The 56,871-nt window shown below is 71.2% G+C and carries 52 protein-coding genes, 1 pseudogene and 1 riboswitch (2 of these 54 only partly in view); of the genes and pseudogenes, 16 read left to right on the top strand and 37 right to left on the bottom strand.

What is annotated here, in order from left to right:
• The 5 genes in view from AB0924_RS21080 to AB0924_RS21060 are tightly spaced (at most 2 nt apart) and all read right to left on the bottom strand, a layout consistent with a single transcriptional unit that may run on beyond the window.
• On the bottom strand, window positions 1-187 hold the beginning of the coding sequence (locus tag AB0924_RS21080) for an NADH-quinone oxidoreductase subunit I (RefSeq protein ID WP_358928222.1). The gene continues 368 nt to the left of window position 1, outside the view; 187 of the gene's 555 nt are visible here — the first part of the coding sequence; the start codon lies at window positions 185-187; its stop codon lies beyond the left edge, outside the window.
• A gap of 2 nt (window positions 188-189) precedes the next feature.
• Window positions 190-1,158, bottom strand: coding sequence for a complex I subunit 1 family protein (locus AB0924_RS21075; protein ID WP_358928224.1), 969 nt, complete (start codon window positions 1,156-1,158; stop codon window positions 190-192).
• Window positions 1,155-2,906, bottom strand: coding sequence for an NADH-quinone oxidoreductase subunit C (locus AB0924_RS21070; RefSeq protein ID WP_366912150.1), 1,752 nt, complete (start codon window positions 2,904-2,906; stop codon window positions 1,155-1,157). Before AB0924_RS21070 ends, AB0924_RS21075 begins: the two co-directional genes overlap by 4 nt.
• A complete protein-coding gene (locus AB0924_RS21065; protein ID WP_358928228.1) occupies window positions 2,906-3,526 on the bottom strand; it encodes an NADH-quinone oxidoreductase subunit B family protein in 621 nt (206 codons plus the stop codon). The genes AB0924_RS21070 and AB0924_RS21065 overlap by 1 nt, the downstream gene beginning before the upstream one ends.
• Window positions 3,517-3,933, bottom strand: coding sequence for an NADH-quinone oxidoreductase subunit A (locus AB0924_RS21060; RefSeq protein ID WP_358928230.1), 417 nt, complete (start codon window positions 3,931-3,933; stop codon window positions 3,517-3,519). Before AB0924_RS21060 ends, AB0924_RS21065 begins: the two co-directional genes overlap by 10 nt.
• Window positions 3,934-4,168: 235 nt before the next feature.
• On the opposite strand from AB0924_RS21060, the gene AB0924_RS21055 reads away from it, so the two are divergent.
• The 5 genes from AB0924_RS21055 (at window position 4,169) to AB0924_RS21035 (ending at window position 11,202) form a co-directional block, all read left to right on the top strand.
• Window positions 4,169-5,380 (top strand): sensor domain-containing protein, encoded by a 1,212-nt coding sequence (locus tag AB0924_RS21055; RefSeq protein WP_358928232.1) that lies wholly within the window; start codon window positions 4,169-4,171, stop codon window positions 5,378-5,380.
• A 309-nt stretch (window positions 5,381-5,689) separates the two neighbouring features.
• Window positions 5,690-7,054: a sensor domain-containing protein gene (locus AB0924_RS21050; protein ID WP_366912149.1), complete on the top strand. Its 1,365-nt coding sequence runs from the start codon at window positions 5,690-5,692 to the stop codon at window positions 7,052-7,054.
• Between the two features lie 198 nt (window positions 7,055-7,252).
• On the top strand, window positions 7,253-7,924 hold the full coding sequence (locus tag AB0924_RS21045) for a response regulator transcription factor (RefSeq protein WP_366912148.1): 672 nt from the start codon (window positions 7,253-7,255) through the stop codon (window positions 7,922-7,924).
• A 295-nt stretch (window positions 7,925-8,219) separates the two neighbouring features.
• Window positions 8,220-10,148, top strand: a complete 1,929-nt coding sequence (locus AB0924_RS21040; RefSeq protein WP_366912147.1) for a 2-oxoacid:acceptor oxidoreductase subunit alpha — start codon at window positions 8,220-8,222, stop codon at window positions 10,146-10,148.
• Window positions 10,141-11,202, top strand: a complete 1,062-nt coding sequence (locus AB0924_RS21035; RefSeq protein WP_358928238.1) for a 2-oxoacid:ferredoxin oxidoreductase subunit beta — start codon at window positions 10,141-10,143, stop codon at window positions 11,200-11,202. Before AB0924_RS21040 ends, AB0924_RS21035 begins: the two co-directional genes overlap by 8 nt.
• Before the next feature lie 35 nt (window positions 11,203-11,237).
• Here AB0924_RS21035 and AB0924_RS21030 read toward each other — a convergent pair whose 3' ends face one another.
• Window positions 11,238-11,648, bottom strand: a complete 411-nt coding sequence (locus AB0924_RS21030) for a helix-turn-helix domain-containing protein (RefSeq protein ID WP_358928240.1) — start codon at window positions 11,646-11,648, stop codon at window positions 11,238-11,240.
• A gap of 111 nt (window positions 11,649-11,759) precedes the next feature.
• On the opposite strand from AB0924_RS21030, the gene AB0924_RS21025 reads away from it, so the two are divergent.
• The 3 genes from AB0924_RS21025 to AB0924_RS21015 all read left to right on the top strand — a co-directional run bounded on the left by AB0924_RS21025 (window position 11,760) and on the right by AB0924_RS21015 (window position 14,245).
• Complete coding sequence (locus AB0924_RS21025; protein WP_366912146.1) at window positions 11,760-12,614, top strand: SDR family oxidoreductase; 855 nt, start codon at window positions 11,760-11,762, stop codon at window positions 12,612-12,614.
• Window positions 12,615-12,749: 135 nt separating this feature from the next.
• Window positions 12,750-13,712, top strand: coding sequence for an EamA family transporter RarD (rarD, locus tag AB0924_RS21020; RefSeq protein ID WP_358928244.1), 963 nt, complete (start codon window positions 12,750-12,752; stop codon window positions 13,710-13,712).
• 47 nt (window positions 13,713-13,759) lie between these two features.
• Window positions 13,760-14,245 (top strand): VOC family protein, encoded by a 486-nt coding sequence (locus AB0924_RS21015; protein ID WP_366912145.1) that lies wholly within the window; start codon window positions 13,760-13,762, stop codon window positions 14,243-14,245.
• A gap of 30 nt (window positions 14,246-14,275) precedes the next feature.
• Here AB0924_RS21015 and AB0924_RS21010 read toward each other — a convergent pair whose 3' ends face one another.
• Complete coding sequence (locus AB0924_RS21010; RefSeq protein ID WP_366912144.1) at window positions 14,276-15,505, bottom strand: hypothetical protein; 1,230 nt, start codon at window positions 15,503-15,505, stop codon at window positions 14,276-14,278.
• Between the two features lie 219 nt (window positions 15,506-15,724).
• On the opposite strand from AB0924_RS21010, the gene AB0924_RS21005 reads away from it, so the two are divergent.
• Window positions 15,725-16,312, top strand: a complete 588-nt coding sequence (locus tag AB0924_RS21005) for an NAD(P)H-dependent oxidoreductase (RefSeq protein WP_358928251.1) — start codon at window positions 15,725-15,727, stop codon at window positions 16,310-16,312.
• A 6-nt stretch (window positions 16,313-16,318) separates the two neighbouring features.
• Here the strand turns inward: AB0924_RS21005 and AB0924_RS21000 are convergent, their stop codons facing one another.
• From AB0924_RS21000 to AB0924_RS20985, 4 genes are all read right to left on the bottom strand, one after another.
• Window positions 16,319-17,203, bottom strand: coding sequence for an ABC transporter permease (locus AB0924_RS21000; RefSeq protein WP_366912142.1), 885 nt, complete (start codon window positions 17,201-17,203; stop codon window positions 16,319-16,321).
• Window positions 17,190-18,164, bottom strand: a complete 975-nt coding sequence (locus tag AB0924_RS20995; RefSeq protein WP_366912141.1) for an ABC transporter ATP-binding protein — start codon at window positions 18,162-18,164, stop codon at window positions 17,190-17,192. The genes AB0924_RS21000 and AB0924_RS20995 overlap by 14 nt, the downstream gene beginning before the upstream one ends.
• A gap of 76 nt (window positions 18,165-18,240) precedes the next feature.
• Window positions 18,241-19,449 carry a DUF2092 domain-containing protein gene (locus tag AB0924_RS20990; RefSeq protein WP_358928257.1) on the bottom strand — a complete coding sequence of 403 codons (1,209 nt, stop codon included), beginning with the start codon at window positions 19,447-19,449 and terminating at the stop codon, window positions 18,241-18,243.
• Between the two features lie 245 nt (window positions 19,450-19,694).
• The gene (locus AB0924_RS20985; RefSeq protein WP_358928259.1) at window positions 19,695-20,705 is read right to left on the bottom strand and encodes a polyprenyl synthetase family protein; all 1,011 of its coding nucleotides are present in this window, start codon (window positions 20,703-20,705) and stop codon (window positions 19,695-19,697) included.
• 533 nt (window positions 20,706-21,238) lie between these two features.
• Window positions 21,239-21,425: riboswitch (cyclic di-AMP (ydaO/yuaA leader) on the top strand.
• Between the two features lie 3 nt (window positions 21,426-21,428).
• Here AB0924_RS20985 and AB0924_RS20980 point away from each other — a divergent pair.
• Window positions 21,429-21,914: a transglycosylase SLT domain-containing protein gene (locus AB0924_RS20980; RefSeq protein WP_358928261.1), complete on the top strand. Its 486-nt coding sequence runs from the start codon at window positions 21,429-21,431 to the stop codon at window positions 21,912-21,914.
• A 62-nt stretch (window positions 21,915-21,976) separates the two neighbouring features.
• Here AB0924_RS20980 and AB0924_RS20975 read toward each other — a convergent pair whose 3' ends face one another.
• The 3 genes from AB0924_RS20975 to AB0924_RS20965 all read right to left on the bottom strand — a co-directional run bounded on the left by AB0924_RS20975 (window position 21,977) and on the right by AB0924_RS20965 (window position 25,372).
• Window positions 21,977-22,789 (bottom strand): Cof-type HAD-IIB family hydrolase, encoded by an 813-nt coding sequence (locus AB0924_RS20975; RefSeq protein WP_366912140.1) that lies wholly within the window; start codon window positions 22,787-22,789, stop codon window positions 21,977-21,979.
• A gap of 84 nt (window positions 22,790-22,873) precedes the next feature.
• Window positions 22,874-24,076, bottom strand: coding sequence for an FAD-dependent oxidoreductase (locus AB0924_RS20970; RefSeq protein ID WP_358928265.1), 1,203 nt, complete (start codon window positions 24,074-24,076; stop codon window positions 22,874-22,876).
• A 45-nt stretch (window positions 24,077-24,121) separates the two neighbouring features.
• On the bottom strand, window positions 24,122-25,372 hold the full coding sequence (locus AB0924_RS20965; protein WP_366912155.1) for an ATP-grasp domain-containing protein: 1,251 nt from the start codon (window positions 25,370-25,372) through the stop codon (window positions 24,122-24,124).
• Between the two features lie 259 nt (window positions 25,373-25,631).
• Between AB0924_RS20965 and fahA the strand changes: the two genes are divergently transcribed.
• Together fahA and AB0924_RS20955 are read left to right on the top strand one after the other, a co-directional pair.
• The gene (gene fahA / locus AB0924_RS20960; RefSeq protein WP_366912139.1) at window positions 25,632-26,849 is read left to right on the top strand and encodes a fumarylacetoacetase; all 1,218 of its coding nucleotides are present in this window, start codon (window positions 25,632-25,634) and stop codon (window positions 26,847-26,849) included.
• 206 nt (window positions 26,850-27,055) lie between these two features.
• Complete coding sequence (locus AB0924_RS20955; RefSeq protein ID WP_358928269.1) at window positions 27,056-27,994, top strand: M56 family metallopeptidase; 939 nt, start codon at window positions 27,056-27,058, stop codon at window positions 27,992-27,994.
• 20 nt (window positions 27,995-28,014) lie between these two features.
• Here the strand turns inward: AB0924_RS20955 and recQ are convergent, their stop codons facing one another.
• From recQ to AB0924_RS20880, 15 genes are all read right to left on the bottom strand, one after another.
• Window positions 28,015-29,991, bottom strand: coding sequence for a DNA helicase RecQ (gene recQ / locus AB0924_RS20950; RefSeq protein ID WP_358928271.1), 1,977 nt, complete (start codon window positions 29,989-29,991; stop codon window positions 28,015-28,017).
• A 220-nt stretch (window positions 29,992-30,211) separates the two neighbouring features.
• Entirely contained in the window at window positions 30,212-31,861 is a 1,650-nt protein-coding gene (gene nuoN / locus AB0924_RS20945) for an NADH-quinone oxidoreductase subunit NuoN (RefSeq protein WP_358928273.1), read from the bottom strand.
• Window positions 31,858-33,429: an NADH-quinone oxidoreductase subunit M gene (locus tag AB0924_RS20940; RefSeq protein ID WP_358928275.1), complete on the bottom strand. Its 1,572-nt coding sequence runs from the start codon at window positions 33,427-33,429 to the stop codon at window positions 31,858-31,860. Before AB0924_RS20940 ends, nuoN begins: the two co-directional genes overlap by 4 nt.
• 5 nt (window positions 33,430-33,434) lie before the next feature.
• A complete protein-coding gene (gene nuoL / locus AB0924_RS20935) occupies window positions 33,435-35,381 on the bottom strand; it encodes an NADH-quinone oxidoreductase subunit L (protein ID WP_366912138.1) in 1,947 nt (648 codons plus the stop codon).
• A 15-nt stretch (window positions 35,382-35,396) separates the two neighbouring features.
• Window positions 35,397-35,696, bottom strand: coding sequence for an NADH-quinone oxidoreductase subunit NuoK (gene nuoK / locus AB0924_RS20930; RefSeq protein WP_020941573.1), 300 nt, complete (start codon window positions 35,694-35,696; stop codon window positions 35,397-35,399).
• The gene (locus tag AB0924_RS20925) at window positions 35,693-36,538 is read right to left on the bottom strand and encodes an NADH-quinone oxidoreductase subunit J (RefSeq protein ID WP_358928280.1); all 846 of its coding nucleotides are present in this window, start codon (window positions 36,536-36,538) and stop codon (window positions 35,693-35,695) included. Before AB0924_RS20925 ends, nuoK begins: the two co-directional genes overlap by 4 nt.
• Window positions 36,535-37,185, bottom strand: a complete 651-nt coding sequence (gene nuoI / locus AB0924_RS20920) for an NADH-quinone oxidoreductase subunit NuoI (protein ID WP_358928282.1) — start codon at window positions 37,183-37,185, stop codon at window positions 36,535-36,537. The genes AB0924_RS20925 and nuoI overlap by 4 nt, the downstream gene beginning before the upstream one ends.
• Window positions 37,178-38,542, bottom strand: coding sequence for an NADH-quinone oxidoreductase subunit NuoH (gene nuoH, locus AB0924_RS20915; RefSeq protein ID WP_366912137.1), 1,365 nt, complete (start codon window positions 38,540-38,542; stop codon window positions 37,178-37,180). The genes nuoI and nuoH overlap by 8 nt, the downstream gene beginning before the upstream one ends.
• Window positions 38,539-41,043: an NADH-quinone oxidoreductase subunit G gene (locus tag AB0924_RS20910; RefSeq protein WP_358928286.1), complete on the bottom strand. Its 2,505-nt coding sequence runs from the start codon at window positions 41,041-41,043 to the stop codon at window positions 38,539-38,541. The genes nuoH and AB0924_RS20910 overlap by 4 nt, the downstream gene beginning before the upstream one ends.
• Entirely contained in the window at window positions 41,040-42,389 is a 1,350-nt protein-coding gene (gene nuoF / locus AB0924_RS20905) for an NADH-quinone oxidoreductase subunit NuoF (RefSeq protein ID WP_358928288.1), read from the bottom strand. The genes AB0924_RS20910 and nuoF overlap by 4 nt, the downstream gene beginning before the upstream one ends.
• A complete protein-coding gene (gene nuoE, locus AB0924_RS20900) occupies window positions 42,386-43,255 on the bottom strand; it encodes an NADH-quinone oxidoreductase subunit NuoE (RefSeq protein ID WP_366912136.1) in 870 nt (289 codons plus the stop codon). Before nuoE ends, nuoF begins: the two co-directional genes overlap by 4 nt.
• Window positions 43,252-44,574 (bottom strand): NADH-quinone oxidoreductase subunit D, encoded by a 1,323-nt coding sequence (locus AB0924_RS20895; protein ID WP_366912135.1) that lies wholly within the window; start codon window positions 44,572-44,574, stop codon window positions 43,252-43,254. The genes nuoE and AB0924_RS20895 overlap by 4 nt, the downstream gene beginning before the upstream one ends.
• The gene (locus AB0924_RS20890) at window positions 44,571-45,335 is read right to left on the bottom strand and encodes an NADH-quinone oxidoreductase subunit C (protein ID WP_366912134.1); all 765 of its coding nucleotides are present in this window, start codon (window positions 45,333-45,335) and stop codon (window positions 44,571-44,573) included. The genes AB0924_RS20895 and AB0924_RS20890 overlap by 4 nt, the downstream gene beginning before the upstream one ends.
• On the bottom strand, window positions 45,332-45,886 hold the full coding sequence (locus tag AB0924_RS20885; RefSeq protein WP_358928296.1) for an NADH-quinone oxidoreductase subunit B family protein: 555 nt from the start codon (window positions 45,884-45,886) through the stop codon (window positions 45,332-45,334). Before AB0924_RS20885 ends, AB0924_RS20890 begins: the two co-directional genes overlap by 4 nt.
• Before the next feature lie 15 nt (window positions 45,887-45,901).
• A complete protein-coding gene (locus AB0924_RS20880; RefSeq protein WP_003992243.1) occupies window positions 45,902-46,261 on the bottom strand; it encodes an NADH-quinone oxidoreductase subunit A in 360 nt (119 codons plus the stop codon).
• A 766-nt stretch (window positions 46,262-47,027) separates the two neighbouring features.
• On the opposite strand from AB0924_RS20880, the gene AB0924_RS20875 reads away from it, so the two are divergent.
• Window positions 47,028-47,849 carry a C40 family peptidase gene (locus tag AB0924_RS20875; RefSeq protein WP_358928301.1) on the top strand — a complete coding sequence of 274 codons (822 nt, stop codon included), beginning with the start codon at window positions 47,028-47,030 and terminating at the stop codon, window positions 47,847-47,849.
• A gap of 24 nt (window positions 47,850-47,873) precedes the next feature.
• Here the strand turns inward: AB0924_RS20875 and AB0924_RS20870 are convergent, their stop codons facing one another.
• A complete protein-coding gene (locus AB0924_RS20870; protein ID WP_366912133.1) occupies window positions 47,874-48,005 on the bottom strand; it encodes a hypothetical protein in 132 nt (43 codons plus the stop codon).
• Between the two features lie 29 nt (window positions 48,006-48,034).
• Window positions 48,035-49,327 (bottom strand): geranylgeranyl reductase family protein, encoded by a 1,293-nt coding sequence (locus tag AB0924_RS20865; protein ID WP_358928303.1) that lies wholly within the window; start codon window positions 49,325-49,327, stop codon window positions 48,035-48,037.
• Between the two features lie 97 nt (window positions 49,328-49,424).
• Between AB0924_RS20865 and AB0924_RS20860 the strand changes: the two genes are divergently transcribed.
• Both AB0924_RS20860 and AB0924_RS20855 read left to right on the top strand, forming a co-directional pair.
• A complete protein-coding gene (locus AB0924_RS20860; RefSeq protein ID WP_358928305.1) occupies window positions 49,425-49,931 on the top strand; it encodes a GNAT family N-acetyltransferase in 507 nt (168 codons plus the stop codon).
• Window positions 49,932-50,023: 92 nt separating this feature from the next.
• Window positions 50,024-50,359, top strand: a complete 336-nt coding sequence (locus tag AB0924_RS20855) for a PASTA domain-containing protein (RefSeq protein ID WP_358928307.1) — start codon at window positions 50,024-50,026, stop codon at window positions 50,357-50,359.
• 24 nt (window positions 50,360-50,383) lie between these two features.
• Here the strand turns inward: AB0924_RS20855 and AB0924_RS20850 are convergent, their stop codons facing one another.
• From AB0924_RS20850 to AB0924_RS20835, 4 genes and pseudogenes are all read right to left on the bottom strand, one after another.
• Window positions 50,384-51,079, bottom strand: a complete 696-nt coding sequence (locus AB0924_RS20850) for a demethylmenaquinone methyltransferase (protein ID WP_366912132.1) — start codon at window positions 51,077-51,079, stop codon at window positions 50,384-50,386.
• A pseudogene (locus tag AB0924_RS20845) lies at window positions 51,076-52,184 on the bottom strand (acyltransferase). Before AB0924_RS20845 ends, AB0924_RS20850 begins: the two are co-directional and overlap by 4 nt.
• 31 nt (window positions 52,185-52,215) lie before the next feature.
• Window positions 52,216-54,474 (bottom strand): glycosyltransferase, encoded by a 2,259-nt coding sequence (locus AB0924_RS20840; protein ID WP_366912131.1) that lies wholly within the window; start codon window positions 54,472-54,474, stop codon window positions 52,216-52,218.
• An 18-nt stretch (window positions 54,475-54,492) separates the two neighbouring features.
• Window positions 54,493-54,801: a hypothetical protein gene (locus tag AB0924_RS20835; protein WP_366912130.1), complete on the bottom strand. Its 309-nt coding sequence runs from the start codon at window positions 54,799-54,801 to the stop codon at window positions 54,493-54,495.
• 345 nt (window positions 54,802-55,146) lie between these two features.
• On the opposite strand from AB0924_RS20835, the gene AB0924_RS20830 reads away from it, so the two are divergent.
• A complete protein-coding gene (locus AB0924_RS20830) occupies window positions 55,147-56,127 on the top strand; it encodes a chitinase (protein WP_358928315.1) in 981 nt (326 codons plus the stop codon).
• A 6-nt stretch (window positions 56,128-56,133) separates the two neighbouring features.
• Here the strand turns inward: AB0924_RS20830 and AB0924_RS20825 are convergent, their stop codons facing one another.
• Complete coding sequence (locus AB0924_RS20825; protein ID WP_358928317.1) at window positions 56,134-56,733, bottom strand: hypothetical protein; 600 nt, start codon at window positions 56,731-56,733, stop codon at window positions 56,134-56,136.
• Window positions 56,734-56,740: 7 nt separating this feature from the next.
• On the bottom strand, window positions 56,741-56,871 hold the 3' end of the coding sequence (mqnC, locus tag AB0924_RS20820) for a cyclic dehypoxanthinyl futalosine synthase (RefSeq protein WP_358928319.1). It continues 1,069 nt past the right edge of the window; the window shows 131 of its 1,200 coding nt (coding positions 1,070-1,200); the start codon falls outside the window, past its right edge; its stop codon occupies window positions 56,741-56,743.

Raw genomic sequence — 56,871 nt, 5'->3', positions numbered from 1 at the left:
CCGGGCACTCCCGGGCGCACAGCATGCAGACCGTGCAGTTCTCCTCGAACAGCGCGATGACACCGCGCGTGCGGGGCGGCAGCTCGGGCAGGGCGTCGGGGTACTGCTCGGTGACGGTCTTTCTCGTCATCGTGCGCAGGGTGACGGCCAGGCCCTTGGCCAGGCCGCTGCCGGGAATCGGAGCCATGGCTACTGGATCACCACCTTGACGATGCCGGTGAGGGCGATCTGGGCGAGGGAGAGGGGGACGAGGAGGGTCCAGGAGAGTTTCTGGAGCTGGTCCTCGCGCAGGCGGGGGTAGGTCACGCGGAGCCAGATGACGACGAAGGCGAGGATCGCGGTCTTCAGCAGGGTCCACAGCCAGCCCAGGCCGTCGGCGCCCCACGGGCCGTGCCAGCCGCCCAGGAAGAGGACGGTGGTCAGACCGCACAGGACGATGATGCCGGCGTACTCGGCGAGCAGGAACAGCGCGAACCGCAGACCGGTGTACTCGGTGTACGCGCCGAAGATGATCTCCGAGTCGGCGACGGGCATGTCGAAGGGCGGGCGCTGCAGCTCGGCGAGGCCGGCCACGAAGAACACGATCGCGCCGACGATCTGCCACGGCAGCCACCACCAGTGGAAGGCGTGCACGATGCCCGGGAGGGAGACCGTGCCGGCCGCCATGGTGACGGAGGCCGCGGCGAGCAGCATGGGCAGCTCGTAGGCGAGGAGCTGGGCCGCCGTGCGCAGGCCGCCTAGCAGGGAGAACTTGTTCGCGCTGGCCCAGCCCGCCATCAGCGAGCCGAGCACGCCGACGCCCATCACCGCGAGGACGAAGAAGACCCCCGCGTCCAGCGCCTGTCCGACGGCCCCCTCACCCGGCCCGATGGGGATGGCGAGCAGGACGAGCAGATAGGGCAGCAGGGCCACGGCCGGGGCGAGCTGGAAGACGCGGCGGTCGGCGCCGGCCGGGACCACGTCCTCCTTCTGCGCGAACTTCACACCGTCGGCGATGAGCTGGGCCCAGCCGTGGAAGCCGCCCGCGTACATCGGGCCGAGGCGGCCCTGCATGTGGGCCATCACCTTGTGCTCGGTCTGGCCCACGATCAGGGGGAAGGTGAGGAAGACGACGAACACGACCAGGAGTCGCAGGACGACGTCCAGCGCATCGTTCACCGCGGGCCTCCTGTGGGGTCGTCGGGGGTGGGGGGTTCTTCGGGGCTGGAGTTGTCGGGGGCTGGGGGGACTATGGGGCTCTGGGGCTCGTGAGCGTCCTGGGGGCGCTGAGTCGGCGGGGCTTCGGGAGCGTCCTGGGGTTCCTGAGGTCGCTCGGTCCCCGTGGCCGACTCGGCTTCCCGGCCTCGCTCGGTCTCCGTGGCCGACTCGGCTTCCCGGGCTCGCTCTGCCTTTGTGGCCGGCTCGGCTTCCCGGGCTCGCTCTGCCTTTGTGGCTCGCTCGGTTTCTTGGGCGGGCTCGGCCGTCTGAGCCTGGTCGGCCTCCTGGGCTCGCTCGGCCCGCTGGGACTGCTCGGCCGCCGACACCCGCTCGGCTTCCCGGCCTGGCTCAGCCTCCGGAGCCTGTGTCTCCCGGGCTCGCTCGGCCGTCGAGGCTCGCTCGGCTTCCCGGGCCGGCTCGGCCTTCGAGGCCTGCGCCTCCTCGGCTCGCTCAGCCTTCAGGGCCTGCTCAGCCTCAGGAGCCTGCGCCTCCCGGGTTTGCTCAGCCTCCGGGCTCACCTCGGCCTCCGCTGCTTCCTGAGCCCGCTCCGGTTCCCGGGCGGCCTCGGGCCGCTCGTCGAAGGCCGGGCGCGCATGGTGCCACGGGGCGTCCGAGCTGCGCGGGGCCGCACCTCGGCGGGCGGAGCCGCCCGGCTCCACCGGCCCGGTCGGCTCCACCGATTCGGCCGGTCCGGCCGGCTCCGCCGGTGCCGGGGTCCGCTGTGAGGCCGAGCCTGCCGAGGCGCTGCGCGCACGGCGCGGCCGGGCCGGTGCCGGCCCCGGCTCGTGCGCCACCGAGGCCTCCGCGGCCGGCCCCTCCGGCGCCGTCTGCCCGGCGTCTCCCTCGGACGCGGCCTGCTTGCGCACCGCCGCGTCCTCGGCAGGCGCCGCCGACTGGCTCACCGAGCCTTCGCTCGCGCTCCTCGTCCGACGCGGCCGCGCCCCGGCACCGGCGGTTCCCGTGGCACCGCCGACTCCAGCGGCTCCGGGAACTCCCCCGGCTCCAGCAGCCCCACCAGCCCCACCAGCAGCCTCGCCGGCCTGGCTGGCGGAGCCCTCCGACGCCGTGCGGGCCCGCCGTACCGGGCGCTCGCCCGCCGCGCGCCCCGCGCCCCGGGCCGGGCGCGCCGGGGCGGGAGGGAGCTGGCCCTTCAGCGGGCCCCACTCGTTCGGGTCGGGGACGCCCGGCGGCAGCATCTGGCGGCGCTTGGGGCCACCGTGGTCGGACTCCCCGGGCTCCTTGGCGCCCGGCCAGGCCTTGGCCACCCGGGCGGCGAGGACGAAGTCCTTGCGCAGGGGGTGCCCCTCGAAGGTCTCCGGGAGGAGCAGGTGCTCCAGACCCGGGTGGCCCTCGAAGACGACCCCGAACATCTCGTGCGTCTCGCGCTCGTGCCAGGCCGCGCCCGCGTAGACGCCGACGGCGGACGGCAGTTCCGGCGCCTCGTGCGGCACGGTCGTGCGGACCAGGAGACGGCGGACCGGGTGGAGGGCCACGACATGGGCCGAGACGCGGAAGCCCGTCCCCGGTTCGTCGACCGCGCTCAGCCAGTCGAAGTAGGTGCACCGGAGGGTGGTGCGGGCCGTCTCCAGGGCGGTGAGCCAGGAGGACGGCGGTACGTCCACCGTCAGGACCTCGTACGACTCCTCGGCCGTGGCGTCGGGGCCGAAGAGTTCCCCGGCGGGTGCGGGCAGCCAGCCGGCCGTGGTCATCACGCGTCCCCTTCCCGGGCGGGCGCCGGGGGCTTCACCAGGTCGCTGCTCAGCGCGGCCGCGGACGGGCGGGCGGTCCCGTACCGGTGTCCGAGCGACTCGGCGGCGATCTTCTCCTGGAGCTTGAGGATGCCCTGGAGCAGCGCCTCGGGGCGCGGCGGGCAGCCCGGTACGTACACGTCGACCGGGATGATCTGGTCGACGCCCTTGGTGACGGAGTACGAGTCCCAGTAGGGGCCGCCGCAGTTGGAGCAGGCGCCGAAGGAGATGACGTACTTCGGCTCCGGCATCTGCTCGTACAGGCGCTTCACGGCCGGCGCCATCTTGTCCGTCACCGTTCCCGAGACGACCATCAGGTCGGCCTGGCGGGGGCCCGGCGCGAAGGGGATGACGCCGAGGCGGATGAAGTCGTGGCGGGCCATCGACGCGGCGATGAACTCGATCGCGCAGCAGGCGAGGCCGAAGTTGAACACCCACAGCGAATAGCGGCGGCCCCAGTTCAGGACCACCTTCATCGGCTCGGGGGCGAGCCGGGCGAGGGCGCCCAGCCGCTTGGGCTCCGGAAGCAGGACGGGCTCCGCGGCGGACGGGTTCTCCGTGGCGGACGGGTTCACGTCCATGCCAGCACCCCCTTCTTGTAGGCGTACAGCAGGCCCACGGCGAGGAAGCCGAGGAAGATGAACATCTCCACGAGGGTGGCCGCGCCGTAGCCGGGGGCGGCGAAGACCGTCGCCCACGGGAACAGGAAGATCGAGTCGACCGCGAAGACCACGTAGAGGAAGGCGTAGACGTAGTAGCGGACCTGGGTGTGGGCCCAGCCCTCGCCGACGGGGTCGACGCCGCACTCGTAGGTGAGCAGTTTTTCCGGGGTGGGCACCACCGGGCGCAGCAGCCGCCCGGCGCCGAAGGCGACCGCGACGAAGAGCACGCCGACGAGCGCGAGCAGTCCCACGACAGAGTAGGACCGGAAGTAGCCGGCCGCGACGTCCGCCGCGGCGACCGTCGAGTACCCCAACGTCTCCCGCACCGTCCGCCTCGCTCCCTGACCTAGTGACCTTGGTGAACCCGGTGCAGTGAACCCCTGTGCTGCGACCTGATTCGAGGATCTGTACGCACGGGAGTCTAGGCCCTGATAAAGACACGGTAAGCAGCCCGTCACGGCGTGAGACACGGGGACCGGGCGAGGGGTGGGGTTTTCCCCAGGGAACGGGGGCGGTGGACCGCATGGCACAAGGGGCGCCGGGCACGGCAGGCTGGCCCGCATGACCGCTTCCGCCTCCGCCGCCGGCCGGACCGAAGGCTCCGGCCGCCTTCCTTCCGACCGTCTTCCTTCCGACCGCCTGCCGCCCGTCCGTATGGCCCTCGACGCGCGCACCTGGAAGGAGATCGCGCATCTCCTGCTGAACCTGCCGGTGGCGCTGTTCGGCTTCACGTACGTGTTCACGGTGGTGCTCGTCAGCGGGGTCCTCACCCTCACGGTGATCGGCCTGCCGCTGCTCGCCGTCTGTCTGCTGGGCGCCCGGCAGCTCGGCAAGCTGGAGCGGAGCCGGTCCCGGGCGCTGCTCGGGGTGCGGGTGGACGAGCCGTCACCGCTGCCGCTCGGCCGGAGCGGGGGGATGTTCCAGCGGCTGTGGCTGGCGCTGAAGGACCCGGTGGGCTGGCGGACGCTGCTGTACGACCTCATCCGGCTGCCCTGGGGCATCCTCACCTTCTGCACCGTGCTGACCTCGCTGTTCGTGTTGTGGCCGGTGCTGCCGTTCATCACGCGGGGGCTGTCCAACGTGGACCGGGCGATGGTGCGGGGACTGCTGTCGCCCTCCGACGAGCTGGAGCGGCGGATCGCCGAGCTGGAGTCGGACCGGGGGGTCGTGGTCGACACGGCCGCCGCCGACCTGCGCCGCATCGAACGGGACCTGCACGACGGGGCGCAGGCCCGGCTGGTGAACCTCGCCATGGGCCTGGGGCTGGCGAAGGAGAAGCTGCTGGAGGATCCCGACTCGGCCGCCGCGATGGTGGACGAGGCGCACGGCGAGGTGAAGCTCGCGCTGCAGGAGCTGCGCGACCTGGCGCGGGGCATCCACCCCGCGGTGCTGACCGACCGCGGCCTGGACGCGGCCCTGTCCGCCGTCGCCTCCCGCTGCACGGTGCCGGTGAAGGTGACGGCGGACCTGCCGGCCCGGCCCGCCGCGGCCATCGAGGGCATCGCCTACTTCACCGTCTCCGAGCTGCTGCAGAACATCAGCAAGCACAGCCGGGCACGCTCCGCCTCGATCGACGTCTGGCGGACCGAGGACCGGCTGCTGGTCCAGGTCCGGGACGACGGGGTCGGCGGTGCCCGGCTGGAGAGCGGCAGCGGCATGCGGGGGCTGGCCGATCGGCTGGGCGCGGTGGACGGCCTGTTCGTGGTCGACTCCCCCGTCGGCGGCCCGACGGTGATCACGGCGGAGCTGCCCTGGCGGGACCGCAGGGAATAGCCGCCCCGCCCGCGCCGTCCCCCACTCCAGCGGCGCCACCTCACCCGCGGCAACCCGCCCCACCCCGGCCGCGCCACCCCGCGCCGTCCCCCACCCCAGGGGCGCCACCCCACCCGCGGCAACCCGCCCCACCCCGGCCCCGGCCCTCCGCCCCGGCGCCACCTCACCGGGTTCCGCCGGCCCGCGCGGGGTGGGGAAAACCCCCGGACCGAGACGCCGACGGCCTCCATGGTTCCCGGGGCCGCGGCCCGCCACGCTGGACACACGGTCGCGGCAGCGCCGCCAGGACGAGGAGAACGGACGACACCGATGGCCACGGAGTACGGACAGGGGTACGGGCGGGAACATGGGCACCCCGCCGGATCCGGCTTCCCCGCCAACGACGGGGAGCGGCGCCACCGGCTGCCCGCAGCCCTGCGGGCGCCCGTCGAGGCGCGGAGTCTGCGCGAGTTCGGCTATGTGCTGCTGAGCCTGCCGATCGCGATCGTGCTGTTCTGCTGGGCGGTCACGATGGTGTCGCTCGGCGCGGGACTGCTCATCACCTTCCTCGGGGTCCCGGTGCTGGCGGCGGCCCTCGCCGGCTGCCGGGGCTTCGGCGTACTGGAGCGCACGCGCGCGCGTGCGCTGCTGCGCCTGGAGGTGGCCGACCCTGAGCCGCTGCGGGCGGCCAAGCCGGGGGTGTTCGCGTGGATGGGCGCGGTGCTGAAGAGCGGCGCGTCGTGGCGTCATCTGCTGTACGCGCTGCTGCAGTTCCCCTGGGCGGTGTTCTCGTTCGTCGTGGTGCTGAACTTCTGGACGATCGGCTGGGCGCTGCTGACGTATCCGCTGTGGTTCTGGGTGTTCCCGATGTACGCGGGTCAGGGCGGTCTGCAGCTGTACGGCGACGCCCACCACAGCGTCTACCTCGACAACGCCTTCGAGATCACCGTGACGGCGCTGGTGGGTCTGGTGTTCACGCTGGCCACGCCGTGGATCGTGCGGGGTCTGGTGACGGTGGACGGGCTGCTGGTGCGCGGGCTGCTGGGGCCGTCGCGGCTGTCGGCGCGGGTGGTGGAGCTGGAGTCGGACCGGGGCGTCGTGGTGGACACGGCCGCCGCCGACCTGCGCCGCATCGAGCGGGACCTGCACGACGGGGCGCAGGCCCGGCTGGTCAGCCTGGCCATGGATCTGGGGCTGGCGAAGGAGAAGCTGCGGGAGGACCCGCGGGAGGCGGCCCGGATGGTGGAGGACGCGCACGGCGAGGTGAAGACGGCCCTGCAGGAGCTGCGCGACCTGGCGCGGGGCATCCACCCGGCGGTGCTGACCGACCGCGGTCTGGACGCGGCCCTGTCGGCCGTCGCCTCCCGCTGCGCGGTCCCGGTGCGGGTGGAGGTCGATCTGCCGTCCCGGCCCGCCCCCGCGATCGAGGGCATCGCCTACTTCACCGTCTCCGAGCTGCTGCAGAACATCAGCAAGCACAGCCGGGCACGCTCCGCCTCGGTCGACGTCTGGCGGGCCGAGGACCGGCTGCTCGTGCAGGTGATGGACGACGGGGTCGGCGGCGCCGACGCCACCCGGGGCTCGGGGCTGGCCGGACTGGCCGGCCGGCTGGACGCGGTGGACGGCGTCCTGGTCGTGGACTCGCCGGCGGGCGGCCCCACGCGGGTGATCGCCGAGCTGCCCTGGCGCGGCTGAGCGCACGCGGCCGGGCGCCGGGCCGCGCCGGCAAGGACGCGTCCGGGCCAGCCGGGAACGCCCGGCCCGGCGGCCGGGCGGGAACGCCAACCGCACGGTTGTTTCCCCCGGTCCTGGGCGCGCCGCCCCGAATGCTGGAATGCTTGACCCCCGTACGAGACGCCGTCGGAAGGTCGGGCTGTGGGGGGCCGGGAGATCGTGGAGAACAGGGTACGGGTGGTCATCGCCGAGGACTCGGTGCTGCTCAGAGAGGGCCTGACCCGGTTGCTGACCGACCGCGGGCACGACGTCGTGGCCGGCGTCGGGGACGCGGAGGCGCTGCTCAAGACCATCGCCGACCTGGACGCGCAGGGTGAGCTGCCCGATGTGGTGGTGGCGGACGTGCGGATGCCGCCGACCCACACCGACGAGGGGGTGCGGGCGGCCGTGCGGCTGCGCAGGACGCACCCGGGGCTCGGGGTGCTGGTGCTGTCGCAGTACGTCGAGGAGCGGTACGCCACCGAACTGCTGGCCGGTTCCAGCCGGGGCGTGGGCTATCTGCTCAAGGACCGGGTCGCCGAGGTGCGGGAGTTCGTCGACGCGGTGGTGCGGGTCGCCGGGGGCGGTACGGCGCTGGACCCGGAGGTGGTCGCGCAGTTGCTCGGGCGCAGCCGCAAGCAGGACGTGCTGGCGGGGCTCACCCCGCGGGAGCGCGAGGTGCTGGGGCTGATGGCGGAGGGCCGGACGAACTCTGCGGTCGCCCGGCAGCTCGTGGTCAGCGACGGGGCCGTGGAGAAGCACGTCAGCAACATCTTCCTGAAGCTCGGCCTGTCCCCGAGCGACGGCGACCACCGGCGTGTTCTGGCCGTTCTGACCTATCTCAACTCGTGACGGACCGACACTCGTCAGCAGGGTGTCAGGGCGTCGGGCTTCTGTGGACACGGGTACCCGGGTGGCGGAAGGCCGGAGGAAGGAATCGTGGAAGAGGCACAGGCGCGGCGAGCCGGTCGACAGGGGCTCCGGCGGCGCGAGGAACCATGAGAATCCAGCGCGACGGGGCGTCTCGAAACGCCGTCCATCATGCGGATGGCCGCCGGAGGGCGACCCTGAGCGACGTAGGGTTGATTCTGGGATGGTCCGTGGGACGACCATTCCCGGACAGCCGCCTCGAAGGAGGTCCAGTTCAGTGACCAGCCAGGTCAGCAGCCCAGCGGAGCAGGCCGACGCGACCGTCGTGGGAGAGCAGCGCAAACCGGGCGGAGCGAAGGACGTGCGGCGCCTGGACCGGGTGATCATCCGGTTCGCGGGGGACTCGGGTGACGGCATGCAGCTCACCGGTGACCGCTTCACCTCGGAGACCGCGTCCTTCGGCAACGACCTCTCCACCCTCCCCAACTTCCCCGCCGAGATCCGCGCCCCCGCGGGCACCCTGCCCGGCGTCTCCTCCTTCCAGCTCCACTTCGCAGACCACGACATCCTCACTCCGGGCGACGCGCCGAACGTGCTGGTCGCGATGAACCCGGCCGCCCTGAAGGCCAACATCGGCGACCTGCCGCGCGGCGCCGAGATCATCGTCAACACGGACGAGTTCACCAAGCGCGCCCTGCAGAAGGTCGGCTACGCCGCCTCCCCGCTGGAGGACGGCTCGCTCGACGGCTACCACCTGCACCCGGTGCCGCTGACGACGCTCACGGTCGAGGCGCTCAAGGAGTTCGACCTCTCCCGCAAGGAGGCCGAGCGCAGCAAGAACATGTTCGCCCTGGGCCTGCTGTCCTGGATGTACCACCGGCCGACGGAGGGCACCGAGAAGTTCCTGAACAGCAAGTTCGCGAAGAAGCCGGAGATCGCGGCCGCGAACATCGCCGCCTTCCGGGCGGGCTGGAACTTCGGCGAGACCACCGAGGACTTTGCGGTCTCCTACGAGGTCGCCCCGGCCACCAAGGCCTTCCCGGTCGGCACCTACCGCAACATCTCCGGGAACCTCGCCCTGGCCTACGGTCTGGTCGCCGCCTCCCAGCAGGCGGACCTGCCGCTGTTCCTGGGCTCGTACCCGATCACCCCCGCCTCGGACATCCTGCACGAGCTGAGCAGGCACAAGAACTTCGGTGTGCGGACGTTCCAGGCCGAGGACGAGATCGCGGGCATCGGCGCGGCGCTGGGCGCGGCCTTCGGCGGCTCGCTGGCGGTGACGACCACGTCCGGTCCCGGGGTCGCCCTCAAGAGCGAGACCATCGGCCTCGCGGTGTCGCTGGAACTGCCGCTGCTGGTGGTCGACATCCAGCGCGGCGGCCCGTCGACCGGCCTGCCGACCAAGACCGAGCAGGCGGACCTGCTCCAGGCGATGTACGGCCGCAACGGCGAGGCACCGGTTCCGGTGGTCGCGCCGAAGACCCCCGCGGACTGCTTCGACGCGGCCCTGGAGGCGGCCCGGATCGCGCTCATCTACCGCACTCCGGTGATCCTGCTCTCCGACGGCTACCTCGCCAACGGCTCCGAGCCATGGCGCATCCCGGACCTGGACGAACTGCCCGACCTCCGGGTCCGGTTCGCCACCGGCCCGAACCACACCCTGGACGACGGCACCGAGGTGTTCTGGCCGTACAAGCGCGACCCGCGGACCCTCGCCCGGCCGTGGGCGGTCCCGGGCACACCGGGCCTGGAGCACCGCATCGGCGGCATCGAGAAGCAGGACGGCACGGGCAACATCTCCTACGACCCGGCCAACCACGACTTCATGGTCCGCACCCGCCAGGCCAAGATCGACGGCATCGACGTCCCGGACGTCGAGGTCGACGACCCGGACGGCGCGCGCACCCTGGTCCTCGGCTGGGGTTCCACCTACGGGCCCATCACGGCGGCGGTACGAAGACTGCGCGCCGCCGGCGAGGCCGTCGCCCAGGCCCACCTGCGCCATCTGAACCCCTTCCCGCGCAACCTGGGCGAGGTGCTCGAGCGGTACGGCAAGGTGGTGATCCCCGAGATGAACCTCGGGCAGCTCGCCACACTGATCCGGGCGAAGTACCTGGTCGACGCCCGCTCGTACAACCAGGTCAACGGCATGCCGTTCAAGGCGGAACAGCTCGCCACCGCGCTGAAGGAGGCCATCGATGACTGACGCCACCAACGGGCTGCTGCAGTTGGTCCCCAAGGCCGAGGCGAAGCAGTCGATGAAGGACTTCAAGTCCGACCAGGAGGTGCGATGGTGCCCGGGCTGCGGTGACTACGCGATCCTGGCGGCGGTGCAGGGCTTCATGCCCGAGCTGGGGCTGGCCAGGGAGAACATCGTCTTCGTCTCCGGCATCGGCTGCTCCTCCCGCTTCCCGTACTACATGAACACCTACGGGATGCACTCCATCCACGGCCGCGCGCCCGCGATCGCCACCGGTCTCGCCGCCTCCCGCCGCGACCTGAGCGTGTGGGTGGTCACCGGTGACGGCGACGCCCTCTCCATCGGCGGCAACCACCTCATCCACGCGCTGCGCCGCAACGTCAACCTGAAGATCCTGCTGTTCAACAACCGGATCTACGGCCTGACCAAGGGCCAGTACAGCCCGACCTCCGAGGTCGGCAAGATCACCAAGTCGACGCCGATGGGCTCCCTGGACGCGCCCTTCAACCCGGTCTCCCTGGCGATCGGCGCGGAGGCGTCCTTCGTCGCCCGGACCATCGACTCCGACCGCAAGCACCTCACCGAGGTGCTGCGCGCGGCCGCCGACCACCCGGGCACGGCGCTGATCGAGATCTACCAGAACTGCAACATCTTCAACGACGGCGCCTTCGACGCCCTGAAGGACCGGCAGCGGGCCGAGGAGGCGCTGATCCGCCTGGACCACGGGCAGCAGATCCGCTTCGGGGCCGACGGTGCGCGCGGTGTCGTACGCGACCGGCGGACCGGCGATCTGAAGGTGGTGACGGTGACCGCGGAGAACGAGGCGGACGTCCTGGTGCACGACGCGCACTCCACGTCCCCCACCACCGCCTTCGCCCTGTCCCGGCTCGCCGACCCGGACACCCTGCACCACACCCCGATCGGCGTGTTCCGCTCGGTCGAGCGGCCGGTCTACGACACCGAGATGGCCGACCAGCTCGACTCGGCGATCGAGCAGCACGGCAAGGGCGACCTGGGCGCGCTGCTGGCCGGCGGGGACACCTGGACGGTCGTCGGCTGACGAGCGGCCCGCTCACCGACCAGGGCGGACATGGCCTAGGAGGCCCGGGACTTCAGTTCCCGGGCCTCGTCGTACGCCAGCCTGGCCTGCTCCACCTCGTCCATGCGCTCGTGCGTCCACCGGGCGAGGGACCGTACCTGCCGCGCCGCCTCCTCGCCGAGACCGGTGAGCGAGTAGTCGACCCGGGGCGGGATCACCGGCTTGGCGTCCCGGTGGACCAGGCCGTCGCGCTCCAGGGTCTGCAGGGTCTGGGTCAGCATCTTCTCGCTGACCCCCCGGCCGCCGTACCGCCCGATCGCCCGGCGCAGCTCGCTGAAGCGGTACGGCCGCTCCAGCAGCTCGATCAGCACGAGGACGCCCCAACGGCTGGTGAGGTGCTCCAGGACGAGGCGGTACGGGCACTGGGCCTCGGCTTCCGCGGTGGTCATCCGGTCACTTACTGCCATGCCAGTACCTTACTTCAAAGTGGGTACTTTCGCTTGGTTAGCGCCTCTCCTAGGGTTAGTGGCAGACATACGGAGTCACCGACGGACGCACCCACAAGGAGACCGCGCATCATGAGCATCGTCGTCACCGGAGCCACCGGACACCTCGGCCGCCACGTCGTGGAGCAGCTGCTGGAGAAGGTCCCGGCCGGAGAGATCACCGCCGTCGTGCGCGACGAGGCGAAGGCCGCCGGCCTCGCCGCCCGCGGCGTCCGGCTCGCCGTGGCCGACTACAACGCACCCGAGACCTTCGACGGTCTGTTCCGGGCCGGCGACAGGGTCCTGCTGATCTCCGGCAACGAGTTCGACAAGGGCCGGGTCCAGCAGCACCAGGTCGTCATCGACGCGGCCAAGGCCGCCGGTGTCGCACTGCTGGCGTACACCAGCGCCCCGGGCACCCTCACGGCCGCGCTCGCCGACGACCACCGCGCCACCGAGGCGGCGCTGCTCGCCTCCGGCCTGCCCTACAGCCTGCTGCGCAACGGCTGGTACCACGAGAACTACACCGAGAACCTCGCCCCGGTGCTGGAGCACGGCGCGGTCGTCCAGGCCGCCGGCGACGGCCGGGTCTCCTCGGCCTCCCGCGCCGACTACGCGGCCGCCGCGGTCGCGGTGCTCACCGGCGAGGGCCACGAGAACTCGACGTACGAGCTGGGCGGCGACGAGGCGTGGAGCTTCGCCGAGTACGCGGCCGAGCTGAGCCGGCGGACCGGCCGGGAGATCGCCTACACCCCGGTACCGGTCGAGACGCTCGAGTCCATCCTGGCGGGCGCCGGGCTGCCCGGGCCGCTGACCGCGGTGCTGGCCGGCGTGGACGCCTCGATCGAGAAGGGCGAACTGGTCGTCTCCACCGGCGACCTCTCCCGCCTGACGGGCCGTCCGACCACCCCGCTCGCCGAGGCCGTCGCCGCCGCCCTCAAGGGCTGAACCCGCCGCTCGGAACCCCTGGGCGGCCCACGGCCCCGTCTGTCATGACCGTATAGCGATACGGGCATGACAGATGGGGCCGCTCGGCGCTACCTTCTTCCTCGCACACATGGCTGAGGCGAGAAGGAGGGGCCCATGGCCGGGACGTCCACAGGAGAGCACCGGACAGGCCTGGTGAACGGTTTCGCCGCGTACGGGATGTGGGGCCTGGTCCCGCTGTTCTGGCCGCTGCTGAAGCCCGCCGGAGCCATGGAGATCCTGGCCCACCGCATGGCGTGGTCCCTCGTCTTCGTCGCCGTCGCCCTGCTCTTCGTACGCCGCTGGTCCTGGGCCGGGGAGCTGCTGCGGCAGCCGCGGCGGCTGGCGCTCGTCGTGGTGGCCGCCGCCGTCATCACCGTGAACTGGGGCGTCTACATATGGGCCGTGAACTCCGGCCATGTGGTCGAGGCGTCCCTCGGGTACTTCATCAACCCGCTGGTGACCATCGCGATGGGCGTGCTGCTCCTCAAGGAGCGGCTGCGGCGCGCGCAGTGGGCCGCGGTCGGGGTCGGCTTCGCCGCCGTCGCCGTCCTGACCGTCGGCTACGGCCGCCCGCCGTGGATCTCGCTCTGCCTGGCGTTCTCGTTCGCCACCTACGGGCTGGTGAAGAAGAAGGTCGCCCTCGGCGGCGTCGAGTCGCTGGCCGCCGAGACCACGGTCCAGTTCGTGCCCGCCCTCGGCTATCTGATCTGGCTCGGCGTGCACGGCGGATCCACCTTCACCACCGGCGGCACCGGCCACTCCCTCCTGCTCGCCTCGACCGGAGTCGTCACGGCGCTGCCGCTGGTCTGCTTCGGCGCGGCGGCGATCCGGGTGCCGCTGTCCACCTTGGGACTGCTGCAGTACCTGGCCCCGGTCTTCCAGTTCCTGCTCGGCATCCTCTACTTCCACGAGGCGATGCCGCCGGAGCGCTGGGCCGGATTCGCCCTGGTGTGGCTGGCGCTGACCCTGCTCACCTGGGACGCCCTGCGCGCCACCCGGAAGCCCCGGGTGGTCGCGGTGTCGCCGCTCGTCGAGGCCGCCGACCCCGCTCAGGTGGACGTCCGCCGGGTCGGTTGACGCCGGTCGCCGGTGCGGGCCCGCGCGGGGCGCTATAAGTGGTGAGCATGTCCACAGACACGCCCGCATCCGCGTCCGCTCCGGCCCCGCTGCGCTGGAAACTCGTCATCGACGCCGCAGACCCGCACACCCAGGCGGACTTCTGGGCCGCCGCGCTGCACTACGAAGCCGAGGACAACAGCGCGCTCATCGAACGGCTGCTGTCCCTCGGCCGACTGCCCGGCCAGGCCACCGTCGAGTACCACGGCCGCCCCGCCTTCCGGGACCTGATCGCCGTACGGCACCCTGAGGACCCCTACGACCCGGACACCGGCATCGGGCTGGGCCGGCGGCTGCTCTTCCAGCGCGTCCCGGAGGCGAAGACGGTCAAGAACCGGCTGCACATCGATGTGCACGCCGGTGCCGGGCGCCGCGCGGACGAGGTGGCCCGGCTGGAGTCCCTGGGCGCGCGGGTGCTGCGCGAGGTGAAGGAGCACGCCGGCGAGTGGGTGCTGATGGCCGACCCGGAGGACAACGAGTTCTGCGTCGCGTAGGCCGTCGGCGGTGCGAGCCGCGCCGGCCTGCTACGCCCGCGCAGCCCCGGCCGCGCGGTCGGTCAGGCGGACCATGCGCGAGCGTGCCGACTCCAGGGGCTCCGGGTCGCCGGCCGCGGGGCCGGGCTCCGCGGTGAGGTCCGTCCACAGGCCGAGGAGGTCGCGGCCCAGCCGCAGCCCCTCCTCCGGGTCGCGCACCGCGCGCCAGGCGGTGGCAGCGCTGCGCACGTTGCCGTAGGCCGCCTCCGCGTCGCACGCCTGCCGGCGCAGCCGGGCGAGGTCCAGGGAGAGGTGGAAGGAACGCACCGGGTCGCCCGCGAGGTAGGCGATGTAGGCGGTCAGTTCCCCCAGGTGCAGCACCTCGGGGTGGCGGGGGCCCAGGACCGCGGAGGCCTTGGCGACCGTGCGGTCGGCGAGTTCGGCCGCCGCCTCGATACGGCCGTCCCGGACGGCCTCGTTGATCCGCGCCATCGGCTCGGTGAGCAGTTCGGCGCCTTCCGCGGTCTCGGTCACGGGCGTGTCCCCGAGGACTTCCTCGGCCACGGCGTCGAAGCCGCGGGCGGGGGTGGGAGTCGGGGACGAGGCCGGGGCGGGCTCGGGGTCGTGCAGGGGTGCGTCCGGGAAGGACGCGGGTGCCGCGGGGGTCGCGCGGACGGGCCGTGAGGTGACCGGCTCGGGGTGCGGCGCGGGTGCGACGGGGGATTCCCCGGCACGCGGCGCGGGTATCGGGCCGACCGGCTCGGGGTGCTCCGTGGGCGCTGGGCTCATGATGTGGGGCCCGTACACGGGGACGGGAACCGGCGTCCGGGTTCCCGCGGCGGTCCGGGCGCCGGGTACGGCGCCCATGACCGGCGGCGGCCCGAACCGCCCCTGCGGCTCCCGCGCCGGGCCGGGGCCCACCGTGACCGGCCCGGACGCCGTCGCACCGGGCGTCACCGCACCCGATCCGTCCGTCCCGGCCTCCGGGGCGACCCGCACCGGGTCCCCGGCCACCCGGCTGGAGCCGTCCGCCGAGACCTCCAGGGGGACCACGCAGCCCGCGCGGTCGTCGTGGATCGTGGCGCGTATCGGGGTCCCCAGGCTGATGGCGAGGCGCTGGAGATGGTTCAGCACGGCCTGCTGGATCTCCTCGCCCGGCGCCGCGACGACCGCCGTCCCGCCCACCGAGGCACTGCCCGTGCCGGACACCCGGACGGCCACCACCGCGGGGTGTGCCGCGGGCTGCTGTGCCCGCTTCTTCTCGAAGCTGAGTCGAGACATCGGTTTCCCTCACTCCCCCGGCGCCACGATCCGGTCCGTACGCGTCCTGCCGACCAGTGTGTCCGTTCCAGCCCGGCTCCCGCGTCACCACGACGTCACAGCCTCGCACCAGCCGCCGCCCGAAGCCTCCGGGGCCGGCCCTTGAAACAGACTGCTTGCGTGTGCATAAAATGCACACGCCCTTATTCGCGGTGCGACATCGACCATTACGGGGGACCTATGAGCCGCCGCTTTCTCTTCGTCCTGGGCAGTGCCCGGCCCGACGGCAACACCGAGCTGCTGGCCCGCGCGGCCGCCGAGCAGCTCCCCGCTGACGTCGAGCAGCGCTGGATCCGTCTCATCGACCACCCGCTGCCCGACTTCACGGACCTGCGGCACGACACCGACCACGTCCGGCCGGCCGCGGACACCCCGGCCGGCCTGCTGCTGGACGCCACCCTGGCGGCCACGGACCTGGTGATCGCCTCCCCGCTGTACTGGTACTCGGTCTCCGGCCACACCAAGCGGTACCTGGACCACTGGTCGGCCTGGCTGCGCACTCCGGGCCTCGACTTCAAGGCGACGATGGCCGGGCGCACCCTGTGGGGTGTCTCGGCCCGGGCGGACCGGGAACCGTCGGTCGCCGACCCGCTCGCCGGCACGCTCAACAACTCGGCGGCCTATCTGGGGATGCGCTTCGGCGGTGTGCTGCTCGGCAACGGCAGCGCGCCCGGTGACGTGGCCAGGGACACCGACGCGCTCACGCGCGCGAAGACGTTCTTCGCCGGGGAGGCGCCTCTCGCCCGCTTCCCGTACCAGGAGGCCTGAGCGGGTCTAGGCGCTGATGTCCTTCGTCGTGAACCGCGCCCAGGCCGCCGAGCCGAACACGGCCGCGTACAGCGCCTGGAGGGCGAGGTTCTTCACCAGGTCGTCCCAGTAGACGGGGTCGCGCATCAGGTCGGCGAAGGACAGCCAGTAGTGCGGGAAGAAGTACGGCCGCAGCGCGTGCAACTGGGGTATCTGGTCGAGGATCTGAACGGTGATGAGCAGGCCCACGGTGGTCGCCATCGCGGCGATACCGCTGTTGGTCAGGGTGGACACGAACAGGCCGAGCGCCGCGACACCGACCAGTGAGGCGGCGACGGCCAGCGCGATCAGCAGCGCCCTGCCGAGGCCCTGGGTGAAGGTGATGCTGGTGCCGGAGATGGTGGTGAGGTCGCCTAGCGGGAACAGCAGCGCGCCGGTGGCCAGCGCGGACACGGCCACGACCAGGGTGGCCAGCAGACAGAAGGCCATGACCGTCGCGTACTTCGTGAGCAGCAGCCGGGTGCGGCCGGCCGGGGCGACCAGCAGATAGCGCAGGGTCCCGGCACCGGCCTCGCCGGCGATCGAGTCGCCCGCGACGACGCCGACCGCCATCGGCAGGAAGAACGGCAGGGTCGCGGCCAGCGCCGTGAACACCAGGAACAGGCCGTTGTTGGTGATCTGGGCCATGAACGCCGGCCCCTCGCCACCGCCGCCGTCCGCCCCCGGTCCGCCCCGCGTCTCGATCCGCACCGCGATCCCGACCAGCACCGGCACCGCCGCCAGCACCGCGAGCAGCGCGAGCGTGCGCCAGCGGCGCAGCGTGGTGACCAGCTCGCTGCGCAGCAGTCCGAAGGTCCACAGCGGACCCGGCCTGCGCCCGGCCGGCGCCCCGAGTGGCTCAGCCCGCGACATCGAAGCCCTCCCCGGTCAGCGCCACGAACGCGTCCTCGAGCGAGGCCCGTTCGAGGGTGAAGCCCCGTACCCGGACGCCCGCCGAGACCAGGGCCGCGTTCACCTCCGCGAGGTCCCGCTCGGGCGGCTCGCCGGTCACCCGGTCGCCGTCGGCGACGACGTCCGCGACGCCCTGCTCCTTCAGCACCCGGGCCGCCTCGGCGGGATCCGGCGTGCTCACCGCCAGCCGGCCGCGGGCCCCGGCGGCCAGGTCGGCGACCGCGCCCTGGGCGATCAGGCGGCCCTGCGCCATCACCGCGGCGTGCGTGCACACCTGCTCGATCTCGTCGAGGAGGTGGGAGGACAGGAACACGGTCGTACCGTCGGACGCCAGTTCCTTCACCAGGGCGCGGATCTCCCGCATGCCCTGCGGGTCGAGCCCGTTGGTGGGCTCGTCCAGCACGAGCAGTCCGCGCGGCTGGAGCAGGGCGGCGGCCAGGCCGAGGCGCTGTTTCATGCCGAGCGAGTACGCCCTCGCCTTCTTGCCCGCCGCGGCCCTCAGACCCACCCGGTCGAGGGCGGCCGCGACGCGGGCGCGCCGGGAGCGCGGGTCGGCCGTCGGGTCGGCGGCGTCGTAGCGCAGCAGGTTGTCCCGGCCGGACAGGAAGCCGTACAGGGCCGGGCCCTCGATCAGCGCGCCGACCCGCGGCAGGACCGCGCGGGCGGACCGGGGCATGGGCCGGCCCAGGACGCGGGCCGTGCCCGAGGTCGGCTCGATCAGGCCCATCAGCATGCGGATGGTGGTGGTCTTGCCGGAGCCGTTCGGGCCGAGGAAGCCGAAGACGCTGCCCGCCGGGACGGTCAGGTCGAGACCGTCGACGGCGAGCTGTCCGCCGCGGTAGCGCTTGGTGAGGCCGCGCGTGGCGATGACGTGCTCCGGCACGTCCCCCGGTTCACACTCCGCGGCGGACGGTTCGTCCATCGGCTCCCCCTCGGTTCCCCGTGCCCGCTCCTGCCCGTCCGCTGCCCGGGGAGGACCACTTCCTGCCCGGGGAGGATTACTTCCCCGCGTTCGCCGCCTTCACGAGCGCGTCCTTGGTCACCGCGCCGGCGTACACCTTGCCGTCGTCGGTGATCAGGGCGTTGACCAGGCGGGTGGAGAACACCGTGCCCTTGCCGAACTTGCCGGAGACCTGGTCGCCGAGCGAGCCGAGGAAGCCGCCGAGCGCGCCGCCCTGGTCGCCGGACGGCACACCGCCCTGGCTGCCGGTGTCGAAGGTGGCGACCGACGTCCAGCCCTTGCCGAGCACGGTGGCGCCGTCGAGGCCCTCGGCGAGACCCTCACCGCCCTTGGGGGCGTGCTCCGGCGCCTTGCCCTTGCCGCCGTCCTTCTCCTCGGTGACCTTCGCGCCCTTGGGAGGGGTGAAGTCGAAGGTGGAGGCGGCCGGCCTGGCGAAGGAGACCTGGGTGAAGCCCGCGTCGAGCACGGCGGCGCCGCCGCTCCTCGGGGTGAGGGTGAACTTCAGCGGCAGGCCCGTCTTCGCGTCCACGGCGATGCTGATGGCGCCGACCGTGGTGCCGGACTGCCTGGGCTTGATCAGCAGCTTGTAGGCGTCGCGCCCGGCGACCTGCGCGGTGCCGTCGACGGTCACGGACGTGGTGTCGTCGACCGCCTTCAGGGCCTCGTCGGCGAAGCCCTTCGGCGTGGCCGGCGGCTGCTCCGCCCGGTGCTCCCCGCCGGAGCCGGCGGTGGCGGAGTGGTGGACCTCGTTGCTCTTGCTGTCGTAGCCCCAGACGTCCTTGCCGTCGTGGATGAGGCTGTACTCGGAGCCGCTCTCCAGCAGCGACAGCTTCTGCCGGTCCGGGCCGTCGGTGGCCACGCGCAGCGTGTGCGTGCCGGAGACCAGCTCGGTGAGCTTGGACCGCGGGTCCGCGGCGGAGCCGTCGCCGTCACCGCGGGCCGCGCCGGACACCAGTCCGCTCTCCAGGCCGCCGAGGTCCGGCAGGCCGAGGTCGGTGCTGACCTTCACCGTGCCGGACAGCTGCTGCACGTCCGACTTGGCGATCTTGTCGATGAGCTGCTGTGCGGTGATCTTCGGCAGATCGGGGTCACCGGAGTCGGCGAGCGCCGGGACCAGCCCGATCGTGGCCGCCGCGACCCCCACCACCGCGACCGGGACCACGTACCGGGCGGCCTTGCGGCGTCCGGTGGGCAGGTCCTCGTCACGCGCGGCGCCCGTTGCGTCGTCGGATTCGTACGGTGCCATCTGTGCCTTACCTCCGTCGTCGGCGGCGGCTGTCCCCACACTGGTCCACCTGAGCCGCCATTCTCACCCGAATCGGTGAGGAGTGGTGATTTCCGTGGTTTCCATATGACCAAATCGGCCGTGAGGAAGCGTCAGACCACGGCACCAACTCCGTGTACGCCTGCGGTATGACACCCGAGGGCGGTCTCTCCCCCGACCCGTAGGGGTCGCGCGGGAGACACCGCCCTCGGTCGCCGACAGGGGGCTCAGCCGGCCCGGTGCACCACCGCGTCGCACAGTTCGAGCAGCGCCGCCTTGGAGTCGCACTCCGGCAGCGGGGCCAGCGCGGCGCGCGCCTCCTCGGCGTAGCGGACGGTGTCGCGGCGGGCCTGCTCCAGCGCGGGGTGCGCGCGGAGCGCGGTCAGCGCCTCGTCGAGCCGGGCGTCGTCGCCGAGGTCGGAGTCGAGCAGCTCGCACAGCGCGATGTCCTCGGGCAGCCCCAGCCGGGCCGCGCGCTCGCGCAGCCGGAGCACGGGCAGCGTCGGGATACCCTCGCGCAGGTCGGTCCCCGGGGTCTTGCCGGACTCGTGCGAGTCGGAGGCGATGTCCAGGACGTCGTCGGCGAGCTGGAAGGCGACTCCGAGCCGTTCGCCGTACTGGGTGAGCACGTCGACGACCGTCTCGTCGGCGCCGGACATCATCGCGCCGAACCGGCAGGAGACCGCCACCAGGGAGCCGGTCTTGCCGCCCAGCACGTCCAGGTAGTGCTCGACCGGGTCGCGGCCGTCCGAGGGGCCCGCGGTCTCCAGGATCTGGCCGGTGACCAGCCGCTCGAACGCGAGGGCCTGGACCCGGACCGCCTCGGGACCGAGGTCGGCGAGGATCTGGGAGGCGCGGGCGAAGAGGAAGTCGCCGGTGAGGACCGCGACGGAGTTTCCCCAGCGCGTGTTGGCGCTGTCCACCCCGCGCCGCACGGACGCCTCGTCCATGACGTCGTCGTGGTACAGCGTGGCCAGGTGGGTCAGCTCCACGACCACGGCCGACGGCACGATGCCGGGCGCGTACGGGTCCCCGAACTGCGCCGCGAGCATCACGAGGAGCGGCCGGAACCGCTTCCCGCCGGCCCGGACGAGGTGCTGCGCGGCCTCCGTGATGAACGGGACCTCGCTCTTGGTGGCCTCGAGCAAGCCTTCCTCGACAGCCGTCAATCCGGCCTGGACATCGGCTTCCAGAGCCTGGTCCCGCACGCTCAGCCCGAACGGCCCGACGACGGTCACGAGGGGTCTCCTGTCTGCTGGTGTCTGCTGGCGATTACACGGTTTGTCGATAGGTCGCTGCCCTCACTCAAGTCAGCGTATCCGGTCCTGTTTCGATCACCGAGGGCGCCCACCGGTCCGGCACGGACGGCATCGGACCACGATCGGCGCACTGCCGACCACCCGATAATACGGACATTAAGCGCCTTAATGCACCTTTTACGACGCGCAGCAAATCAGCCACGGGGTATCCGGCGGGGCCCTCACCCTCCGGTTCACCCTCACCGCCAAATCCCCCATGTCTGATTTGGAATACTTTGCTATTTCGTGAATTGGGTCACGCGCCCCCGTCCGGCCGCCCGACCCGGCCACCACCCGTTCTCCCTTGCGTCATCGGCCAGTTGAACATTGGCAGCCGCAAAGGATCAAGTACCCAAATCGGAACAGAACAAGGTCAACTTGGCTTTTACGTGAATCCGACACTTGTTCCGGACATGTGCTCTCGCATACGTTCCGGCCAGTCGAGCGGAACGCCGAATCCTGCCGCCGCCCGACACCACCCATCGACGAACTCATTCGTACGGCAGGAGCGGGGGACCCAGGTAAGTTCGCCGGACCGGACGACGCGTGTCGTCACCGGAACGGCAAGGGGTTAAGTCGTGCCGCCTCGGGGGCGGCACGGCCGGGCACCTCCCCGCCCGAACCCGACAGCTCACCTCGCAGGCGACGGAGAGGAACTTCCCCATGCCTGCTGCCGCCCAGCCCCGCCGCGTCCGCACCAGCCGCCTCGTCCGCAGGCTCGCCGTCCTCGGCACCGGCGCCGCCGTGCTCGCCCTTCCGGTCGCCGGTGCGACCAGCGCCTCCGCGGCCGACTCCGCCGGCTCGACCGGGACCACCCTCGCCGGGTACCCGAACAACCTCGACGGCTGGATCCGCGAGTCCCTCGCGATCATGGCGGAGAAGCACATCCCGGGCACCTACAACGGCATTCACCGCAACATCATCCGCGAGTCCTCGGGCAACCCGCGCGCCATCAACCTGTGGGACTCCAACGCCGCCAAGGGCATCCCGTCCAAGGGCCTGCTCCAGGTGATCGACCCGACCTTCAACACCTACCACGTGGCCGGAACGGCGTTCGACCCCTACGACCCGGTCGCGAACATCACGGCCGCCTGCAACTACGCGGCCGCCCGCTACGGGTCGATCGACAACGTCAACGGCGCCTACTGACCGGCACCCGTGGGGGGCGCCACCTGACCGGCGCCCCCCACGGGCCGCTGTTCGCGTCCCGGTCAGCCGGCCGTGAACAGTCCTTCGAGGACGACGGCGACGCCGTCGTCCTCGTTCGACGTCGTGACCTCGTCCGCGACCGCCTTGAGTTCGGGGTGGGCATTGGCCATGGCGACACCGCGGCCCGCCCAGTCGAACATGGGGATGTCATTGGGCATGTCGCCGAAGGCCAGGGCCTGTTCGGCGGTGATCCCCAGATGGCCGGCGGCGAGCGCGAGCCCGGTCGCCTTGGTGACCCCGCACGGCTGGAGTTCCACCGTGCCCGGCCCCGACATGGTGACCGTGGCCAGCGAGCCCACCGCCGCGCGCGCGGTCGCCGCCAACTCGTCGTCCGACAGCGTGTGATGGCGCAGCAGCACCTTGCTGATGGGCTCGCGCCACAGGTCGTCCCGCCGGCCGACCCGCACGGCGGGCAGCGTCGGGTGGGGCATCAGATACCCGGGCTCGATCAGCGTGAGCCCGTCCACGCCGTCCTGGTCGACGGCCGCGAAGACCTGCCCCACCTCGGCCTCGATCTTGCCGAGCGCCGTCTCCGCCAGTTCCCGGTCCAGCCGCACCGACCACAGCAGGCGGCCGGTGCCGGCGTCGTAGACCTGCGCCCCCTGCCCGCACACCGCGAGCCCCGTGCAGCCGAGGGCGGCCAGGAGCGGCCGCACGCGGGGGGCCGGCCGGCCCGTCACCACCAGGTGCCGGGCACCGGCCCTCCTCACCCGCTCCAGCGCGGCGAGTGACCGGTCGGAGACGGTGTCGTCGCCGCGCAGCAGCGTCCCGTCCAGGTCGGTGGCGATCAGTGCGTACGGGGGAGGTGCGGCCATGATCAGAGAATACGGACCGCACGCCCAGCCGACTCACCCGGTTCTCGCCGGACTTGAGGTCCGGCCGTGAGCCTCTTCCCGGTCTCAGCCGTGGGCCGCGGCCAGGTGCTTCACCAGACGCGGTGAGGCGAACTCCGTGCCGCACACGAAGCGCATCACCGGGCCGTAGGAGGACGCCGCGGGAAGTCCGGTGAAGTACAGGCCGGGGACGGAGGAGACGTAGCCGGCGCCGAGCCTCGGGGCGCCCCGGCTCACCACCAGGCGGGTGCGCAGTCCGTGCCCGAGGAAGTCCATCGCGGCGATGTCCACGCGGTAGCCGGTGGCCGCCACGACGTGATCGGCGGCCAGCCGCTCGACGCGGCCGCCGTGGGTGCGGACGGTGAGCACCGGGCTGCCGTCCGGGGCCTCGGCGCCCAGCACCCGGTCGACCTCATGGACCTGGACCTTGCCCACGAAGCGCTCGCTCAGCCACCAGGCGCCGAGCGGGCCGAGGACCCTGCGGACCAGGTGGTGACGGGTCCGGGCGGGCAGGAAGCGGTACGGCTGGGCGTAGCGGCTGAGTGCCCACAGCGACCAGGCGCGGCCGAACGGCGACTCGGGGCGCAGCCTCGGCTGGCGCCAGGGCGGGGCACCGAACGCGACCCGGCCCCGGCCGCGCGAGACGACGCGCACCCGTGCGCCGGCCTCGGCCGCGAGGGCCGCGGTCTCCAGGGCGGACTGGCCGGCACCGATGACGATCAGCTCCTGGCCGGCGAAACGGCCGAGGTCGTGGTGCTGGGAGCTGTGGGAGACCGGGGAGGCGGGCGCGGGCCCGTCGCCGGCCGCTCCGGCCAGCTCCGGCGGGAGGTGGGCCAGGCCGGACAGGCCGGTGGCCACCACGACCGCGCGGGCGGTGAACAACTCCCCCGAGTCCAGTTTCAGTTCGAAGGCGCCGTGCTCGCCGCGCTCCGCGGAGACCACCCGGACCCGCTCAAGGCCGGGGACGAGCCGCTGCTGGAACCACTCGCCGTAGGCGATGAAGGTCTCCACCGGGATGATGTCCTCGTCGGTGACCAGCCGGCGCACGCCGGCCGCGTCGCAGTAGTCGGCGAGGGTGTGGCCGGGTTGCGGGCAGTCGAGGCTGGAGGCGGCCGGGGTCGACTTGAGGAGCATGCCCTCGGGCATGTGGTCGCGCCAGCTCACCATGGGGTCGCCGAACACGCGGACGGGGATGCCGCGCGCCCGCAGATGGGCGGCGGTGGACAGGCCGAACGGCCCGGCCCCGATGACTGCAACCGGTCGGATCACGAAGTCCCTCCCCAGGACGCGGTACGCCACCTTCGTGGCCTTTGCCTACTTCGTGGTGTGCGGGGTGCCGGCGCCGCGGCGGCTGGTCCGCCACAGCTGATGGAGGTGCTTCGCGCCCGGGCGCACGAAGCGGGCGAGCATCGTGAGGAACGGCAGCGGATCGTCACCCGCGAACCAGGCCAGCTCGGTCCCGCTCGCCCTGGCCGGCGCGTGCGGCGTCGTGTAGCCGCTGCGGCGGTAGGCGAGCAGGGCGGGCAGGTCGATGTTCTCCACGACGTAGCGGCGGCCGGCACGCTGTTCCCCCTCCGGAACGGGGCGGCCGGTCAGGTTCAGGTGCATGGCGCGTACGACGTCGACGCCCGAATCGCTCTCGAAGAGCCGGAACTGGGCGCCCATACGCGGGTTGAAGTCGAGGAGCTTGTACTGTCCGTCGCGCCGGTCGAAGCGCAGGTCGAGGTCGATGACGCCGCTGAAGCCGATCTCCTTGATAAAACGGGCGGCGAGGTCCGCGAGTTCCGGGTTGTCGACGACGTACGCGTTCGCCGTCATGCCGGCGTGCGGCGGCCACGAGCGGACCTTGACGCCGGTGAACAGGACGAGCGGCACGGAGTCGGCGTCGAAGCAGGCGTGCACGATCCAGTCCTCGGCCTCCTCGCGCGGCAGGTACTCCTGGAGGATCACGCCGGGCCGCTCGCCCCAGTCGCGGGCCAGGGCGAGCAGTCCCTCGCGGCCGGCGATCCTCGTGGTGCCATTGACGGCGGGCCGTCTGCGCCGCACGAACGCCTCCCGGTTCTTGGCCACCACCGGGAAGCGGGCCGTGTCGGCGAAGGCGACGATCTCGTCGTACGACCGAGGGAACGCGGCCGGGGGGCTCGGAACGCCGTGTTCCGCGCACAGTTCGTGCAGTCCCTGCTTGCTGGCGAGCCGGCGGGGCAGGGCGGGGTCGACGCGGGGGAAGAGGAAGGGGCCGGCCAGTTCGTCCTGGTGCTCGGCGATCAGGACGGCGGCCTCCTCGTCCGTCGGGATCAGGACGGCCGGGCGGCCGATCCGGCGGCCGATGCGCAGCAGGCCGTCGACCAGGCGGGCCGGCTCCTCGGCGCCGGTCGTCGGCCAGACGAACGCCCGGGTGAGATAGCGGGACGAGGCCGCCGGCGTGTAGGCGTCCTCGGTGACGGCGTACATGGGGACGCCCAGGCGGCCCAGGCTGCGGATCGCGCCGACACCGCCGTGGTGCAGCGGGTAGTCACCGAACTTGACGATCAGGCCCGGCACCTCGCGGTCCGCCTCGACAGGCACGCCGACGGCGTCGTCGGCCACGGGTCCCACCACGTGTCCCCCCTACGGACCGGACCCACCCCGCCCGTGTCCCCCAAAGGACGCTAAGCCGGAATTGACACCTCCGACAAGGGTCATTCGGACATTGCGAACTCTTTAGACATCTGACGGACAACCCTTGCGGCACTGCCCAAGACACCTGTCCCGGCCGTAACGTGTGGCGCGATCACATGGAACGCATCGCCAATGCATGGCCCGGATGAGAGTGAGGCAGCACCCCATGCCCCCCTTCGACGTCCCCGAGGGCGACCCCTTCGGCCCGCACAACCTTCCCTACGGTGTGTTCTCACCCTCCGGCAGCACGGAGCGCAGGGTCGGTGTCCGGCTCGGTGACCACGTCCTCGACGCGGGCGCCGCGGCAGCCGCCCTCGGATCGCCGTACGTCTCCCTGCTCGCGCAGGCCACCCTCAACCCGCTGCTGGCCGCGGGCCGGACGGCGTGGTCGGACGTGCGGCGCGCGCTGACGGCGTGGGTGACGGTTCCCTCGCACCGGTCGACGATCGAGCCGCTGTTCCACCCGCTGTCGTCGGTGACCCTCCACCTGCCCTTCGAGGTCGCGGACTACGTCGACTTCTACTCCTCAGAGAACCACGCCCGGAACGTCGGCCAGATCTTCCGCCCCGACGCCGAGGACGCACTGACCCCCAACTGGAAGCACCTGCCGATCGGTTACCACGGCCGCTCCGGCACGGTGGTCGTCTCCGGCACGGACGTCCTCCGGCCGTCGGGGCAGCGCAAGGGCCCCGGCGACCCGGCACCGGTCTTCGGGCCCTCGGTACGGCTGGACATCGAGGCCGAGGTCGGCTTCGTGGTGGGCGTGCCGTCCGAACTGGGCAGGCCCGTCGCGCTCGGCGACTTCCAGGAGCACGTCTTCGGTCTGTGCCTGCTCAACGACTGGTCGGCGCGTGACATCCAGGCCTGGGAGTACGTCCCGCTGGGCCCCTTCCTCGGCAAGTCCTTCGCCACCTCGGTGTCGGCGTGGATCACCCCGCTGGAGGCACTGGAGCACGCCCGCGTGACGCCCCCCGAGCGCACGCACCCCCTGCTGCCCTACCTGGACGACGCCGCTCCCGGCATCGAACCCGGCGGCTACGACCTGCGGATCTCCGTCGCGATCAACGGTCACACGGTGTCCGAGCCGCCGTTCTCCACGATGTACTGGACCGCCGCCCAGCAACTCGCCCACATGACGGTGAACGGCGCGTCGCTGCGCACCGGCGACCTGTACGGCTCGGGCACGGTGAGCGGCCCGGCCGAGAACCAGCGCGGCTCGCTGCTCGAGCTGACCTGGAACGGCCGCGACCCGCTCGAACTCCCCGACGGCAAACGGGCCTTCCTGGAGGACGGGGACGTGGTGACCCTGTCGGCCTGGGCGCCGGGACCGGACGGCGGCCGGGTCGGACTGGGGGAGGTCAGCGGGCGGATCGTGTCGGGCTGAGGCGCCGCCGGCAGGTGACGGCGCGGCCGGGTGTCCGGAAAGGCGGGGCGAACTCACCTTGACGGGGGCGATCCCCGCCGGACACCTGACTCGCGCCCCTGTCCCCGTCATACTGGCGGGGACACGGCATCACCCGACGCGCCTCCGGCGCGTCCCCGGCACCACCCGACACCCGCACCTCTCCGACCACGAACCGGAGCCCCGGCATGACGGTCTGCCTGCTCCTGCTGAGCGTCGTCGCCCTGACGGCCGCCGTACCGGCACCGCGCGCGCTGACCCGGGCCGACTGGACCGAACGGGAGCCCGTGGTGGCCCTGTGGGTGTGGCAGTGCCTGGTCGCCACGGTCCTGCTGTGCTGCCTGACCGCGCTGGTGCTGGGCACGGCGGCCGTCTTCCACACCGTCCGCGACCATGTGTTCGCCCCGGCGCCGCCCGCCGTCACCGCCGCGTACGACCTGTCCACCGCACCGGTCTGGGCCGTGGCCCTCACCCTGCTGCTGGCCTGCGGGGCCGCCTGGACGACGGCGATGCTCGCCCGAGAACTCGCCGAGGTCCGCAGGCGCCGCGGCCAGGCCCGGGCACACCTGCGGGAACGCGCGCCCGATCTGCCCGCGGGGCTGCCGGCGGCGCGCGGCCCGATGCTGGTGCTGGAGGACGAGTACCCGGACGCCTGGTGGATGCCGGGGCACCCGCCCCAGCTCGTCGTCACCACCGGGGCGCTGCGCCGCCTCACCGGACGCCAGTTGGACGCCGTCCTGACCCACGAGCGCGGCCACGCCCGCGCCCACCACGACTGGCTGCTCCATCTGTCCACCGCGCTCGCCACGGGCTTCCCGGGCGTCCCGCTCTTCGCCCACTTCTGCGACCAGACGCACCGTCTGGTCGAACTGGCCGCCGACGACACCGCCTCCCGCCGCTGCGGCCACCTCACCACCGCCCTCGCCCTGATCGAGCTGAACCAGCACCGCGGCGTCCTGTCCTGCGCCTCGAGCCACCGGCTCCTCGGGGAACGCGTGGACCGCCTTCTGGAGCCCCCGCCGCGGCTGCTGCGCCGGCACCGGGCGCTGACGACCACGGTGGCCGCACTGGTGCCGTTGCTGCCGCTGCTCATCACCTTCGCCCCGGGGCTGACCGCGCTGTCCTGACGGCCCCGCCGGCCCCGCCCCTACATCCAGTCGTCGGGTTCCGGCTCCTGCGCGTGCTCGGCCCAGTCGTCCTCCGGGGCCGCACCGTCAGTGGGTGGGGCATCGTCCACCGCCGGGGCACCGGCCGGTCCGGTCCCGGCCAGGGAGTTCAGCACCGCCAGCACGCCTTCCCCGTAGGTCGCCAGCTTCTTCTCGCCGACGCCGCCCACCGTCCCCAGCTCCCGCACCGAGCCGGGCCGGCTGGTGACGATCTCCCGCAGTGTGGCGTCGTGGAAGATGACGTACGCCGGGACGCCCTGCTCCCGGGCCTGTTCGGCGCGCCAGGCGCGCAGGGCCTCGAAGGCGGGGAGGAGCTCGGCCGGCAGCTCGGCCGCGGCGGCCTTGGCCTTGCGCTCGCCCCGGCCCGAGGAGGAACCCGCGCGTGAGGCGGCCGGCTTCTTCGGCTCCTTGCGCAGCGGCACCTCCCGCTCGCGACGCAGCACGGCTCCGCTCGTATCGGTGAGCACGAGCGTGCCGTACTCCCCCTCGACCGCGAGCAGTCCCTGGGCCAGCAACTGCCGGATCACACCCCGCCATTCGCCGTCGGTGAGGTCCTCGCCGATGCCGAAGACGGACAGCTGGTCGTGGTCGAACTGGATGACCTTGCCGGTTCTCTTGCCGAGCAGGATGTCCACGATCTGCACGGCGCCGAACTTCTGCCCGCGCTCGCGCTGCAGCCGCACCACCGTGGAGAGCACCTTCTGGGCGGCGACCGTGCCGTCCCAGGTCTCCGGCGGGGTGAGGCAGGTGTCGCAGTTGCCGCATCCCGCGGCGGAGGGCTCCTGGCCGAAGTAGGCCAGCAGCTGGCCGCGCCGGCAGCGGGCGGTCTCGCACAGGGCGAGCATCGCGTCGAGGTGGGCGGCGGCCCGGCGGCGGAACGCCTCGTCGCCCTCGCCGGACTGGATCAGCTTGCGCTGCTGTATGACGTCGTTGAGGCCGTAGGCCATCCAGGCGGTGGAGGGCAGTCCGTCCCGGCCCGCGCGGCCCGTCTCCTGGTAGTAGCCCTCCACGGACTTGGGCAGGTCGAGGTGGGCGACGAAGCGCACGTCCGGCTTGTCGATGCCCATGCCGAAGGCGATGGTCGCGACCACGACCAGGCCCTCCTCGCGCAGGAACCGGGACTGGTGGGCCGCGCGCGTGCCGGCGTCCAGGCCCGCGTGGTACGGGACCGCCTCGATGCCGTTGGCGCTCAGGAACTCGGCGGTGCGCTCCACCGAGTTGCGGGAGAGGCAGTAGACGATGCCGGCGTCGCCCGGGTGCTCCTCCCGCAGGAAGGCGAGCAGCTGCTTCTTGGGATCGGCCTTGGGCACGATCCGGTACTGGATGTTGGGCCGGTCGAAGCTCGCCACGAAGTGCCGGGCCGTCGGCATTCCCAGCCGCTGGGTGATCTCCTGGTGGGTGGCGTGCGTGGCCGTGGCGGTGAGGGCGATCCGCGGGACGTCCGGCCAGCGCTCGCCGAGCAGGGAGAGCGTCAGGTAGTCGGGGCGGAAGTCGTGGCCCCACTGGGAGACACAGTGCGCCTCGTCGATCGCGAAGACGGAGATCTTGCCGCGGGAGAGCAGATCGAGCGTGGCCTCCACGCGCAGCCGCTCCGGGGCCAGGTACAGCAGGTCCAGCTCACCCGTGAGGAACTCGGCCTCGACCACGCGCCGCTCGTCGAAGTCCTGGGTGGAGTTGATGAAGCCCGCTCGCACGCCGAGCGCGCGCAGGGCATCCACCTGGTCCTGCATCAGCGCGATCAGCGGCGAGACCACCACGCCCGTACCCGGTCTGACCAGGGACGGGATCTGGTAGCACAGGGACTTGCCGCCGCCGGTCGGCATGAGCACGACGGCGTCGCCGCCCGCGACCACATGCTCGATGACCGCTTCCTGCTCGCCCCGGAAGGCCTCGTATCCGAAGACCCGGTGCAGTGTGGCCAGCGCCTCGCTGTCGGCCGTGCCCGGCCCCTCGGTCATGTGTGGCATCTCCTTGGTCCCGCCCGTCGCGCCCATCGCCTGGTCCCCGTGTCCTGTCCCCCGTGCGTCGTCCTTCGACCACTGCGTCCACGATAGGCGCCCGCACCGACAGCCCCGGAGTTTTCCACAGGCGGGCTCCTGGTCCGCCCGTGCCGTCGCACGCGCCGGGGCCCGGTCCTCGGCGGGAGGACCGGGCCCCGGACGACGGCCGTGGGTCCCGTCAGCGCACGAACACGCTCGCCTGGTTCGCCAGGTCCAGGAAGTACTGGGGCGCCACACCGAGCACCAGCGTGACCGCCACGCCCACCCCGATCGCCGCCATGGTCAGCGGCGAGGGCACGGCCACCGTCGGTCCCTCGGGCCTGGGCTCGCTGAAGAACATCAGCACGATGACCCGGATGTAGAAGAACGCGGCGATCGCCGAGGAGATCACACCGATCACGACCAGCGGGGCCGCGCCGCCGTCCGCCGCCGCCTTGAAGACGGCGAACTTCCCGGCGAAGCCGGAGGTCAGCGGGATGCCCGCGAAAGCCAGCAGGAACACCGCGAACACGGCCGCCACCAGCGGGGAGCGGCGGCCGAGCCCGGCCCACTTGGACAGGTGGGTGGCCTCGCCGCCGGCGTCGCGCACCAGGGTCACCACCGCGAAGGCGCCGATCGTCACGAACGAGTACCCGGCCAGGTAGAAAAGGACGGACGACACGCCGTCCTTCGAGGTCGCGATGACACCGGCGAGGATGAATCCGGCGTGCGCGATGGACGAGTACGCCAGCAGCCGCTTGATGTCGGTCTGCGTGATCGCGACGATCGCGCCGCCCAGCATGGTGATGACGGCCACCGCCCACATGACCGGCCGCCAGTCCCAGCGCAGGCCCGGCAGGACGACGTACAGCAGGCGCAGCAGCGCGCCGAACGCCGCGACCTTGGTCGCCGCCGCCATGAATCCGGTCACCGGAGTGGGTGCGCCCTGGTAGACATCGGGCGTCCACATGTGGAACGGGACGGCGCCCACCTTGAACAGCAGCCCCATGACGATCATGGCGCTGCCGACCAGCAGCAGCGCGTCGTTGCCCATGGTGCCGGCCAGCGCCGGGTCCACGTCGGTGACCGTGCCGTCGACGACCTGCGCGATGCGGCCGTACGACACCGAGCCCGCGTAGCCGTAGAGCAGGGCGATGCCGAACAGGGTGAACGCGGAGGCGAACGCACCGAGCAGGAAGTACTTGACCGCGGCCTCCTGCGACATCAGCCGCTTGCGGCGGGCCAGCGCGCACAGCAGGTACAGCGGCAGGGAGAAGACCTCCAGGGCCACGAACAGCGTCAGCAGGTCGTTGGCCGAGGGGAACACCAGCATGCCCGCGATCGCGAAGAGCAGCAGCGGGAAGACCTCGGTGGTGGTGAACCCGGCCCGCACCGCGGCCTTCTCGCTGTCACTGCCGGGGACGGACGCGGCCTGCGCGGCGAAGGAGTCGACCCGGTTGCCGTGCGCCTCCGGGTCCAGGCGCCGCTCGGCGAAGGTGAACAGGCCGACCAGGCCGGCCAGCAGGATCGTGCCTTGCAGGAACAGGGACGGTCCGTCGACCGCGATCGCCCCCATCGCCGCGATGTGCGCCTTCGTGGTGCCGTATCCGTTCGCCGCGAGCGCGACGACCGCGGCGAACGCGGCGCACAGTGCCACGACGGACACGAACACCTGCGCGTAGTAGCGGGACCTGCGCGGGACGAACGCCTCGACGAGCACCCCGACCAGTGCCGCACCGACCACGATCAGGGTCGGCGACAGCTGTCCGTATTCGATCTTCGGCGCGTCGATCTTCGAGATCGGGTCGGCCGCGGTTGTCCACAGGCTGTGGACGGCTGTAGCGCTCACTTGGCCGCCTCCACCTCGGGCTTGGGGTCGGTCTTGTGTACGTCGGACATGGTCTGTTTGACCGCCGGATTGACGATGTCCGTGACGGGCTTCGGGTAGACGCCGAGGAAGATCAGCAGCACGATCAGCGGGGCGACGACCACCAGTTCACGTACGCGGAGGTCGGGCATCGCCGACACCTCGGGCTTCACCGGGCCGGTCATCGTCCGCTGGTACAGGACGAGGGTGTACAGCGCGGCGAGGACGATGCCGAAGGTGGCGATGACGCCGATCACCGGATAGCGCGTGAACGTGCCGACCAGGACCAGGAACTCGCTCACGAACGGGGCGAGGCCGGGCAGCGACAGCGTGGCGAGACCGCCGATCAGGAAGGTGCCGGCGAGCACCGGGGCGACCTTCTGCACACCCCCGTAGTCGGCGATGAGCCGGGAGCCGCGCCGGGAGATCAGGAACCCGGCGACCAGCATCAGCGCGGCCGTGGAGATGCCGTGGTTGACCATGTAGAGCGTGGCCCCGGACTGCCCCTGGCTGGTCATCGCGAAGATGCCCATGACGATGAAGCCGAAGTGCGAGATCGACGCGTAGGCCACCAGGCGCTTGATGTCCCGCTGGCCGACGGCGAGCAGCGCGCCGTAGACGATGCTGATGAGCGCCAGTACGAGGATGACGGGCGTCGCCCACTTGCTGGCCTCCGGGAAGAGCTGGAGGCAGAAGCGGAGCATCGCGAAGGTGCCCACCTTGTCGACGACCGCCGTGATGAGCACGGCGACCGGGGCGGTGGACTCCTGCATGGCGTTGGGCAGCCAGGTGTGCAGCGGCCACAGCGGCGCCTTCACCGCGAAGGCGAAGAAGAAGCCGAGGAACAGCCAGCGTTCGGTGCTGGTCGCCATGTGCAGCGAGCCGTTCGCCCGCGCCTGCACGATCTCCTGGAGGCTGAAGTTCCCGGCGACCACGTAGAGACCGATCACCGCGGCCAGCATGATCAGGCCGCCGACGAGGTTGTAGAGCAGGAACTTCACGGCCGCGTACGACCGCTGGGTGGAGGCCGCCTCCTCACCGTGCTCGTGGGCACGGTCCCCGAAGCCGCCGATGAGGAAGTACATCGGGATGAGCATGGCTTCGAAGAAGATGTAGAAGAGGAAGACGTCGGTGGCCTCGAAGGAGATGACCACCATCGCCTCGACGGCGAGGATCAGCGCGAAGAAGCCCTGGGTGGGCCGCCAGCGCCGGCTGCCGGTCTCCAGCGGATCGGCGTCGTTCCAGCCGGCCAGGATGATGAACGGGATCAGCAGGGCGGTCAGGGCGAGCAGCGCCACCGCGATGCCGTCGACACCCAGCTCGTACCTGACCCCGAAGTCCGCGATCCAGGCGTGGGATTCGGTGAGCTGGTAGCGGTCGCCGCCCGGGTCGAAGCGGACCAGGATGGTGATCGCCAGGGCGAGGGTGGCGAGCGAGACGACCAGAGCCAGCCATTTCGCGGCGGTGCGCTTCGCGGCCGGTACGGCGGCCGTGGCGACCGCCCCGAGGGCCGGGAGCACCGCCGTCGCTGTCAGCAGAGGAAAGGACATCGGTATCAGACCGCCCTCATCAGCAGGGTCGCGGCGACCAGGAGTGCCGCGCCGCCGAACATCGAGACCGCGTAGGAGCGGGCGAAGCCGTTCTGGACCCGGCGCAGCCGTCCGGACAGACCGCCGAAGCCGGCCGCCGTCCCGTTGACGACGCCGTCGACCAGGGTGTGGTCGACGTACACCAGGGAGCGCGTGAGGTGTTCGCCGCCGCGCACCAGGACGACGTGGTTGAAGTCGTCCTGCAGCAGGTCGCGCCGGGCGGCCCGGGTGAGCAGCGAACCGCGCGGGGCGACCGCCGGGACGGGCTTGCGGCCGTACTGCGCCCAGGCGATGCCGACGCCGACGACCAGGCAGACCAGGGTCGCGCCGGTGACCGTCATGGCGCTGAGCGGCGAGTCGCCCTCGCTGTGGCCGGTGACCGGCTCCAGCCAGTTGAGGAAGCGGTCGCCGAGGTGGAAGAAGAAGCCGCCGAAGACCGAGCCGACGGCCAGCACGATCATGGGGATCGTCATGATCTTCGGGGACTCGTGCGGGTGCGGCTCCGCGTGTGCGCCGTGGTGTTCGGCGGCGGGCTCCGCGCTGGGTGCCTCGGGAGACCGGGTGGGCTGATTCCTCCAGCGCTCCTCCCCGAAGAACGTCATCAGCATCACGCGCGTCATGTAGAAGGCGGTGATGGCCGCGCCGAGCAGGGCCACGCCACCGAGGATCCAGCCCTGGGTGCCGCCCTTGGCGAAGGCCGCCTCGATGATCGCGTCCTTGGAGTAGAAGCCGGACAGGAACGGGAAGCCGATGATCGCGAGGTAGCCGAGGCCGAAGGTGGCGAAGGTGACCGGCATGTACTTGCGCAGGCCGCCGTACTTGCGCATGTCGACCTCGTCGTTCATGCCGTGCATGACCGAACCGGCACCCAGGAACAGCCCGGCCTTGAAGAAGCCGTGGGTGACCAGGTGCATGATCGCGAAGACGTAGCCGATGGGGCCGAGGCCCGCCGCCAGCACCATGTAGCCGATCTGCGACATGGTCGAGCCGGCCAGTGCCTTCTTGATGTCGTCCTTGGCGCAACCGACGATCGCACCGAAGAGGAGCGTGACGGCGCCGACCACGGTGACGGCGAGCTGGGCGTCGGGCGCCGCGTTGAAGATGGCGCCGGAACGGACGATCAGGTAGACGCCCGCCGTCACCATCGTCGCGGCGTGGATCAGGGCCGAGACCGGGGTCGGGCCCTCCATCGCGTCCCCGAGCCAGGACTGGAGCGGGACCTGGGCCGACTTGCCGCACGCGGCGAGCAGCAGCATCAGGCCGATCGCGGTGAGCCTTCCCTCGGAGGTGTCTCCGGTGTGGCTGAGGACCGGGCCGAAGGCGAAGCTGCCGAAGGTGGTGAACATCAGCATGATCGCGATCGACAGGCCCATGTCGCCGACCCGGTTGACCAGGAAGGCCTTCTTCGCGGCCGTCGCGGCGCTGGGCTTGTGCTGCCAGAAGCCGATGAGCAGGTACGAGGCGAGGCCGACGCCCTCCCAGCCGACGTACAGCAGCAGGTAGTTGTCGGCGAGGACCAGCAGCAGCATCGCCGCGAGGAACAGGTTCAGGTAGCCGAAGAAGCGGCGGCGCCGCTCGTCGTGCTCCATGTACCCGACCGAGTAGAGGTGGATCAGTGAGCCGACGCCCGTGATCAGCAGCACGAACGTCATCGACAGCTGGTCCAGGCGGAAGGTGACGTCCGCCTGGAAGTCGCCGACCGAGATCCACGTCCACAGGTGCTGGGTCAGGGTGCGGTTCCCGGCGTCCTTGCCGAGCAGGCCGGCGAAGAGGACCAGGCCGAGCACGAAGGAGGTGGCCGACAGGAGCGTGCCGATCCAGTGGCCCACGGCGTCCAGCCGCCGGCCGCCGACCAGGAGGACGGCCGCTCCGAGCAGGGGCGCCGCGATGAGCAGCGCGATCAGGTTGTCCACGATTCTTCCGACCCCTTACAGCTTCATCAGGCTGGCGTCGTCGACCGAGGCCGAGTGGCGGGTGCGGAACAGCGACACGATGATCGCGAGGCCCACCACGACCTCCGCGGCGGCGACGACCATCGTGAAGAAGGCGATGATCTGGCCGTCGAGGTTGCCGTGCATCCGGGAGAAGACGACGAACGCGAGGTTGCAGGCGTTGAGCATCAGCTCGACGCACATGAACACGACGATCGCGTTGCGCCGGATCAGCACCCCGGTCGCGCCGACGGTGAACAGCAGGGCCGCGAGATAGAGGTAGTTGACGGGGTTCACTTCGACGCCTCCTCGGGCCGCTTGAACGTCGCCGGCTCGATCCCGGTCCGCTCCAGACGCTCCGCGGCGCGCTGCTCCAGGGCCCGCAGGTCGTTGAGCGCCTCCGCCGACACGTCCCGGATCTGACCGCGTTCGCGCAGCGTCTTGCTGACGGTCAGCTCGGAGGGGGTGCCGTCGGGCAGCAGGCCCGCGATGTCCACGGCGTTGTGCCGGGCGTAGACACCCGGGGCGGGCAGCGGCGGGATGTGCCGGCCTTCCCGGATGCGCTGCTCGGCCAGCTCGCGCTGGGTCTTCGCACGCTCGGTGCGCTCCCGGTGGGTGAGCACCATCGCGCCGACGGCGGCCGTGATCAGCAGTGCGCCGGTGATCTCGAAGGCGAAGACGTACTTGGTGAAGATGAGGGACGCGAGGCCCTCCACGTTGCCGTTCGCGTTCGCCCGGCCGGTGCCGTTGAACTCCGTCAGGGAGGCGTTGCCGATGCCGGCGAACAGCAGGACGCCGAACCCGACCCCGCAGAGCAGGGCCAGCCAGCGCTGGCCTTTGATGGTCTCCTTCAGCGAGTCCGCGGCCGTGACGCCGACGAGCATCACCACGAACAGGAACAGCATCATGATCGCGCCGGTGTAGACGACGATCTGCACGATGCCCAGGAAGTAGGCGCCGTTGGCGAGGTAGAACACCGCCAGGATGATCATGGTCCCGGCGAGGCAGAGGGCGCTGTGCACGGCCTTCTTCATCAGCACGGTGCACAGGGCGCCGATCACCGCGAACGTGCCGAGGACCCAGAACTGGAAGGCCTCACCGGTGGAGGTGGTGTACGCGGCAAGCTGAGTCGCGCTCATCGGCCGATCACCTTCTCCGACGCCGGTTCGGTCTCGCCGAAGGTGCTGTCGCCCTCCTGCACCACCTCGCCCTTGGAGACGGCGGCCTGCCGCACCGTGCCCGGCGCGGCCTCCGTCACCAGGCCGCGGTAGTAGTCCTGTTCGTCCGTCCCCGGGAAGATCGCGTGCGGTGTGTCGACCATGCCCTCCTCGAGACCGGCGAGCAGCTGCTCCTTGGTGTAGATGAGATTGGCGCGGCTGGAGTCGGCCAGTTCGAACTCGTTGGTCATCGTCAGCGCGCGCGTGGGGCACGCCTCGATGCACAGGCCGCACAGGATGCAGCGGGCGTAGTTGATCTGGTACACGCGGCCGTACCGCTCACCCGGCGAGTAGCGCTCCTCGTCGGTGTTGTCCGCGCCCTCGACGTAGATGGCGTCGGCGGGGCAGGCCCAGGCGCACAGCTCGCAGCCGACGCACTTCTCCAGGCCGTCCGGATGGCGGTTGAGCTGGTGCCGTCCGTGGAACCGCGGAGCCGTGGTCTTCTGCTGCTCGGGGTACTGCTCGGTGAGCCGCTTCTTGAACATGGCCTTGAAGGTCACGCCGAAGCCGGCCACGGGGTTCTGGAAGCCGGGCTTGATCTGCCCGGACTCCGTTGGCTCCTCAGCCATGGGACGCCTCCTTTCCATCCGTAGATCCGTCACTGACAGTGTCCGGTCCAGCACTGACAATCAGCTCCCGCTCCCGGCGCGGACGGCGCCTGGGCGCAGGCGGCAGCTCCTGTCCGGGCAGCGGCGGCACGGGGAATCCGCCCGCCATCGGGTCGAATCCGGCCTGCGGGCCGGCGGTCGGCTCGTCCGTCCTCGCCTTCTCGCGGAACATGTCGGCGACGAAGGAGAGCAGCAGCAGGGCGAGGACTCCGCCGCCGACGTAGAGGGCGATGTCGGCGAAGTCGTAGTTCTCGTTGCGCAGCGCCCGTACGGTCGCGACGAGCATCAGCCAGGTCAGCGAGACCGGGATGAGGACCTTCCAGCCGAGCTTCATCAGCTGGTCGTACCGGACCCGGGGGAGCGTGCCGCGCAGCCAGATGAAGAAGAACAGCAGCAACTGGACCTTGATCACGAACCAGAGCAGTGGCCACCAGCCGTGGTTCGCGCCCTCCCAGAAGCCGCTGATCGGCCAGGGGGCGCGCCAGCCGCCGAGGAACAGGGTGGTCGAGACGGCCGACACCGTCACCATGTTCACGTACTCGGCGAGCATGAACATCGCGAACTTGATGGACGAGTACTCGGTGTTGAAGCCGCCGACCAGGTCGCCCTCGGACTCCGGCATGTCGAAGGGGGCGCGGTTGGTCTCGCCGACCATCGTGACGATGTAGAGGATGAAGGAGACCGGCAGCAGCAGGATGTACCAGCGGTCGTGCTGCTGCTCGACGATGGTCGACGTCGACATCGACCCCGAGTAGAGGAACACGGAGGCGAACGCGGCGCCCATGGCGATCTCGTAGGAGATCATCTGGGCACAGGAGCGGAGGCCGCCGAGCAGCGGGTAGGTGGATCCGGAGCTCCAGCCCGCCAGCACGATGCCGTAGATGCCGACCGAGGCGACCGCGAGGATGTAGAGCATCGCGATCGGCAGGTCGGTGAGCTGCATCGTGGTCCGCGTGCCGAAGATCGAGATCTCGTTGTCGGCGGGGCCGAAGGGGATCACCGCGATCGCCATGAAGGCCGGGATGGCCGCGACGATCGGTGCGAGGACGTAGACCACCTTGTCCGCGCGCTTGACGATGACGTCTTCCTTCAGCATCAGCTTGATGCCGTCGGCGAGCGACTGGAGCATGCCCCAGGGGCCGTGCCGGTTCGGGCCGATGCGAAGCTGCATCCAGGCGACGACCTTGCGCTCCCAGACGATGGAGAACAGCACGGTCACCATCAGGAACGCGAAGCAGAAGACGGCCTTGACGACGACCAGCCACCAGGGGTCCCGGCCGAACATCGAGAGGTCTCCAGCCGCGAGGTACGGGCTCATGCCTCCACCTCCTTGGGGGCCTGTTCGGCGCGTGCCGCCGGGCCGATACGGACGAGGGAGCCGGGCTGCGCACCGGTGTCGGAGGCGACGCCCGCGCCGGCGGAGTTCAGCGGCAGCCACACCACCCGGTCGGGCATCTCGGTGATCTGGAGCGGAAGTTCCACGGTGCCGGAGGAGCCGGTGACGGCCAGGACGCCGCCGTCCTCGACACCGGCCTCGGCGGCCGTCGCCGCCGACACGCGCGCGCGTGCGGCGTGCCGGGTCCCGGCCAGTGCCTCGTCGCCCTCCTGCAGGACGCCCTGGTCGAGCAGCAGCCGGTGCCCGGCGAGTACGGCCTGGCCGACGGCCGGCCGGGGCAGGACGCCCCCGGTCTCCAGGGGGTCGGTGGACCGCGGGCCGTCCCAGGGGCCGAGCCGGTCGATCTCCGCGCGCGCGGTACGCAGGTCCGGCAGGCCGAGGTGAACGTCCATGGCGTCGGCCAGCATCTGCAGTACCCGCCCGTCGGTGGGGGCGGGGCGGCGGGTCATCTGGTCGGGCTTGAGCGCGGCCTCGAAGAAGCGCACCCTGCCCTCCCAGTTCAGGAAGGTGCCCGCCTTCTCGGCGACCGCCGCGACCGGCAGGACCACGTCGGCGTGGCTGGTGACCTCGCTGGGCCGCAGCTCCAGCGACACCAGGAAGCCGACGCCTTTGAGCGCCTCACGCGCGCGTGCCGGGTCGGGCAAGTCGTCGACCTCCACGCCGGCGACCACGAGCGCGGACAGTTCGCCGGTGGCGGCCGCCTCGATCATCTGGTGGGTGTCCCGACCGTGACGGGCGGGGAGTTCGGCGAGCCCCCAGACCGCGGCGACCTCCTCCCGCGCGCGCGGGTCGGTCGCCGGGCGGCCGCCCGGCAGCAGCGACGGCAGCGCGCCGGCCTCCACCGCACCGCGTTCGCCCGCCCGCCGCGGGATCCACACCAGCTGAGCGCCGGTGGCGGCGGCGGCGCGTACGGCGGCGGTGAGTCCGCCCGCGACCGAGGCGAGCCTCTCCCCCACGACGATCACCGCGCCGTCGGCGCGCAGGGCCTCGGCGGCCTTCGTGCCGGGCTCCTCCAGGCCGACGCCGCTCGCCAGGGCGTCCAGCCACTCGGTCTCGGTGCCGGGCGCGGCCGGCAGCAGCGTGCCGCCCGCCTTCTCCAGGCCGCGCGTCGCGTGCGTGGCGATGGAGAACACCCGCTGCTTGTGCTTGCGCCAGGCCTTGCGCAGTCGCAGGAAGACGCCGGGCGCCTCCTCCTCCGACTCGAACCCGGCGAGCAGGACGGCGGGCGCCTTCTCCAGCGCGGCGTAGGTGACGCCGGTGCCGTCGAGGTCACGGCCGCGGCCCGCCACCCGGGCCGCGAGGAAGTCGGCCTCCTCGGCGCTGTGCACGCGCGCGCGGAAGTCGATGTCGTTCGTGCCGAGCGCCACGCGCGCGAACTTGCTGTAGGCGTAGGCGTCCTCGACGGTCAGCCGGCCGCCGGTGAGGACACCGGCCCGGGAACGGGCGGCGGTCAGCCCGCGCGCGGCCGCCTCCAGTGCCTCCGGCCAGGAGGTGGGTTCCAGAACGCCTTCGGCGTTGCGCACCAGCGGGACGTCGAGGCGGTCCTTCGTCTGCGCGTACCGGAACGCGAAGCGTCCCTTGTCGCAGATCCACTCCTCGTTGACCTCGGGGTCGTCGGCGGCGAGCCGCCGCATGACCTTGCCGCGCCGGTGGTCGGTGCGCGTCGCGCAGCCGCCCGAGCAGTGTTCGCACACCGACGGCGACGAGATGAGGTCGAAGGGCCGGGAGCGGAAGCGGTAGGCCGCCGAGGTGAGCGCGCCCACCGGGCAGATCTGGATGGTGTTGCCGGAGAAGTACGACTCGAACGGGTCGCCCTCACCGGTACCGACCTGCTGCAGCGCGCCCCGCTCGATCAGCTCGATCATCGGGTCGCCCGCCACCTGGTTGGAGAAGCGGGTGCAGCGGGCGCACAGCACGCATCGCTCGCGGTCCAGGAGCACCTGCGTCGAGATCGGCACGGGCTTTTCGTAGGTCCGCTTGCGGCCCTCGAAGCGGGACTCCGCGTTGCCGTGCGACATGGCCTGGTTCTGCAGGGGGCACTCGCCGCCCTTGTCGCAGACCGGGCAGTCCAGCGGGTGGTTGATGAGCAGCAGCTCCATCACACCGTGCTGCGCCTTCTCGGCGACGGGCGAGGTGAGCTGGGTCTTCACCACCATGCCGTCCGTGCACGTGATGGTGCAGGACGCCATGGGCTTGCGCTGGCCCTCGACCTCGACGATGCACTGGCGGCAGGCGCCGGCCGGGTCCAGCAGGGGGTGGTCGCAGAACCGCGGGATCTCGATGCCGAGCTGCTCGGCGGCCCGGATGACCAGGGTGCCCTTGGGCACGCTGATCTCGACGCCGTCGATCGTCAGCGTGACGAGGTCCTCCGGCGGGACCGCCGTCTCTCCCCCTCCGGAGGGAGCACTGGTGGTCACGGTCATGCGTTCACCTCCGGGCGGTCCGCCCAGGCCGTCGACTTTGCCGGGTCGAAGGGGCAGCCCCGGCCCGTGATGTGCTGCTCGTACTCCTCGCGGAAGTACTTCAGCGAGGAGAAGATCGGGGATGCGGCGCCGTCACCGAGGGCGCAGAAGGACTTGCCGTTGATGTTGTCGGCGATGTCGGCGAGCTTGTCGAGGTCGGACATGGCGCCCTTGCCGGCCTCGATGTCCCGCATCAACTGCACGAGCCAGTACGTTCCTTCGCGGCACGGGGTGCACTTGCCGCAGGACTCGTGGGCGTAGAACTCGGTCCAGCGGGTCACCGCCCGCACCACGCAGGTCGTCTCGTCGAAGCACTGCAGTGCCTTGGTGCCGAGCATGGAACCCGCGGCACCGACCCCTTCGTAGTCGAGGGGGACGTCGAGGTGCTCGTCGGTGAACATCGGGGTGGAGGAGCCACCCGGGGTCCAGAACTTGAGGCGGTGGCCGGGCCGCATTCCGCCGCTCATGTCGAGGAGCTGGCGGAGTGTGACCCCGAGCGGCGCCTCGAACTGGCCGGGGCTCGCGACGTGGCCGCTGAGCGAGTAGAGCGTGAAGCCCGGGGACTTCTCGCTGCCCATCGACCTGAACCAGTCTTTCCCGTTTTTGAGGATGGCGGGAACCGACGCGATCGACTCGACGTTGTTCACAACAGTCGGGCAGGCATAGAGCCCTTCGACGGCTGGGAAAGGGGGACGGAGCCGCGGTTGACCACGGCGGCCTTCGAGCGAGTCGAGCAGTGCGGTCTCCTCACCGCAGATGTACGCGCCGGCGCCGGCGTGCACGGTGAGGTCGAGGTCGAGTCCGCTGCCCAGGATGTTCTCGCCGAGGTAGCCCGCCGCGTAGGCCTCGCGCACGGCCTCGTGCAACCGCCGCAGAACGGGGACGACCTCACCACGCAGATAGATGAAGGCATGCGAAGACCGGATGGCGTAACACGCGATCACGATGCCCTCGATGAGGCTGTGCGGGTTCGCGAAGAGGAGCGGGATGTCCTTGCAGGTTCCCGGCTCCGACTCGTCGGCGTTGACAACTAGATAGTGCGGTTTTCCATCACCCTGGGGAATGAACTGCCATTTCATTCCCGTCGGGAATCCCGCTCCGCCGCGCCCGCGCAGACCGGACTCCTTGACGTACGCGATCAGGTCGTCCGGCGACATGGCGAGCGCCTTGCGGAGCCCCTCGTACCCCTCGTGCCTCCGGTAGACGTCCAGGGACCAGGACCGGTCCTCGTCCCAGAAGGCCGACAGCACGGGTGCGAGCAGCTTCTCGGGGCTCGTGTCCTTGACTTCGGGTGCCACGGTCATCACTCCCCCTCCTCGGCGGCGGGCCCTGCCGGGTGGGCCGGGTCGGAGGCCGATGTCTGCTGCGGCGCGTCATGAGAACTGAGGTGCTCGGCCGGCGACGGCCGGTGCGCCCGGTCCTGCGGTTCGTCGTGCGGACCGCCGTCGCGCGGATGGACCACGCGCGCGGGTGCGGCCTCTCCCCTTGCCAGGCGAAGGCCCACCAGCGACGCCGGTCCCGCACTGCCGCCCTCCTCGACGGCCCCGGGCCGCTCGTCGGGGAAGCCGGCCAGGATCCGCGCGGTCTCCTTGAACGTGCACAGGCGCGCCCCGCGCGTGGGCTGTACGGGCCGTCCCTCGCGCAGGTCGTCGACCAGGCGTTTGGCACTGCCGGGGGTCTGGTTGTCGAAGAACTCCCAGTTGACCATCACGACCGGCGCGAAATCGCAGGCCGCGTTGCACTCGATGTGCTCCAGGGTGACCTTGCCGTCGCCGGTGGTCTCGCCGTTGCCGACGCCCAGGTGCTCCTGGAGGGTCTCGAAGATCGCGTCGCCGCCCATCACCGCGCACAGGGTGTTGGTGCAGACGCCCACCTGGTAATCGCCGGAGGGCTTGCGCCGGTACATGGTGTAGAAGGTGGCGACGGCGGTGACCTCGGCCGTGGTCAGGTCCAGCATGTCCGCACAGAACTGCATGCCGGTGCGGGTGACGTGGCCCTCCTCCGACTGCACGAGGTGGAGCAGCGGCAGCAGGGCCGACCGGGAGTCGGGGTAGCGGGCGATCACCTCGCGCGCGTCCGTCTCCAGCCGGGCCCGGACGTCGTCCGGGTACGCGGGTGCGGGCAGTCGGGGCATGCCCAGGCTGACGCCCCGCTCCGAAGAACTGGTGGTCACCGGTCGACGCCTCCCATCACGGGGTCGATGGACGCGACGGCGACGATGACGTCGGCGACCTGGCCGCCCTCGCACATCGCCGCCATGGCCTGCAGGTTGGTGAAGGACGGGTCGCGGAAGTGGACCCGGAAGGGGCGGGTCCCGCCGTCGGAGACGGCGTGGACCCCGAGTTCGCCCTTGGGCGATTCGACGGCCGCGTACGCCTGTCCCGGCGGTACCCGGAAGCCCTCGGTGACGAGCTTGAAGTGGTGGATCAGGGCCTCCATGGAGGTGCCCATGATCTTCCTGATGTGGTCGAGGGAGTTGCCGAGCCCGTCCGGTCCCAGGGCGAGCTGGGCGGGCCAGGCGATCTTCTTGTCGGCGACCATGACCGGGCCGGGCTGGAGCCGGTCCAGGCACTGCTCGACGATGCCGAGCGACTGGCGCATCTCCTCCAGGCGGATCAGGAAGCGCCCGTAGGAGTCGCAGGAGTCTGCGGTCGGGACGTCGAAGTCGTACGTCTCGTAGTCGCAGTAGGGCTGGGTCTTGCGCAGGTCGTGCGGCAGGCCGGAGGAGCGCAGGATCGGGCCGGTGGCGCCGAGGGCCATGCAGCCGGCCAGGTCGAGGTGGCCGACGTTCTGCATGCGGGCCTTGAAGATGGGGTTCCCGGTGGCGAGCTTGTCGTACTCCGGGAGGTTCTTCTTCATCTTCTTCACGAACTCGCGGATCTGGTCCACCGCGCCGGGCGGCAGGTCCTGGGCGAGTCCGCCGGGGCGGATGTACGCGTGGTTCATCCGCAGGCCCGTGATGAGCTCGTAGATGTCGAGAATCATTTCACGATCACGGAATCCGTAGATCATGATCGTGGTGGCGCCGAGCTCCATGCCGCCGGTGGCGATGCACACCAGGTGGGAGGAGAGCCGGTTCAGCTCCATCAGGAGGACCCGGATGATCTTGGCGCGCTCGGTGATCTCGTCCTCGATACCGAGGAGCTTCTCGACGGCGAGACAGTAGGCGGTCTCGTTGAAGAAGGAGGTCAGGTAGTCCATGCGCGTCACGAACGTGGTGCCCTGCGTCCAGGTCCGGTACTCGAGGTTCTTCTCGATGCCGGTGTGGAGGTAGCCGATGCCGCAGCGGGCCTCGGTGACCGTCTCGCCCTCGATCTCGAGGATCAGACGGAGCACTCCATGGGTGGACGGGTGCTGGGGACCCATGTTGACGACGATGCGCTCGTCGTCGGCGCGGGCCGCGGACTGGACGATCTCGTCCCAGTCGCCACCGGTGACCGTGTAGACGGTGCCCTCGGTGGTCTCGCGGGCTGATGCTGACTGCGTGCTCACGAGTACGACCTCCGCTGGTCCGGAGCCGGGATCTGGGCGCCCTTGTACTCGACGGCGATGCCGCCGAGGGGGTAGTCCTTGCGCTGCGGGTGGCCCTGCCAGTCGTCCGGCATCATGATCCGGGTCAGGGCCGGGTGGCCTTCGAAGACGATCCCGAAGAAGTCCCAGGTCTCGCGCTCGTGCCAGTCGTTGGTCGGATAGACGGAGACCAGGGACGGGATGCGCGGCTCGCTGTCGGGGGCGCTCACCTCGAGCCGGATCAGCCGGTTGTGGGTGATCGAGCGCAGGTGGTAGACGGCGTGCAGCTCGCGGCCCTTGTCGTGCGGGTAGTGGACGCCGCTGACGCCGGTGCACAGCTCGAAGCGCAGGGCGGGGTCGTCCCGCAGGGTGCGGGCGACGCGGACCAGGTGCTCGCGTTCGATGTGGAAGGTCAGTTCGCCGCGGTCGACGACCGTCTTCTCGATGGCGTTCTCAGGCAGGAGCCCCTGTTCCTCCAGGGCGCCCTCGAGTTCGTCGGCCACCTCGTCGAACCAACCGCCGTAGGGCCGGTTCGCCGGTCCCGGGAGGCGGACCGAGCGGACGAGGCCGCCGTAGCCGGAGGTGTCGCCGCCGTTGTTGGCGCCGAACATGCCGCGCTGGACGCGGATCTCCTCGCCGCCCTGGCCGCGCTGGCCGGGGAGGTTGGAGGCGGCGAGGTCCTTCTCGGGGTTCACCCCGTCCGAGGACCCGTTGACGCCGTTGGTGCCGTTCGCGTCGCTCACCGCAGCAGCCCCTTCATCTCGATCGTGGGCAGGGCCTTGAGCGCCGCCTCCTCCGCCTCGCGGGCGGCTTCCTCGGCGTTCACGCCGAGCTTGGAGGACTGGATCTTCTGGTGGAGCTTGATGATCGCGTCCATCAGCATCTCGGGCCGCGGCGGGCAGCCGGGGAGGTAGATGTCGACCGGGACGATGTGGTCGACGCCCTGGACGATCGCGTAGTTGTTGAACATGCCGCCCGAGGAGGCGCAGACGCCCATGGAGATCACCCACTTGGGGTTGGGCATCTGGTCGTAGACCTGCCTGAGGACCGGCGCCATCTTCTGGCTGACCCGGCCCGCGACGATCATCAGGTCCGCCTGGCGCGGCGAGCCGCGGAAGACCTCCATGCCGAAGCGCGCGAGGTCGTAGCGTCCGGCGCCGGTGGTCATCATCTCGATGGCGCAGCAGGCGAGGCCGAAGGTGGCCGGGAAGACGGACGCCTTGCGCACCCAGCCCGCGGCCTGCTCGACGGTGGTCAGCAGGAAACCGCTCGGCAGTTTTTCTTCGAGTCCCATGTCGTTAAAGGCCCCTCAGTCCCATTCCAGGCCGCCGCGCCGCCATACGTACGCGTACGCGACGAAGACGGTGAGCACGAAGAGCAGCATCTCCACGAGCCCGAAGATCCCCAGGGCGTCGAAGGTGACGGCCCAGGGGTAGAGGAAGACGATCTCGATGTCGAAGACGATGAAGAGCATCGCCGTCAGGTAGTACTTGATGGGGAAGCGCCCGCCGCCGGCCGGCGTGGGGGTCGGCTCGATACCGCACTCGTAGGCCTCGAGCTTGGCGCGGTTGTACCGCTTCGGACCGATCAGCGTGGCCATGACCACGGAGAAGATCGCAAAGCCTGCCCCGAGGGCTCCCAGTACGAGGATGGGCGCATACGCGTTCACCGCTCCTCGCTCCTCTCAGTCGGCACTGACTGCTGGCGGTTGCACTGGGCTCACGTCCGCCCCACCGGTCTCACGAACCCCGCTCGTCCCGGGCGAAGATCGAGAACATGTGAAGCAGGTCACAAGCCCAACTGCCTCGCATCTTATGCCTGCCACTCTGTGATCTGCGACACGGGGTATTACACAACCTTTGTGATCTCCACCACCTGACGAAGGATCATGAAGTCGGATGATGGGTGATCTTCGTACGCGAAGCGTCCAGCTGATCACCAGAAGTGACATTTTCGCTCGTCGCCGCAGGTGGAAGGGGTCGTCTCAATATCAAGAGAGTTCCGCTGCATGCAAATTGGCTCTGGACTCGGCGCCCTGATAGAGGACCGCGTTCACACATCTGAGGGAGGTCCGGGGCGGGTGTGGACGCGGCGGGGGTGCGTGCACGCGTTCACGAACTCCCCTCCGCCTTTCGCTCACCTCCCACCCGCGCGGGACGCCGTCCTTCCGGTGACCGTTCCGTGACCTCCGCCACATTGATGAGAGGTGTCTGAGAACGGGGCTTGGCCAACGACCCGAACGAGTGGTAGGCGCGGGGCAATTCGGACGTAATGATCAAAGACCGTGATCAAGGGCTTGATCGCGGGCGTCCGCAATGTCCGTTACGGCGTCAATAAAGGGTGACGCGCCGGGCTTTTGAGGCCCCCGTTGAACAACTGTGGCGCACCACACGTTTCTTGAAGATATGAAGGAGCCCCTGGTACCGGTTGTTCCCATGTCCCACACCGCTCACATACGCAGCCACCGGAAGCCCCGCCGCAGCGCGTCGACCCTCGCGATGCGGGCCGGAGTCGCCGGCGGCGTCCTCAGCACCCTGGCAGTAGCCGGGGCGTCCGGATCGGCGAACGCTGCCGAGCCGGTGACGCAGACCCTCGAACTGCCCACGCTCACGGCCGACCTGGCCGCTCAGGTCGCCCAGTCCGCGGACGCCACTCAGCAGGCCGCGGCCAACTACGAACTGCAGGCCGAGCGCGACGCGGCCGCCGCGAACGCCGCGAAGCAGGCCAAGTCGGACCTCGCCGAGGCCAAGCAGAAGGCGGCGCAGGCCAAGAAGAAGGCTCAGGAGGCCGCCCGCAAGGCCGCCGCCGCCCGCGCCGCCCGCAGCGCCGAGCGCACGACGCTCTCCACCACGGCGAGCACCGGCGTCTCCGCCGGCACGAGCACGAGCACGTCCACCGCCACCGGTTCGGCGGCGTCCATCGTCTCCTTCGTGAAGGCTCAGGTCGGCAAGGCCTACGTCTCCGGCGCCACCGGCCCGTCCGCGTACGACTGCTCCGGCCTGGTGCAGACGGCGTTCAAGCAGGTCGGCATCAGCCTGCCGCGTGTCTCCCAGGACCAGTCGACGGCCGGCACCCCGGTGTCGCTGAGCAACCTGCAGCCCGGCGACATCCTCTACTGGGGCAGCGCGGGCAGCGCGTACCACGTGGCGGTGTACGTCGGCGACGGTATGTTCGTCGGCGCCCAGAACCCCTCCAGCGGCGTCCAGGAGAAGCCGCTGTCCTACGACCCGCCCACCGGCGCGGTGCGGGTGCTCTGAGCGCTCCACACGCCTTCAGGGACGTCAGGGGCCGCAGCCGCGTCGGGGGCAGCGGCCCTCACGTCCGCTCCGGTCGAGGAGCACGACGGCAACGGCGGCGGCCCGGCGGACGAGTTCCTCGTCCGCCGGGCCGCCGCCGTCCGCGTGTGCGCTCACGCGCCCCGGTCACGTCCCGGGCGCGGTCCTCACGCCTTCGGCGCGACCCTGCTCAGGCCGTTGATGATGCGGTCCATCGCGTCGCCGCCCGTGGGGTCGGTGAGGTTCGCCAGGAGCTTCAGCGTGAACTTCATCAGCACGGGGTGGGTCAGACCGCGCTGGGCGGCGATCTGCATGACCTTCGGGTTGCCGATGAGCTTCACGAAGGCGCGCCCCAGACTGTAGTAGCCGCCGTAGGTGTCCTTGAGGACGCGCGGGTAGCGCTGCAGGGCGATCTCGCGCTGGGCGGGTGTCGCGCGCGCGTGGGCCTGCACGATGACGTCGGCGGCGATCTGGCCGGACTCCATGGCGTAGGCGATGCCCTCACCGTTGAAGGGGTTCACCAGGCCGCCCGCGTCACCGACGAGCAGCAGCCCCTTGGTGTAGTGCGGCTGGCGGTTGAAGGCCATGGGCAGGGCGGCGCCGCGGATCGGGCCGGTCATGTTCTCGGGGGTGTAGCCCCAGTCCTCGGGCATGGACGCGCACCAGGCCTTGAGGATCTCGCGCCAGTCCAGCTCCTTGAAGGCGGCCGAGGTGTTCAGCACACCGAGGCCGACGTTGGAGGTGCCGTCGCCCATGCCGAAGATCCAGCCGTAGCCGGGCAGCAGACGCTCCTGGGCGCCGCGCCGGTCCCACAGCTCCAGCCAGGACTCCAGGTAGTCGTCGTCGTGGCGGGGGGAGGTGAAGTAGGTGCGCACCGCGACGCCCATCGGGCGGTCCTCGCGGCGGTGCAGGCCCATCGCGAGGGACAGGCGGGTGGAGTTGCCGTCGGCGGCGACGACGAGCGGCGCGTGGAAGGTGACCTCACGCTTGTCCTCGCCGAGCTTGGCGGTCACACCGGTGATGCGGCCGGTGCGGTCGTCGACGACGGGACCGGAGACGTTGCAGCGCTCGAAGAGGCGGGCGCCGGCCTTCTGGGCGTTGCGGGCGAGCTGCTCGTCGAAGTCGTCGCGCTTACGGACGAGGCCGTAGTCCGGGAACGAGGCGAGATCGGGCCAGTCGAGCTGGAGACGGCTGCCGCCGCCGATGATGCGCAGGCCCTTGTTGCGCAGCCAGCCGGCCTCTTCGGAGACGTCGATGCCCATCGCCACGAGCTGCTTGACCGCGCGCGGGGTGAGGCCGTCGCCGCAGACCTTCTCGCGCGGGAACTCGGTCTTCTCCAGCAGGAGGACGTCGAGCCCGGCCTTGGCGAGGTGGTACGCGGTGGTGGAGCCGGCCGGCCCCGCGCCGACGACGATCACATCGGCGGTGTTCTCGGAGAGGGGCTCAGTCACGACTGTCACGGCGGGATCTCCCCAAGTTCGAAATCTGCGTGCCGACCGGCACTGGACATGGGCAGTCTATTCAGCAGTACTGATCACCCGGCTGAAGGGCTGCCCCGTGAACCGAGCTCTCCCCGCTGTACGGCTGCGTGTGCCCACCGACGAGGACGCGTTCTCCTGGCACCGGGTCTTCGACGACCCGGAGGTCATGGAGTTCCACGGGGGCCGGTCCGCCGAGGTGTCGGTGTACGAGGAGCTGACCGCGCGCCAGCGCCGGCACGACGCGGAGCGGGGTTTCTGCCTGTGGTCGGTGCTGGACGACGAGGACGGCATCGTCGGCTTCACCGGGGCCCAGCCGTGGCCGCACGCCTGGGGGCCCGAGGGCGAGATCGAGATCGGCTGGCGGCTGGGCCGGGCGCACTGGGGGCGGGGGTACGCCACGGCCGCCGCCGAGGAGACCCTGGACCGGCTGCGGGCGGCCGGGGTGGACCGGGTGGTGGCGATGGTCGACGCGCGCAACGAACGCTCCATCGCGGTCACCCGGCGCCTCGGCATGCGGCTCGCGGAGACGTTCACGACGCCGGCCTCGGCACGGCAGGGGCACTGCTACCGACTTGATCTGTGACTCAGAGTAGCCAACTGTCACAGAAAGCCACATGTCGCTTCCGGGCGGCCTCGGCCCGCGTTACCCTTCCAGTACCGCTGGGGGTGACATCTGTGCGTATAACACCCAAAACACCCGAAGCGCGCGTTCCCCGTCTGGTCGGCCTCATGGCCATGGACGCGCGCGAAACGGCCCGGGCCCGAGGGCTGTTCCTCAACGCGCCGGACCGCCCGGACTTCGCGCACACGGTGGTCGAGTACGTCGTACGCCAGTATCCGCAGCCCGGGGCCGAGGTGCCGCCGGACTCCGTGGTGTACGTGTGGTTCGACTTCGGTGAGGGCGAGGGCGGCGGGGGCGTGCGCGAGCCACGCATCCCGCGGCCGCCCACGGGCGGGATGCGACGCGAACTCGGTGAGGCCGGCGACGCCTTCGAGATGATCAACCGGTGAGCGGCGGTCACCCGCCGGCGGGACTCAGCTCTCCTTGAAGCCCCGGTGCAGCGCGACCACACCGCCGGTGAGGTTGCGCCAGGCCACCTTCGACCAGCCCGCCTTGCCCAGCCGCTCGGCGAGGCCGGGCTGGTCGGGCCAGGCGCGGATGGACTCGGCGAGGTAGACGTAGGCGTCCGGGTTGGAGGAGACCGAACGGGCGACCGGCGGCAGCGCCCGCATCAGGTACTCGGTGTAGACCGTCCGGAAGGGCGCCCAGGTCGGGTGCGAGAACTCGCAGATCACCACGCGTCCGCCGGGCCGGGTCACCCGGTACATCTCGCGCAGCGCCGCGTCCGTGTCCTGCACGTTGCGCAGCCCGAAGGAGATCGTCACGGCGTCGAAGGTGTCGTCCTTGAACGGCAGCCTGGTCGCGTCGCCCGCCGTGAACGGCAGCCAGGTGTGCTTCCTCTTGCCGACCTGGAGCATCCCGAGGGAGAAGTCGCACGGGACGACGTAGGCGCCGGTGCGCGCGAAGGGCAGCGAGGAGGTCGCCGTGCCGGCCGCGAGGTCGAGGACCTTCTGCGCGGGACGCGCGTCGACCGCCTTCGCCACCTCCTTGCGCCAGCGCCGGTCCTGGCCGAGCGACAACACGTCGTTCGTCAGGTCGTACCGTTCCGCCACGTCGTCGAACATCGAGGCGATTTCGTGCGGCTGCTTGTTCAGAGAGGCGCGGGTCACCCGCCCATTGTTGCAGCACGCCCTCCCGGGATCAGGCGCGGCTTCTTCTTCGCGGCCACGTCCTCCACCCAGCCGCACGCCAGGACGAACACGGCGATCAGGACCCAGCCGACCCCGAACATGAACCACTGGCTGTCGAGCGGCAGGTACCGCTCGAAGGCGGGCACGTCCCAGAAGCGGTCGATCAGCGGGACCGCCAGGATCAGCGCGATCTCGTGCCAGAGGTAGATCGTCACCGCGCGCGCGTTGAAGACCGTGACCGTCCGGTCCAGGCGCCTGAACCGGGTGAGCGGGGCGAAGTCGATCCGGAAGCGCGCCTTCGCCCACATCAGCAGGGTCACGGACCCGGCCGACCAGAAGGCCTGCGCGAGCGGGTTCTCGTCGAGGTCGTACGTGCCGAACTCCGCCCGGTGCGCGAGGGCGTACCAGCCGCCGTAGCCGAGCGCATGAGCGCGAGGACGCCGACCAGGGCCGGCCGCATCCGCTGGAGCACGCCGTCGCGGTGGGCGAAGCCGAGGATCCAGCAGAAGAGGTAGGTCGCCAGGTCCCACACGGCGCTGCCGAAGCGGCTGTCCGGGGCCGCCCGGGCGAAGTTCAGCACCAGGACGGGGGCGAGGGACAGCAGCAGTACGGGGACGGGAGCCTTGCGGAAGATCCACAGCAGGGCCGGGGACAGCAGGACGAACCAGAGGTACGTGCGCAGGTACCAGAGGATCTCCCAGGCCTGCTCGCCCCAGGCGTTGCCCGGGGGATCGCCGAGCGGTACGACCCAGTAGACGATCTGCCGGCCGGGCATCCAGCCGTGGACCAGCATCGCGAGGACGACGAAGACGCCCCAGAACCAGAAGGGGGGCAGCAGGCGTCTGAGACGGCTGCGCAGCACCGTACGGGCGGGCCGTTGCAGGGACTTCGCCATGAGGGTGCCGGCCAGGGCGAACATGATGCCCATCGAAGGGAAGACCATGCCGCACCAGGGCCAGCCGAAGGTGTGGTAGATGACGACCCGGATCAGGGCGAGGGCCCTGAGGGTGTCGAAGTAGCGGTCCCTCGACGGTGCCGGTGCCGGTGTCCGCGGCGGCCGGCCGGTGCCCGGCGTCGTGGGCAGCGCACCGGCCGTTCTGCTGTGCGCTCCCACCTCAGCTCACCCCCGCCGGGGTTCCGACCTCGCCGGTGCGCTTCAGCTTCTGCCAGCGGAGGCGGCCGCCGGTGAGGGCGGTGACGCAGGAGTGGATGAGGACGAGGTACATCATCTGGCGGTAGGCCAGTTGCTGCAGGGGCATCATCAGCAGGTAGCGGTACTTCTCGCGGTCGAGGCGGAACGCGTGGGCGGCGCAGACCAGTTGGATGCCGAGGACCGCCAGCCAGGCGAGCAGGGCGGCTCGGAAGTCGACGAAGACCATCGAGTAGACGGTGAAGACGTCGATGAGCGGGGCGAAGACGGGCGTGACGATCTGGAAGATCACCACCAGCGGCATGCCGACCCGCCCGAAGCGCCCCGAGGGACCCCTGTCCGTCAGGGACCCTCGGTGCTTCCACAGGGCCTGCATGGTGCCGTACGACCAGCGGTAGCGCTGGGACCAGAGCTGCCTGAGCGATCCGGGCGCCTCCGTCCAGGCCCGGGCGTGCTCCTGGTAGACGACGCGCCAGCCGGCCCGGTGCATGGCGATGGTGATGTCGGTGTCCTCGGCGAGGGTGTCCTCGCTCATCCCGCCGGCCTCCAGTACGGCGTCCCTGCGGAACGCGCCGATGGCGCCGGGGATCGTCGGCATGCAGCGCAGCAGGTCGTACATGCGCCGGTCGAGGTTGAAGCCCATCACGTACTCGATGTGCTGCCAGGCGCCGATGACCGTGTTCCGGTTGCCCACCTTCGCGTTGCCGGCCACCGCGCCGACCCCGGGAACGGCGAACGGCTGGACCAGTTGCCGCACGGTGTCGGGCTCGAAGACGGTGTCTCCGTCCATCATCACGACGATCGGGTGCCGGGCGCTGCGGACACCGTTGTTCAGTGCCGCCGGTTTGCCCGCGTTCTCCTGGCGGATGACCCGGACGTTCGTCATGCCGAGCGAGTCGGCCGCGGCGCGCGCGATCTGGGACGTGCCGTCGGTCGAGCCGTCGTCGACCACGATGATCTCGATGGGGTGGGTGCTCCTCGCCAGTGACGCAAGGGTGTTGGCGATGCACTCCTTCTCGTTGTACGCGGGAACGATCACGCTCACCGGTTCGGTGACCGGCGGCCCCCAGCCGAACCCGCGTCTGTTGCGCTGTCCGTAGTGGCGCCGGGCGAGCAGCAGCATCATGCCGAAGCGGCCCATGACGGCCACGCCCACGACGACCAGCCCGGCCGAGAGCGCGGGCACCGTCCACTCGGCGACCGCGACGGCCGCGACGAGGGCCTTGCCCTCGTAGAGGGTCGTGCCGGTGGCGGTGCGGTGGGCGGCCTGGAGACCGGCGGCGGCGGAGGCGTCGTCCTGCCGCGCCGGAGCGGCGCCGGTGCCGGGCTGGGCGCCGGCCGCGCGCTGCTTCGCCAGGACCCCGCTGACGGTGGTGAAGGTGTAGCCCTTCGCCTTCATCTTCTCGATGTACTTGGGGAGAGCCGCGATCGTCTGCGAACGCTCGCCGCCCGCGTCGTGGAAGAGCACGGAGGCGCCCTTGGTGCCCTTGGGCGTCGCCCACTTGACGATGTCGGACACGCCCGGCTTCTTCCAGTCGTCGCTGTCGGTGTCGACGAACACGCTGGTGTAGCCGTCCCGGCCGAGCTTCTTGTAGACCGGCCAGCTGTAGTCGTCGATGGCGTCCGTCTCGGAGGAGTACGGCGCACGGAACAGGGTCGTGGTGATGCCCGCCGCGCCGGCCAGGGCGAGCTGCGTCTGCTCCATCTCGCGCCGGACGCGCGAGGCGCTCTGGTACGACAGGTCGACGTGCGTGAAGGTGTGGACGCCGACCTCGTTGCCCTGCTGGACCATCGTCCGCACGATGTCCGGGTAGCGCGACACCATGGAGCCGACCAGGAAGAACGTGCCCGGAACGTCGTACTGGCGCAGGATCTTCAGGACCCGCGGGGTCCAGGTCGGGTTCGGGCCGTCGTCGAAGGTGAGCGCGATGGTCCTGGACGGGACCGAGACCGTGGTGGCCTGTCCGCCGCGGAAGGTGAGGATCGGGCCGCCGTCGAGGACGCTGTCGGGGACGTCGCCGGAGCCTGCGCCGGTGCGCACCCGCTGGTCGCCGCCGACCTCGGCGCGCAGATAGCCGTCGAGCAGCATCACGCAGGTCAGGGCGAGCAGGAGCAGCAGGGCGAGGATGACGCGCGGGCGCTGGAGCGCCGCGGCCCTGCCGGCCGCCCGCTCGATGCGGGTGGGCGCGCGCCGGCGTCCGCGGGAGGGGGTTCGGGTCGTCATGACCGCCGCCCGCGCCGCTCAGTTCGCGTCCGCGTCGGCGGACACGGACGCGGAGGCGGACGGGGTGGTGGCGCTTGGGGGCGGTGCCGACGGGGCGCCGCTCGGGAAGACCGCCTGGCGGCCGACACCGCCCTGCGGGCGGATGCCGCCGGGCGCCTGGTCGCCCCGGGCGGCGCCGAAAGGGATCAGCGAGGACGGGTTGAGGGAGGCGCCCCAGCCCATGAAGGCGGCGCCGAGCACGCCCGTGTACGCGAGGCAGACGACGCCGACGAGCGTGCCGATCCGGCGCAGCACCTTGGACCGGCGTCCGGTGGAATCGACGAACACGGGTCCCTCGGCGGACCCGTTGTCATGTTTGCGGCGGCGACCACGCCCGGTGGCGCGACTTTCGACGGCGGGTTCGGATTGCATTCCTCGGATATTAGGGAGGCTTTATATGACCCTTTCTCGGGAATTCTTGTGAGCCACCCATGAGACCGTCCCCAACCTGTCGGTTACCTGAGAAACCCAGGGAGCCTATTTCTACCCCTTCGGACAAAAGGCGCTCACCAAGCGGGCAATCGCCGCATAAGGCCCTACGGAGTCGAACGTGAGCGTGTGAGAGATTTCCCCTGGGAATCAGGAATCCGTTTCCGTCCTGAGACAGAGATCACGAGAGCGGGTGCGTATGCGATGAGGCGTTTCCGGAAGCGCATGACTGGATTCACCTGCCTGTTTGCACTCGCTGCCACGGGCTGCTCCGGGCACTCCGGGAGCACGTCGTACACCCCGGACTACGCCCCCGCGTACGCCCCCTACGTCAGCGCCACGGCGAGCTCCGCCACCGACTCCGCCGGTTCCCCGGCGACGTACAACCTCGCCTTCGTGATCTCCGGTGACGACGACTGCGTCCCGGAGTGGAACGGCACCGAGGCGGTCGGCGCCGCCTCGGTGAAGTCCCGGATCGCCAGGCTGAAGCAGGACGGCGCCACGGTCCGGGTGTCCTTCGGCGGGGCCTCGGGCAAGGAACTGGCCGCCACCTGCGACAGCGCCGCCGCCCTGGCCACCGCCTACGCGAAGGCGCTGGACGCGGCCGGCGCCACCCGGGCCGACTTCGACATCGAGGGCGACGAGCCCGCCGACTCCGCCTCGGTGGACCTGCGTTCGCGGGCGATAGCCCGGCTGCAGCGCGAACGGCCGGACCTGAAGGTCTCGTTCACCCTCCCGGTCATGCCCTCGGGACTGGACGCGGACGGCCTCGCGCTGCTGGAGTCCGCGAACAGCCACGACGTCCAGGTCTCCACCGTCAACCTCATGACGATGAACTACGGCGAGTCGTACGCCGGTGACATGGGCGACTACGCCCTCACCTCCGCCAGGGCCGCGCACGCCCAGCTGAAGGAGGTGTTCGGGCTGTCCGACGCGGGCGCCTGGCGGGGCATGGCGCTCACCTCGATGATCGGCGTCAACGACGTGGCCGGGGAGACGTTCACGCTCTCCGACGCGGCCCAGGTGCGGGCGTTCGCCGAGAAGAAGCAGATCGCCTGGGTGTCGATGTGGTCCACCTTCCGCGACCGGCGGTGCGAGGACGGTTCCGCAACGGACGACGCGGCGATCGACTGCAGTGGGGTGAACCAGAGTTCAGGGGCGTTCGGGAGGCGCTTCTCCGGTTGAGACCGGTCAGCGGCCGCGGTACACCAGCCGCCCGCCGATCACGGTCGCCACGCAGGTCCCGGCGCCGAGCCGGACCAGTTCGGCGCGGTCCGCGACGTCGAACACGGCGAACCGGGCGGGGCCGCCCGGCGCCGGCCCCGGCAGCAGGATCAGCGGGGTCGGGGACAGCGCCGCCGGGCCCGGGAGCCGGTCCGGCCGCTGTCCCACCGCGAGTCCGGCCCTGCGCACCGCGTCCACCGCGGCCCGCGACCGCAGCTCCCCGGCCACCGCCACCGTGCCGTGCGCCAGCATCCGCTGTACCCCGCGCCGCGCGCTCGCACCGAGTCGTGCGGGGTCGGCGCGGAAGATCTCCCGCGCCCGCGCTCCGGCGATGGGCTCGGTGCCGAGCACATCGGCCTCGCGCGGGTCGGGGTGGTAGGTGGCCTCCAGCAGTTCCGGGCCGTACGGGTTCAGCAGCCCCGGGGTGAGGATGCCGGGCCAGCGCCGGACCCTCGCCCGGGGTTCGGCGGCGGCCAGTTCCTCGTACGGGCCGACGGCGGCGATGGACGCCCCGTCGACCAGGACAGCCGTCTCCGGGGACCGTTCGGCGAGGTGGAGTGTCAGCACGGCAGGGTCAGTTGGACGCCAGCAGCTTCAGTTCCGGGTGTGCCGTGCCGCCGTCGATCGCCGTGGAGGAGATGTGGGAGACCACACGGTCGTCGACCGGGTCGTTCGCCGGGTCGTCGTGTACGACGAGGTGCTCGT

The sequence above is a fragment of the Streptomyces sp. NPDC047869 genome, assembly GCF_040704065.1.
Taxonomy (GTDB): Bacteria; Actinomycetota; Actinomycetes; order Streptomycetales; family Streptomycetaceae; genus Streptomyces.
The sequence above is the reverse complement of the archived record's forward strand: the minus strand, read 5'-3'. Positions and strand labels throughout refer to the sequence as shown.

Bases quoted from the DNA above. Each gene is read 5' to 3' on its own strand.
- AB0924_RS20925 (WP_358928280.1), bottom strand. From the start codon at position 36,538: ATGAGCGCGACTCAGCTTGCCGCGTACACCACCTCCACCGGTGAGGCC.
- AB0924_RS21005 (WP_358928251.1), top strand. From the start codon at position 15,725: ATGAGCCGCCGCTTTCTCTTCGTCCTGGGCAGTGCCCGGCCCGACGGC.
- AB0924_RS20885 (WP_358928296.1), bottom strand. From the start codon at position 45,886: ATGGGACTCGAAGAAAAACTGCCGAGCGGTTTCCTGCTGACCACCGTC.
- AB0924_RS21055 (WP_358928232.1), top strand. From the start codon at position 4,169: ATGACCGCTTCCGCCTCCGCCGCCGGCCGGACCGAAGGCTCCGGCCGC.
- AB0924_RS20975 (WP_366912140.1), bottom strand. From the start codon at position 22,789: ATGGCCGCACCTCCCCCGTACGCACTGATCGCCACCGACCTGGACGGG.
- AB0924_RS20980 (WP_358928261.1), top strand. From the start codon at position 21,429: ATGCCTGCTGCCGCCCAGCCCCGCCGCGTCCGCACCAGCCGCCTCGTC.
- AB0924_RS20910 (WP_358928286.1), bottom strand. From the start codon at position 41,043: ATGACCGTGACCACCAGTGCTCCCTCCGGAGGGGGAGAGACGGCGGTC.
- AB0924_RS21030 (WP_358928240.1), bottom strand. From the start codon at position 11,648: ATGGCAGTAAGTGACCGGATGACCACCGCGGAAGCCGAGGCCCAGTGC.
- AB0924_RS21050 (WP_366912149.1), top strand. From the start codon at position 5,690: ATGGCCACGGAGTACGGACAGGGGTACGGGCGGGAACATGGGCACCCC.
- AB0924_RS20830 (WP_358928315.1), top strand. From the start codon at position 55,147: ATGAGGCGTTTCCGGAAGCGCATGACTGGATTCACCTGCCTGTTTGCA.
- rarD (WP_358928244.1), top strand. From the start codon at position 12,750: ATGGCCGGGACGTCCACAGGAGAGCACCGGACAGGCCTGGTGAACGGT.
- AB0924_RS21035 (WP_358928238.1), top strand. From the start codon at position 10,141: ATGACTGACGCCACCAACGGGCTGCTGCAGTTGGTCCCCAAGGCCGAG.
- AB0924_RS20995 (WP_366912141.1), bottom strand. From the start codon at position 18,164: ATGGACGAACCGTCCGCCGCGGAGTGTGAACCGGGGGACGTGCCGGAG.
- AB0924_RS21025 (WP_366912146.1), top strand. From the start codon at position 11,760: ATGAGCATCGTCGTCACCGGAGCCACCGGACACCTCGGCCGCCACGTC.
- AB0924_RS20955 (WP_358928269.1), top strand. From the start codon at position 27,056: ATGACGGTCTGCCTGCTCCTGCTGAGCGTCGTCGCCCTGACGGCCGCC.
- AB0924_RS20875 (WP_358928301.1), top strand. From the start codon at position 47,028: ATGTCCCACACCGCTCACATACGCAGCCACCGGAAGCCCCGCCGCAGC.
- AB0924_RS21000 (WP_366912142.1), bottom strand. From the start codon at position 17,203: ATGTCGCGGGCTGAGCCACTCGGGGCGCCGGCCGGGCGCAGGCCGGGT.
- recQ (WP_358928271.1), bottom strand. From the start codon at position 29,991: ATGACCGAGGGGCCGGGCACGGCCGACAGCGAGGCGCTGGCCACACTG.
- AB0924_RS21070 (WP_366912150.1), bottom strand. From the start codon at position 2,906: ATGACCACGGCCGGCTGGCTGCCCGCACCCGCCGGGGAACTCTTCGGC.
- AB0924_RS21010 (WP_366912144.1), bottom strand. From the start codon at position 15,505: ATGTCTCGACTCAGCTTCGAGAAGAAGCGGGCACAGCAGCCCGCGGCA.
- nuoI (WP_358928282.1), bottom strand. From the start codon at position 37,185: ATGGCTGAGGAGCCAACGGAGTCCGGGCAGATCAAGCCCGGCTTCCAG.
- AB0924_RS21065 (WP_358928228.1), bottom strand. From the start codon at position 3,526: ATGGACGTGAACCCGTCCGCCACGGAGAACCCGTCCGCCGCGGAGCCC.
- AB0924_RS20940 (WP_358928275.1), bottom strand. From the start codon at position 33,429: ATGTCCTTTCCTCTGCTGACAGCGACGGCGGTGCTCCCGGCCCTCGGG.
- AB0924_RS20990 (WP_358928257.1), bottom strand. From the start codon at position 19,449: ATGGCACCGTACGAATCCGACGACGCAACGGGCGCCGCGCGTGACGAG.
- fahA (WP_366912139.1), top strand. From the start codon at position 25,632: ATGCCCCCCTTCGACGTCCCCGAGGGCGACCCCTTCGGCCCGCACAAC.
- AB0924_RS21015 (WP_366912145.1), top strand. From the start codon at position 13,760: ATGTCCACAGACACGCCCGCATCCGCGTCCGCTCCGGCCCCGCTGCGC.
- nuoH (WP_366912137.1), bottom strand. From the start codon at position 38,542: ATGAGCCCGTACCTCGCGGCTGGAGACCTCTCGATGTTCGGCCGGGAC.
- AB0924_RS20840 (WP_366912131.1), bottom strand. From the start codon at position 54,474: ATGACGACCCGAACCCCCTCCCGCGGACGCCGGCGCGCGCCCACCCGC.